This window comes from Parabacteroides sp. 20_3, from assembly GCF_964238835.1.
Lineage (GTDB): Bacteria > Bacteroidota > Bacteroidia > Bacteroidales > Tannerellaceae > Parabacteroides > Parabacteroides distasonis.
The window spans coordinates 1-56,485 of record NZ_CAXSNO010000014.1; the positions used below are offsets into that span (position 1 = coordinate 1).

61 protein-coding genes and 1 pseudogene (1 of these 62 cut by a window edge) are annotated in these 56,485 nt (G+C 45.1%); 25 read left to right on the top strand and 37 right to left on the bottom strand.

The genetic code is table 11. The features are described from left to right. Window positions 1-197 precede the first annotated feature (197 nt). Entirely contained in the window at window positions 198-1,280 is a 1,083-nt protein-coding gene (locus ACESPU_RS20765; RefSeq protein WP_009276869.1) for a site-specific integrase, read from the bottom strand. 564 nt (window positions 1,281-1,844) lie between these two features. On the opposite strand from ACESPU_RS20765, the gene ACESPU_RS20770 reads away from it, so the two are divergent. Then, a complete protein-coding gene (locus tag ACESPU_RS20770; RefSeq protein ID WP_009276868.1) occupies window positions 1,845-2,156 on the top strand; it encodes a DUF2958 domain-containing protein in 312 nt (103 codons plus the stop codon). A 40-nt stretch (window positions 2,157-2,196) separates the two neighbouring features. Continuing rightward, entirely contained in the window at window positions 2,197-3,189 is a 993-nt protein-coding gene (locus ACESPU_RS20775; protein WP_157261311.1) for an RNA-guided endonuclease TnpB family protein, read from the top strand. Between the two features lie 7 nt (window positions 3,190-3,196). On the opposite strand, the gene ACESPU_RS20780 is transcribed toward ACESPU_RS20775, so the two are convergent. From ACESPU_RS20780 to ACESPU_RS20795, 4 genes are all read right to left on the bottom strand, one after another. Next, entirely contained in the window at window positions 3,197-4,723 is a 1,527-nt protein-coding gene (locus ACESPU_RS20780) for a type II toxin-antitoxin system HipA family toxin (RefSeq protein ID WP_009276866.1), read from the bottom strand. After that, the gene (locus ACESPU_RS20785) at window positions 4,713-5,033 is read right to left on the bottom strand and encodes a helix-turn-helix transcriptional regulator (protein WP_007844677.1); all 321 of its coding nucleotides are present in this window, start codon (window positions 5,031-5,033) and stop codon (window positions 4,713-4,715) included. Before ACESPU_RS20785 ends, ACESPU_RS20780 begins: the two co-directional genes overlap by 11 nt. Before the next feature lie 99 nt (window positions 5,034-5,132). Then, complete coding sequence (locus ACESPU_RS20790) at window positions 5,133-6,722, bottom strand: type II toxin-antitoxin system HipA family toxin (RefSeq protein ID WP_009276865.1); 1,590 nt, start codon at window positions 6,720-6,722, stop codon at window positions 5,133-5,135. Continuing rightward, entirely contained in the window at window positions 6,715-7,065 is a 351-nt protein-coding gene (locus ACESPU_RS20795) for a helix-turn-helix transcriptional regulator (protein ID WP_009276864.1), read from the bottom strand. Before ACESPU_RS20795 ends, ACESPU_RS20790 begins: the two co-directional genes overlap by 8 nt. Window positions 7,066-7,240: 175 nt before the next feature. Here ACESPU_RS20795 and ACESPU_RS20800 point away from each other — a divergent pair, with 175 nt between their 5' ends. Genes ACESPU_RS20800 through ACESPU_RS20810 form a run of 3 tightly spaced genes read left to right on the top strand, consistent with a single transcriptional unit; the run spans window position 7,241 to window position 8,716 of the window. After that, window positions 7,241-7,438, top strand: a complete 198-nt coding sequence (locus tag ACESPU_RS20800) for a helix-turn-helix domain-containing protein (protein ID WP_010185730.1) — start codon at window positions 7,241-7,243, stop codon at window positions 7,436-7,438. 28 nt (window positions 7,439-7,466) lie between these two features. Then, complete coding sequence (locus tag ACESPU_RS20805) at window positions 7,467-7,760, top strand: HipA N-terminal domain-containing protein (RefSeq protein ID WP_009276862.1); 294 nt, start codon at window positions 7,467-7,469, stop codon at window positions 7,758-7,760. Further along, a complete protein-coding gene (locus ACESPU_RS20810; RefSeq protein WP_010185733.1) occupies window positions 7,757-8,716 on the top strand; it encodes a HipA domain-containing protein in 960 nt (319 codons plus the stop codon). The genes ACESPU_RS20805 and ACESPU_RS20810 overlap by 4 nt, the downstream gene beginning before the upstream one ends. Before the next feature lie 380 nt (window positions 8,717-9,096). On the opposite strand, the gene ACESPU_RS20815 is transcribed toward ACESPU_RS20810, so the two are convergent. Next, a complete protein-coding gene (locus ACESPU_RS20815) occupies window positions 9,097-10,158 on the bottom strand; it encodes a LuxR C-terminal-related transcriptional regulator (protein WP_009276881.1) in 1,062 nt (353 codons plus the stop codon). 311 nt (window positions 10,159-10,469) lie between these two features. Here ACESPU_RS20815 and ACESPU_RS20820 point away from each other — a divergent pair, with 311 nt between their 5' ends. From ACESPU_RS20820 to ACESPU_RS20830, 3 genes are all read left to right on the top strand, one after another. Further along, on the top strand, window positions 10,470-11,690 hold the full coding sequence (locus ACESPU_RS20820) for a DUF3575 domain-containing protein (protein WP_009276883.1): 1,221 nt from the start codon (window positions 10,470-10,472) through the stop codon (window positions 11,688-11,690). Further along, a complete protein-coding gene (locus tag ACESPU_RS20825) occupies window positions 11,687-12,607 on the top strand; it encodes a DUF5119 domain-containing protein (RefSeq protein WP_009276884.1) in 921 nt (306 codons plus the stop codon). The genes ACESPU_RS20820 and ACESPU_RS20825 overlap by 4 nt, the downstream gene beginning before the upstream one ends. A 108-nt stretch (window positions 12,608-12,715) precedes the next feature. After that, window positions 12,716-13,834, top strand: a complete 1,119-nt coding sequence (locus ACESPU_RS20830; RefSeq protein WP_029257268.1) for a fimbrillin family protein — start codon at window positions 12,716-12,718, stop codon at window positions 13,832-13,834. A gap of 180 nt (window positions 13,835-14,014) precedes the next feature. On the opposite strand, the gene ACESPU_RS20835 is transcribed toward ACESPU_RS20830, so the two are convergent. Then, window positions 14,015-14,272, bottom strand: a complete 258-nt coding sequence (locus ACESPU_RS20835) for a hypothetical protein (RefSeq protein WP_005648607.1) — start codon at window positions 14,270-14,272, stop codon at window positions 14,015-14,017. Window positions 14,273-14,276: 4 nt separating this feature from the next. Beyond that, complete coding sequence (locus ACESPU_RS20840) at window positions 14,277-15,035, bottom strand: ParA family protein (protein WP_005842209.1); 759 nt, start codon at window positions 15,033-15,035, stop codon at window positions 14,277-14,279. 287 nt (window positions 15,036-15,322) lie between these two features. Between ACESPU_RS20840 and ACESPU_RS20845 the strand changes: the two genes are divergently transcribed. The 9 genes and pseudogenes from ACESPU_RS20845 to ACESPU_RS20885 all read left to right on the top strand — a co-directional run bounded on the left by ACESPU_RS20845 (window position 15,323) and on the right by ACESPU_RS20885 (window position 22,878). Then, the gene (locus tag ACESPU_RS20845; RefSeq protein WP_005868799.1) at window positions 15,323-15,652 is read left to right on the top strand and encodes a hypothetical protein; all 330 of its coding nucleotides are present in this window, start codon (window positions 15,323-15,325) and stop codon (window positions 15,650-15,652) included. Window positions 15,653-15,655: 3 nt separating this feature from the next. Next, a pseudogene (locus ACESPU_RS20850) lies at window positions 15,656-16,491 on the top strand (virulence RhuM family protein). A 13-nt stretch (window positions 16,492-16,504) separates the two neighbouring features. Beyond that, on the top strand, window positions 16,505-17,137 hold the full coding sequence (locus ACESPU_RS20855) for a recombinase family protein (protein ID WP_009276888.1): 633 nt from the start codon (window positions 16,505-16,507) through the stop codon (window positions 17,135-17,137). A 134-nt stretch (window positions 17,138-17,271) separates the two neighbouring features. Further along, a complete protein-coding gene (locus ACESPU_RS20860) occupies window positions 17,272-18,780 on the top strand; it encodes a Fic family protein (protein WP_009276889.1) in 1,509 nt (502 codons plus the stop codon). A 256-nt stretch (window positions 18,781-19,036) separates the two neighbouring features. Then, window positions 19,037-19,243: a hypothetical protein gene (locus tag ACESPU_RS20865; RefSeq protein WP_226766937.1), complete on the top strand. Its 207-nt coding sequence runs from the start codon at window positions 19,037-19,039 to the stop codon at window positions 19,241-19,243. Window positions 19,244-19,330: 87 nt separating this feature from the next. After that, a complete protein-coding gene (locus ACESPU_RS20870; protein WP_009276891.1) occupies window positions 19,331-20,191 on the top strand; it encodes a hypothetical protein in 861 nt (286 codons plus the stop codon). Between the two features lie 726 nt (window positions 20,192-20,917). After that, window positions 20,918-21,544, top strand: a complete 627-nt coding sequence (locus tag ACESPU_RS20875) for a RadC family protein (RefSeq protein WP_029257270.1) — start codon at window positions 20,918-20,920, stop codon at window positions 21,542-21,544. Between the two features lie 176 nt (window positions 21,545-21,720). After that, window positions 21,721-22,131, top strand: a complete 411-nt coding sequence (locus tag ACESPU_RS20880; protein ID WP_009276897.1) for a hypothetical protein — start codon at window positions 21,721-21,723, stop codon at window positions 22,129-22,131. 348 nt (window positions 22,132-22,479) lie between these two features. Next, window positions 22,480-22,878, top strand: coding sequence for a hypothetical protein (locus ACESPU_RS20885; protein ID WP_007844657.1), 399 nt, complete (start codon window positions 22,480-22,482; stop codon window positions 22,876-22,878). A gap of 112 nt (window positions 22,879-22,990) precedes the next feature. On the opposite strand, the gene ACESPU_RS20890 is transcribed toward ACESPU_RS20885, so the two are convergent. The 3 genes from ACESPU_RS20890 to ACESPU_RS20900 are packed head-to-tail and all read right to left on the bottom strand — an operon-like array spanning window position 22,991 to window position 24,828. Continuing rightward, window positions 22,991-23,587 (bottom strand): recombinase family protein, encoded by a 597-nt coding sequence (locus ACESPU_RS20890; protein ID WP_007844655.1) that lies wholly within the window; start codon window positions 23,585-23,587, stop codon window positions 22,991-22,993. Window positions 23,588-23,627: 40 nt separating this feature from the next. Then, complete coding sequence (locus ACESPU_RS20895; protein ID WP_008781191.1) at window positions 23,628-23,957, bottom strand: hypothetical protein; 330 nt, start codon at window positions 23,955-23,957, stop codon at window positions 23,628-23,630. A gap of 16 nt (window positions 23,958-23,973) precedes the next feature. Further along, the gene (locus tag ACESPU_RS20900; protein ID WP_008781192.1) at window positions 23,974-24,828 is read right to left on the bottom strand and encodes a virulence RhuM family protein; all 855 of its coding nucleotides are present in this window, start codon (window positions 24,826-24,828) and stop codon (window positions 23,974-23,976) included. A 468-nt stretch (window positions 24,829-25,296) separates the two neighbouring features. Here ACESPU_RS20900 and ACESPU_RS20905 point away from each other — a divergent pair, with 468 nt between their 5' ends. After that, on the top strand, window positions 25,297-25,512 hold the full coding sequence (locus ACESPU_RS20905; RefSeq protein WP_007844652.1) for a hypothetical protein: 216 nt from the start codon (window positions 25,297-25,299) through the stop codon (window positions 25,510-25,512). A gap of 309 nt (window positions 25,513-25,821) precedes the next feature. Here ACESPU_RS20905 and ACESPU_RS20910 read toward each other — a convergent pair whose 3' ends face one another. Next, window positions 25,822-26,076 (bottom strand): hypothetical protein, encoded by a 255-nt coding sequence (locus tag ACESPU_RS20910; protein WP_009276895.1) that lies wholly within the window; start codon window positions 26,074-26,076, stop codon window positions 25,822-25,824. A 996-nt stretch (window positions 26,077-27,072) separates the two neighbouring features. Between ACESPU_RS20910 and ACESPU_RS20915 the strand changes: the two genes are divergently transcribed. The 5 genes from ACESPU_RS20915 to ACESPU_RS20935 all read left to right on the top strand — a co-directional run bounded on the left by ACESPU_RS20915 (window position 27,073) and on the right by ACESPU_RS20935 (window position 33,374). Continuing rightward, window positions 27,073-27,483 carry a PcfK-like family protein gene (locus tag ACESPU_RS20915; protein WP_009276894.1) on the top strand — a complete coding sequence of 137 codons (411 nt, stop codon included), beginning with the start codon at window positions 27,073-27,075 and terminating at the stop codon, window positions 27,481-27,483. A gap of 578 nt (window positions 27,484-28,061) precedes the next feature. Beyond that, window positions 28,062-29,165, top strand: a complete 1,104-nt coding sequence (locus ACESPU_RS20920; RefSeq protein ID WP_195283971.1) for a transposase — start codon at window positions 28,062-28,064, stop codon at window positions 29,163-29,165. Window positions 29,166-29,401: 236 nt separating this feature from the next. Continuing rightward, window positions 29,402-30,499: an AraC family transcriptional regulator gene (locus ACESPU_RS20925; protein ID WP_195283972.1), complete on the top strand. Its 1,098-nt coding sequence runs from the start codon at window positions 29,402-29,404 to the stop codon at window positions 30,497-30,499. A gap of 219 nt (window positions 30,500-30,718) precedes the next feature. Continuing rightward, entirely contained in the window at window positions 30,719-32,374 is a 1,656-nt protein-coding gene (locus ACESPU_RS20930) for a hypothetical protein (RefSeq protein ID WP_010186304.1), read from the top strand. A gap of 64 nt (window positions 32,375-32,438) precedes the next feature. After that, a complete protein-coding gene (locus ACESPU_RS20935; RefSeq protein ID WP_008781142.1) occupies window positions 32,439-33,374 on the top strand; it encodes a PcfJ domain-containing protein in 936 nt (311 codons plus the stop codon). 101 nt (window positions 33,375-33,475) lie between these two features. Here ACESPU_RS20935 and ACESPU_RS20940 read toward each other — a convergent pair whose 3' ends face one another. The 25 genes from ACESPU_RS20940 to ACESPU_RS21060 form a co-directional block, all read right to left on the bottom strand. Further along, window positions 33,476-33,961, bottom strand: a complete 486-nt coding sequence (locus ACESPU_RS20940; RefSeq protein ID WP_009276834.1) for a hypothetical protein — start codon at window positions 33,959-33,961, stop codon at window positions 33,476-33,478. 54 nt (window positions 33,962-34,015) lie between these two features. Then, complete coding sequence (locus ACESPU_RS20945) at window positions 34,016-35,041, bottom strand: toprim domain-containing protein (RefSeq protein WP_007844620.1); 1,026 nt, start codon at window positions 35,039-35,041, stop codon at window positions 34,016-34,018. A 125-nt stretch (window positions 35,042-35,166) separates the two neighbouring features. Further along, entirely contained in the window at window positions 35,167-35,586 is a 420-nt protein-coding gene (locus ACESPU_RS20950; RefSeq protein WP_009276835.1) for a hypothetical protein, read from the bottom strand. 22 nt (window positions 35,587-35,608) lie between these two features. Further along, on the bottom strand, window positions 35,609-37,555 hold the full coding sequence (locus ACESPU_RS20955; protein ID WP_009276836.1) for a type IV secretory system conjugative DNA transfer family protein: 1,947 nt from the start codon (window positions 37,553-37,555) through the stop codon (window positions 35,609-35,611). Window positions 37,556-37,566: 11 nt separating this feature from the next. Continuing rightward, window positions 37,567-37,950 carry a single-stranded DNA-binding protein gene (locus tag ACESPU_RS20960; protein ID WP_008771429.1) on the bottom strand — a complete coding sequence of 128 codons (384 nt, stop codon included), beginning with the start codon at window positions 37,948-37,950 and terminating at the stop codon, window positions 37,567-37,569. Then, entirely contained in the window at window positions 37,928-39,121 is a 1,194-nt protein-coding gene (locus ACESPU_RS20965) for an ArdC family protein (RefSeq protein WP_009276837.1), read from the bottom strand. Before ACESPU_RS20965 ends, ACESPU_RS20960 begins: the two co-directional genes overlap by 23 nt. Before the next feature lie 3 nt (window positions 39,122-39,124). Further along, window positions 39,125-39,310 (bottom strand): hypothetical protein, encoded by a 186-nt coding sequence (locus ACESPU_RS20970; RefSeq protein WP_009276838.1) that lies wholly within the window; start codon window positions 39,308-39,310, stop codon window positions 39,125-39,127. A gap of 18 nt (window positions 39,311-39,328) precedes the next feature. Then, window positions 39,329-40,801: a DUF3945 domain-containing protein gene (locus ACESPU_RS20975; protein ID WP_009276839.1), complete on the bottom strand. Its 1,473-nt coding sequence runs from the start codon at window positions 40,799-40,801 to the stop codon at window positions 39,329-39,331. Continuing rightward, window positions 40,798-41,910 (bottom strand): DUF4138 domain-containing protein, encoded by a 1,113-nt coding sequence (locus ACESPU_RS20980; protein ID WP_009276840.1) that lies wholly within the window; start codon window positions 41,908-41,910, stop codon window positions 40,798-40,800. Before ACESPU_RS20980 ends, ACESPU_RS20975 begins: the two co-directional genes overlap by 4 nt. Before the next feature lie 12 nt (window positions 41,911-41,922). Beyond that, window positions 41,923-42,108: a hypothetical protein gene (locus tag ACESPU_RS20985; protein WP_009276841.1), complete on the bottom strand. Its 186-nt coding sequence runs from the start codon at window positions 42,106-42,108 to the stop codon at window positions 41,923-41,925. Next, window positions 42,105-43,388, bottom strand: a complete 1,284-nt coding sequence (gene traM, locus ACESPU_RS20990) for a conjugative transposon protein TraM (protein WP_009276842.1) — start codon at window positions 43,386-43,388, stop codon at window positions 42,105-42,107. Before traM ends, ACESPU_RS20985 begins: the two co-directional genes overlap by 4 nt. Beyond that, on the bottom strand, window positions 43,375-44,073 hold the full coding sequence (locus tag ACESPU_RS20995; RefSeq protein WP_009276843.1) for a hypothetical protein: 699 nt from the start codon (window positions 44,071-44,073) through the stop codon (window positions 43,375-43,377). Before ACESPU_RS20995 ends, traM begins: the two co-directional genes overlap by 14 nt. 4 nt (window positions 44,074-44,077) lie before the next feature. Beyond that, window positions 44,078-45,133, bottom strand: coding sequence for a hypothetical protein (locus ACESPU_RS21000; RefSeq protein ID WP_009276844.1), 1,056 nt, complete (start codon window positions 45,131-45,133; stop codon window positions 44,078-44,080). A gap of 6 nt (window positions 45,134-45,139) precedes the next feature. Next, on the bottom strand, window positions 45,140-45,736 hold the full coding sequence (locus ACESPU_RS21005; protein WP_009276845.1) for a hypothetical protein: 597 nt from the start codon (window positions 45,734-45,736) through the stop codon (window positions 45,140-45,142). 5 nt (window positions 45,737-45,741) lie between these two features. Next, entirely contained in the window at window positions 45,742-45,963 is a 222-nt protein-coding gene (locus ACESPU_RS21010; protein WP_009276846.1) for a hypothetical protein, read from the bottom strand. After that, window positions 45,956-48,562, bottom strand: coding sequence for a TraG family conjugative transposon ATPase (locus ACESPU_RS21015; protein ID WP_009276847.1), 2,607 nt, complete (start codon window positions 48,560-48,562; stop codon window positions 45,956-45,958). The genes ACESPU_RS21010 and ACESPU_RS21015 overlap by 8 nt, the downstream gene beginning before the upstream one ends. After that, window positions 48,559-48,870 carry a hypothetical protein gene (locus ACESPU_RS21020; RefSeq protein ID WP_009276848.1) on the bottom strand — a complete coding sequence of 104 codons (312 nt, stop codon included), beginning with the start codon at window positions 48,868-48,870 and terminating at the stop codon, window positions 48,559-48,561. Before ACESPU_RS21020 ends, ACESPU_RS21015 begins: the two co-directional genes overlap by 4 nt. Before the next feature lie 12 nt (window positions 48,871-48,882). Then, entirely contained in the window at window positions 48,883-49,227 is a 345-nt protein-coding gene (locus tag ACESPU_RS21025) for a hypothetical protein (protein WP_009276849.1), read from the bottom strand. An 18-nt stretch (window positions 49,228-49,245) separates the two neighbouring features. Further along, complete coding sequence (locus tag ACESPU_RS21030) at window positions 49,246-49,590, bottom strand: hypothetical protein (RefSeq protein ID WP_009276850.1); 345 nt, start codon at window positions 49,588-49,590, stop codon at window positions 49,246-49,248. After that, window positions 49,587-49,799 (bottom strand): hypothetical protein, encoded by a 213-nt coding sequence (locus ACESPU_RS21035; RefSeq protein ID WP_005868879.1) that lies wholly within the window; start codon window positions 49,797-49,799, stop codon window positions 49,587-49,589. Before ACESPU_RS21035 ends, ACESPU_RS21030 begins: the two co-directional genes overlap by 4 nt. Window positions 49,800-49,817: 18 nt before the next feature. Continuing rightward, window positions 49,818-50,396 carry a conjugal transfer protein TraO gene (locus ACESPU_RS21040; protein WP_009276851.1) on the bottom strand — a complete coding sequence of 193 codons (579 nt, stop codon included), beginning with the start codon at window positions 50,394-50,396 and terminating at the stop codon, window positions 49,818-49,820. Between the two features lie 309 nt (window positions 50,397-50,705). After that, entirely contained in the window at window positions 50,706-51,299 is a 594-nt protein-coding gene (locus ACESPU_RS21045; RefSeq protein WP_009276852.1) for a Crp/Fnr family transcriptional regulator, read from the bottom strand. Window positions 51,300-51,543: 244 nt separating this feature from the next. Beyond that, window positions 51,544-52,674 carry a hypothetical protein gene (locus ACESPU_RS21050; protein WP_009276853.1) on the bottom strand — a complete coding sequence of 377 codons (1,131 nt, stop codon included), beginning with the start codon at window positions 52,672-52,674 and terminating at the stop codon, window positions 51,544-51,546. A 696-nt stretch (window positions 52,675-53,370) separates the two neighbouring features. Next, window positions 53,371-53,853: a DUF3408 domain-containing protein gene (locus ACESPU_RS21055; RefSeq protein WP_009276859.1), complete on the bottom strand. Its 483-nt coding sequence runs from the start codon at window positions 53,851-53,853 to the stop codon at window positions 53,371-53,373. A gap of 4 nt (window positions 53,854-53,857) precedes the next feature. Further along, window positions 53,858-54,556 (bottom strand): ParA family protein, encoded by a 699-nt coding sequence (locus tag ACESPU_RS21060; RefSeq protein WP_009276860.1) that lies wholly within the window; start codon window positions 54,554-54,556, stop codon window positions 53,858-53,860. Between the two features lie 407 nt (window positions 54,557-54,963). Between ACESPU_RS21060 and mobC the strand changes: the two genes are divergently transcribed. Both mobC and ACESPU_RS21070 read left to right on the top strand, forming a co-directional pair. Further along, window positions 54,964-55,302 (top strand): plasmid mobilization relaxosome protein MobC, encoded by a 339-nt coding sequence (mobC, locus tag ACESPU_RS21065; protein ID WP_008770294.1) that lies wholly within the window; start codon window positions 54,964-54,966, stop codon window positions 55,300-55,302. Continuing rightward, window positions 55,299-56,485 carry the 5' portion of a relaxase/mobilization nuclease domain-containing protein gene (locus ACESPU_RS21070; protein ID WP_009276906.1) on the top strand. 214 nt of this gene lie beyond the right edge of the window, so only the first 1,187 of its 1,401 coding nucleotides appear in the window; it begins with the start codon at window positions 55,299-55,301; its stop codon lies beyond the right edge, outside the window. The genes mobC and ACESPU_RS21070 overlap by 4 nt, the downstream gene beginning before the upstream one ends.

The following is a 56,485-nucleotide window of genomic DNA, read 5'->3' on the forward strand; positions in this document are numbered from 1 at the left end:
TTTTCCAGCCCCCCATTACTGGTAGTTTTTAGGAGATAAAGCCTAAGGATATTTTGTTTTTCTCACTTGAAAACCTTTTTTTGCATAACAAAAACGTCCTTTGAATGTATGCAAGATGAAACAAGCCGCTGAATTTCGCTCGTTTCTAAATAGTTACCTATTAAATAAAAATAACAAGAGAACTATTTAATTTTCAGTTAGATAGCAAAAGCATTGTGTTTCGCCACGTAACTCGTCAGCGGAATAGGAAGACCGATTTGTTCTCCCAATTTCTTTAGTTTTGAATTCACCAGCTGGGCTGCACTCTTGTATTGCTTCCGTTCGTCCGCTTCTGCGTCGAGAATGATCGGCAACAGATAGGAAGAACCCATGGTGTCGTATTTATCTATGATTTCTTGCATGGGCTTTTCCCATTTGATTAGTAGCTGTTGGTTGGTCTTTTTTCTGCGATATGATAAAAAACCGTTTTGCAGATTACTTTTCTTTAGATAAGCCATATCTATAAATGACATTCCCCGAGTATAAAAACTGAACATAAATAGGTCTCTTGCATATTCCAAAGAGGAATCGTGGCTTAAATCCATATCGCGTATCTGCCGGATAATTTTGGCCGGAACCGCCCGTTTTATAGTTTTATCTATGCCTGTATATACATGTTTAAACGGATATCGCTGTATGACCAATTCTTTCTCTACGGCACGGTTATACATGGCCCTGAGATTTCTCATGTAATAAGAAGTACTGTTCGGACAAATGTCCTGAGATTTTAGATATTGTTCATATTCTATCATCAGATTGGAGTCTACGTTGTCGAAAGGGATGTCCCTGTCTCTCTTTCGGGAGTGCATGAATCGCTTGAAGCTATTGAGTGTAGTGGTATAAGTTTCGGTGGTGCGCATTTTCCCTATTTGTCTCAGTTGTTCAATGAGATTCTCACAAAAAGACACAAAGTATTCGTTTACAGGAGGAGCGGAATAATATTCAATGATTTCGTCTGCTGTATATTTGTATCCAAGATTCTCAAATCTTATCATGATATCTTTTAGACGTGAGGTATCTTCTTTTATACATTTTTTTAAAGAAACCAAATACCGGTGTCGGTTTTCTCCGGTCTTTGCCGGTATGATTATTTGGGAGTTGAAAATATCCCACTCATCAGGATAAATCTTGTATCCTGAATTTATCTGTCTTGCTACACGATTATGAATTACTTGATAGAACAAGGTTCCCGCTTTTCCTTCTATAGAGGAATGTCGATACTTTATTTTCAATGATGCCATTTTTTGTTTAATTAATATTATATATTCTCCAAAATAAATATTTTGGTGTATTATATGGTTAATAACCAATAAATTAGACATCTGTTTAATTTTGATTATAGTTGGGTTTGTATCAATACGGCGAAATACTTAGCTATTATATATCAGTGTAAATAAGGTTGGATTTTACTCTTTTTTTATTTCCGTTCTTCCCTTTTCCTTGTTTTCTGCCTCCTCTTGTGTGCTTTTTCATAGCTCCATCTGAGACCCTTTGTTTTTGAACGGCAAATTTATGTCGGTGGATGGATATGAAAGAGTTCCGGTCTTCGCCCTTTGTCCTGAAAAAAATAACGCCGGACGGCTTCGCTGTCCCCAACATTTTTTGTCGTCCAAAACTTTTCTAAATCCCTCCTTCCTTATTGATGCGTGCCGTAAAAAAAAGGCTCATTAACTCAGATGGGGCATGAAAGCTCAAAAAAAAGTCGGCAGAAAGAAAAGGCTATCCCGGAAAGGGGGTTTAAAAAAAGGTCTTTAAATCTAGCTGAAGCATAAAATTAGAAGTTTAACCCATTAAAAATGTGACGTATGATTACAGTGACAGAACAACTAAAGAATGTGTTTGAAGCCAACCCTTTGTATTCAAAAGAGGGGCAGGGGCTTAATGCGGAAGTTATAGCGAGATTTTTTCTTCCTTTCTCTTCGGCGGTATGGTTGGTAACGGAAGCTGAACAGCAGGAAGACGGTGACTGGCTCTTTTTCGGCTATTGCCATATTCAAGAATGGGAATGGGGGTATGTGCTTCTTTCTCAAATTCAAGAGGTGAATGTTCGTGGGTTGACCGTGCAGCTGGATAAAGGGCTGAAAACCGGTACGACGGTAAAGGATTGCCTGAATTGATTAAGGGGTAAACGGAATGTTGAACTTAAAAACGGAAGTTATGGTTTACGAAACGAATTGCACGGAAATAACACAGGATAAACCACGTTTCAAGAGCCGCAGGGACAGGCAGAGTTTTCTTTGCCCCCAGCATTGCCGTGTGGATTTTGAAAAAGGGACACTCACCATACCGAAAGCCAAAGATATTTCTGCCGTACCGCACCGCAAGTTCAAGGGTATGGTGAAGACCGTTACCATCAGCATGACACCTTCGGGAAAATACTTTGCTTCCGTATTGGTTGATACGACCATTCAAGAACTTCCGGCATCAGCGATACAGGGCAATACGACTTTGGGCATTGACTTAGGAATCAAATCACTCGCTGTATGTTCTGACGGACGCACGTTTGACAACCCGAAGAACTTGCAGAGAAGCCTTGACCGCTTGAAGCTGTTACAAAAGCGGTTGAGCCGCAAACAGAAAGGTTCTGCCAACCGCAACGAGGCTCGCATCCGTGTAGCTCGGTTGCAGGAGCGTATTGCTAACTGCCGTGAGGATAACCTTCATAAAATCACCCACGCACTCACGCACGACAGCCAAGTGCGTACCCTCTGCATGGAGGATTTGAACGTGAAGGGTATGCAGCATAACCACCATTTGGCGCAAGCCGTAGGTGACGCATCTTTCGGGATATTCCTGATGCTGCTTGAATACAAGTGCCGCTGGTATGGTGTGAATCTCATCAAGATAGACCGCTTTGTCCCAAGCTCGAAGACCTGCGGCAAATGCGGCTATGTGTATAAAGGATTGAAATTGAACGAGCGAAACTGGACTTGTCCGGAATGTGGCACGCATCACGACCGGGACTTCAATGCCGCTTGCAACATCAAAGAATTTGGCTTGAAAGCCCTACCCACGGAGCGTGGGAAAGTCAAGCCTGTGGACTGTCCTCTTGTGGATGACCGACCTCGTGTCCTAAAAAGCAATGGCAGGAAGAAGCAGGAAAAGAGAGGAGGTATTGGTATCTCCGAAGCCGCTAAATCTTTAGTTTAGCGGTAGTTCACCTTCTAGTCAAAGGGAGCAACAACCGTTCCAGAAGTTCTTTCTTGTTCTCAACGGTCATTTTGTTTCTTCCTTTGGCTATGATTTCAGCAGCCAAATCGCTTTTACGCCCGGCGATGTATTTTTGTCGCTTTCCGTTGATGACTGCCTCGATACGGAAATCATGCCGGGTGTTTTCGATGATGTTGATTTCTGATACTAGAAAGCCATCCTCTGTTTCGTAGGGTTCAACGATGGTGGGCAGGTAGTGCTTCATGGTTTCCCCTATGAGCGGAGATACCAAGCCGGAAAGATGCTCTTCGATGCGGTCTTTCCAATACTCATCGATTTGATAATTGGTGGCATAATCGTAGAAATGGCTGATGGCAAGGCTGACTTCCTCGATTATTCTTTTCGCATTCTTTATTCCGTTTTGTCGGGCAAATTGCAAGAGGTCATCTTCCGTGATGCCGTTGTCTTTTCCCGAAATATTCATAGAGTGTACGTTTTCATAGGCCGCACCGTCTAAATTGGTGGTGAATGTCATGTCGTATGCAGGGGTGATGTGCCATGTGCCGTTTCTTTCCATCAGGAAAGAGAAATTCTTGATGTGGTCATCCACGTTGCCACCCATGACATTGAATACCATCCGGCGGTACAGTTCAGATTGCTCACTTGCCGGGATGCTCAGCTTTCGGCAGACTTCAAACAAATCCTCATAGCTTGTTGCGTCCGGATTCATGGCAGCGAGCGTCTGTGTATGTATCTTCTCTCCGTTTATCCTATCGTAACGCTCCGTCAGGAAGTGATGTTTCCCCTCAATTTGAATGAGTCGGGAAGGCATCATCGTAATCCCGGCTTCTTTTGCCAACTCATAATATACCATTTCCATTTGCGTGAACGGAAAATCGTCCCCTTCTGCAAACTTCAATATGTAGTAGGTATAGCCCTCCGGCAAAGGAACTTGGCCGGAACGTATATCATGTGTCGTTTCATTGATGGCGATGATGGCTTTCGGGTGCTGTCCTCCGGCTGATGTCCCTATCTCATAGATACTTTGCAGTTGCAGTGCTTCATCATCTTGCACGGATATTTCCTCCCGTTCCTCAAAGATACGGCGTGCCAGTTGGTATAAACTCTCTATCTGGAGAGTAGAAGAGGATTCCAATCCCGGTGTGGCCGGAATGAACTCAAAGGCTCCCATTCCCCGTTTTCCGATGAAAGACAGTTTATCTACCGGCGTGAGTTTGCGCTTGGGGATATGGTTTTGTGCCGCCCATTGGTCGAAGACCATGTTACCCCACCGGTCAGGCAATGAATCTGCCAAGAACGGTGGAAGACCTTGATAAATCTTTTCTCTGTTTCCGAGTATGGGCATACCCTTTGCCGTCGATCCTTTGACAGAAGCGGTCAGTGGGGCGATTTCCACTCCTTTCTTGATGAAGTCCGGATGATAGTTGAAGACGGCTCTTTTGCTCCTTTCGTCCCAATAGAGCTTTCCGACTTCTTCCCCCCATAACATAACACTCACAACATTATTTTCCATGTCTTATCCTTTTCGGCTTTTTATTCATTATTTGTTCCATAGTATAGGCTGAAACAGGTATTTCCGGCAGCAGGTCGTCCATCTGTTCCAGACAGTCCACTACTCGCAGCAGGGCAAGAAAGTTGCCCATATTGATGTTATAGGCCTTCCCGTTCTCAAACTGGCGCAAGGTGATAAGGCTGACACCGGCTTTCTCGGCAGCCTCTTTTTGGGTGAACCTATAGGTTAGTCTGTATTCCTTAAATCGCCTGCCCAGTTCCGCTATGATTTCCGGATTGGCCATGGCTTGGGTGATGTGATTCGTTGTCATATCACAAAGGTAAATATATTAACTGTTAAATCAAAATATAATAGATAATAATTAATATATTTACTATTATATTGAATGTTGCGAGATGTCGTTTGTGTGCTAATCCCCCAATTCCATGCTTCGCTTATTGCCGCCTATAATCGGGCTTTGTGCGGGCTTTATGTCCTGAATGCTTTTTAGCACTTCCTCCATTTGGAAGATTTTGGCGGCAGCGATGAAGGTGGTGGCGGATATATCCGGCTGGAGGATTTTCAGTACCTTCTCCGATGGCTGATATCCTTTCATCTTCAGTTCCAGGATGGCGTTGAAGTCATCATTCCACATAGCCTTCATGAAAGCCTGCTCTTGTTCGTTGGCAATGTCCGGCATTTGGATGGTATGCAGTTGCCTGCCGAACAAGAGCAGGTTTTTTCCGATAAAGTCGGCGTGTTCCGGTTTGACCCCGCAATCCTTGGCAGTCTCATGCCAATGCGATACGGTTTCCTGTACCTTTTCGATAATCTGTTTGTGTTCCCGGATACCCATGTTCTCACCCACCTTTTGCAGATCTTCCATCGTGAAATTGTCTTGTTTGCCGTTGAGTGACAGTTGGTGGCGGTTCGTCCATTTGCCGCCCGGTGTGTATGAGTAGCAGAGGTCGTATGCCGGTGACAGTTTCCACTTCCCTTGTCTATCCATCAGGAAAGAGAAGTTCTTGCTATGGTCGTCATGGTTCCGGCCCATGACGTTGAACACCATTCTTCGGTAAAGCTCCTCTTGGCTGGGATAAGGCAGGTTCATTTGCCTCATGATGCGGAATATCTCTTCGTATGAATGGCGCTGGTCACGGTCATAGTGGGCAAGCCCGGCCAATGTCTGTACATGAATCTTCTCTCCGTTTTCCATACGGTCAAAACGGCGTGTCATAAAATGGCATGACTCTTTTTCCTGAAGTAACCGACATTCCATCATATCGATACCACAGGCTTTTGCCATTCGGTGATAGGCATATTCGATGTTTCCTATTCCTTGTGGATTGTCCGTTATCTGCGTGTGTTCGCTGTATTTGCCGCCATCAAATTTCAGCAGCCAATACCCGAATCCTTCAGGGGCTTTTACCTGCCCGGAGCGTACCTCTCCGGTAATATCGTTATAGGCGATGATGGCCTTGGGCTTGGCACCTCCGGCTGATGTTCCCACCTTCAGTATATCCAGTATGTTTCTTCCTTCCTGGCGCAGTTGGGTCTGAAAAGCCATCCTATCTGTGAATACGAATTGGGCAAGCTCCGTCAGTTCCTCGATATGGAGGACCGATGATTCGTTCATGCCGTTGATTGGCGAGGACGGCTCAAACTCCAGTGCGCCCATGCCACGTTTGCCTACATAGCAAAGCCTGTCTAAAGGGGTTATCTCTTCTCTGGACAATCCCTTGCTGGCAAACCATTCATTGATGATCTGGTTTCCAAAAGTATCCGGCAGTGAATCGGCAAACAGTCCGGGCAACCCCTTGAAACAGTCGGTGCGGTTTTCAAGGAACCGGTAGGGTGTGTTCCTGTATTGGTCGATGGGCATGATGATGGGAGAAATGTCAAGACCGGAGCGGATGAACTTCCGTTCATAGTCGAACAAGGCGGCATTGCTTTCCTTTTCCCAATAGAGAGAGCCTACGCTTTCTCCCCACAGCTTTACATCTACTATCAAATCATTCATGGTTATCTTGTTTTAAATGGCGTACACGGTAGCGTTTCTTCCCTTGCAGTTTTTTGAGCTCTATCGGGCTGACCCGGATTTCCGGTACCAGTTGCTCCAGGTTCTCCAGCAGGCCGAGCGAGCGGAGTACGCTGATGAACAACAGCAGCGATACCGATTTGCCCTTCTCGATGTTCGCAACGGTCAAGGGGCTTACACCGGAAGCCGTTGCCAGTTCTTCCTGCGTGATACGCTGCCTGATACGTGTCTCTTTGATGCGTTGGCCGATTCTCATCAGCACAGCCGGATTGCTCATTTCATGCCACATGGTTGTTCCTTTTTTGCAAATATACAAATAATCCATGTAAATGTATAGATTAACTTGAATATATGATGTTAATCTATATAAATATAATGATTATAGTTGCCTTGTCTTTTCTTGAATTAAAAGCAAATAAAATCACAATACATTGTGATTTTATTTGCTTTTAATGTTTTAAATTGGTATTTTTGTCGAAAAATCACAATGTATTGTGAATATGAAAGAGATAGGAAAGATTATTAAAGAGCGTAGAAAGAGTTTGAAGGTCAATCAGCTGGAACTCTCCGAGCTGGCAGGTGTGGGCATCAATACGTTGGTGGCCATCGAGCGTGGAGAAGGAAATCCTAAATTGGAGACACTGCTTTCCATTCTTGACACGCTTGGGCTTCAAATGACTATCGGATTGAAAAGTTGAATTTAACTGTTAATTGAAATGAGACGATGTGAAGTTTATTTGCACGGAAGAGGATAATGGAGAATATACATTCACCTATGATTCTTCTTATTTGGAAAAAGAGGATTATCCATCGGTCAGCTTGACTCTTCCATTACGTGAAGAGCCGTATCGGTCAACGGTCTTATTCCCGTTCTTCTTTAATATGTTGTCGGAAGGTGAAAACCGGAAACTGCAATCCCAATTGTTGCACATCGATGCCGAAGATGACTTTGGCATACTGCTGGCCACAGCCCGCTATGATACCATAGGTGCCGTAACCACTAACCCTGTATTGCCATGATGACTTTGACGGTTTGTCCTTCGACATTGGCCGAGGGATTCGATACTTATTCTCTTGCCGCACGAAAAAAAATGTTTGACGATAAAGCGGTGTCTCATTATCTGAGAGTGCCAAGCCCTTCGACAAACAGTGAAGAAGCCAATGAAGCCATACGGAATGCAAAGCGCATCTCATTGTCGGGCGTACAGCCCAAGTATTCGGTCATTGTTGATGAACAGGAATCGTATCTTCGTTATACACAGGAAGGCGAGCAGGGAGCATATATATTAAAGCCGTGTCCCAGCAGTTACCATATACTAAACCGGGATTATTGTGCGGCCAATGAGCATTTTACCATGCAAATTGCGGCACAAGTATATGGAATAGAGACGGCGGCCAACAGGCTTTGCTTTTTCAGTAATGATGAAGCCGCTTATTTGACACGGCGATTTGATGTTCATGACGGGAGAAAATATCAGCAGGAAGATTTTGCGGCATTGATGGGATATACGAAAGCGAATGGAGGGAGTGACTATAAATATTGCAATGGCAGCTATGAAGAGTGTGCGGAGGTAATACAGAAATATGTAAAAGCTGCCCGGATTGATTTGCTTCGTTTCTTCAGGCTGATTGTATTTAACTTCATCTCTTTGAATGACGATGCGCATCTGAAGAATTTCTCTCTGATTAATAGAGGAAACGAATATCGGCTTTCTCCCGCGTATGACTTGATAAACACCTCATTGCATTTGACTGAACCCCGAATATTCGCTCTTGATAAAGGATTGTTTAAAGAAGGAATGAATTTGGGTGATACCCATCAGGTAGGGCGGAAGGATTTCGAGGAATTTGGACGACGCATAGGGCTGGGCGGTAAATTGATAAAGCGTGAGCTTGATGAGTTTGTCAAAGAGAAACCATTGGTGCAAGTATTGATAGACCGTTCCTTTTTATCGGAAGAACTGAAAAAGCAATAATAGGATGTCTATGGGGTACAGGTGTAAGACGCTTTCTTTCTGATGAAGGGCGGATAAAGCATTCTTCAAGAAAGTACTTCTCCTTTTCCCATGCCGGTCATACCGTTAAAACTGATTGATAAGTATGATGCGTATGTTGGCCGGTATGTCTATCATTGTGGCAATGAAAACAGAGAGAGGATTGATTTACGCCTTGTTTTCCGGGACGGGAAGGAGATCGGTATGGATGATCTTAATCTGTATTATAATTGACGTGACGGCCTGAATGTCCCCCGGATGAATGTTCGGGGGATTTTTTTTCTTTTGGGCGTTCCCGTGGGACGGTCGGGCTTTACGTTTCAAGTCCTCGCCTAAAGGCTGTGGGCTTTACTCTGCAATCCCTAACGCATGGCTGAAAACTCCTCTTGCCGGTGGTGTTCTTCTTCATACAGCCTCATGCGTTCTTGTAATGCTTCTTTTAAATTGTCGCTTTTTTTCAGTCCGAGTTTGGCACGTATGTTCGCTCGTTGGCTGGTTATGTTTCCGCTACTCCGATGTAATAATTCGCATATTTGGCTGACGGTCTTGTCTTGCAGTATTAAACGGCAGATGTTTAATTCGGACGGGGATAAATTGGGATATATTCTCCTGATTGTATCAAGTTTACTTTTTTCCTTTTTCTGGTATGCGGCAAGGGCTGTAAAAAGATTTTCTTTGGATTGTTCCCCTATTATGTTTAACAGGGAGCTTGTCTTTTCTTCCGGGTTATTCTCGCTTAACAACTCGGCGAACGCGAATAGTTCTTCCTTTTTCATTTGGAGACGTTTCAAAAGCATTTCCTCTTCCTCTTTTAGCAAGTTGCTACTTTTTAGCAAGCTGCTGATATTACTGTGTAAGGATCTTCCTAATAAGGGGATCATGGTGTATATGATGATGATCAAAGGCAGATAACTGTATAGGAACGGTTCGTCGGTGATAAGTGTGCAGATTGTATAGGAAGCTATGGTAAGGGAGGACAATAGGATGGAGATATTACTCATATAGGCACAGATGGAAAGCATGGTAAATAAGAGAGAGATAGTAATGTTACTCATTATCAATGCTCTTTGATAACTATATTTATATCCGCTACATATTGAGCAATAAATTATCTCGATAAAAATCTCGATATGTATGGCTATCAGTATAATGGAAAAGGTCGTGGTCAGATTTACTCTCTTTTTAAAATAAGCGAGAGTGCACATAATGATAAACAGGAATAATACGCTGTTAATATAATAAAACTGTTCATTGGGAAATGGAACTGAATATATGTATATGGGTGCGCATAAGGCCAGCATGAGCAGGGATAGATGAAAGACACGTTTTTGTTGATACGTTATTATCATTTCGCTTTCTTTTTTGTCGTAAGTTTGAGTTTTTATTGAACTTAGAAAAGTAGCGGCTTTTGTGCTGAATTTCATGTGTTTTATTGTTTTAAGTGTTATTAAGTATAATGTTTCCTGCAAAAATAACTGTTTTTTTTTTTTTGTATGTTTAAGTACTTTTCTTTATGATGTTAAGTGTTTTTAATTGTTGTGTAAGCGTGATTGGCTGCTGTGGTAAGTGTTGTAGCTGTTGTGTGGTTGTCTTTTTAAGTATTTATAAGTTTAAAATACTTGTTTTTTGCTTTGGAGGTTGGTTTATAGGTGCATATCTTTAGCGGTTGAAATTCAGGGGGTGTAAAAGCCTGGGTTTGGATTGTCATATTAACAAACGATTAAATGACGAAAAGATGTTTTTTTATATTAAATGTGTATTGTTCGTGCTCGTGTTGAGTATAAGCGGAGAAATATCCGCTCAGGAGAAGCGTGATTCGGTAAGGATCTATTTTCATCAAGGAAAGGTAAATATAGATACATGTTTACTTGACAATGGGAACGAGATGGAGCGGTTTGCTAAAATCTGTTCCGCATTGAACGACTCCGTCCGTCTTATCAGGAAAATTCAAATAATAGGAGGAGCTTCCCCGGAAGGAGGGGGGCTGTTGAATGGAAGGCTGTCTGAAAAACGAGCAGAGGTTTTGTGGCGGTATATATCACCTTATATAAAGATTCCGGTATTGGAGAGGGATTTTCATTTTTCGGGAAGCGACTGGAACGGACTTATAACGATGGTGAGAGCGGATGTGAATGTTCCGGAGAGGGAGGATGTCCTTCGTTTGTTGGAGAAGATCGTACGTTTGGAAAACCAGGATAGCCCTTATTGGGGGGGAGAACTGAAAAGACTGAAAGGGGGGAGGCCATACTCATATTTGTATAAATTCCATTTTCCGAAACTTCGTTCGTCGATGGTGAAAATATGCTATGATAGTGATCCGATAAATCCCGTCAGAGATACGGTATATATACATACACGTGATACGTTGTGCATCCGTGATACCGTTACCGTCATAGCTCCGGTAAAGAAACGGCCGTTTTGCATGGCGGTGAAAACAAACTTGCTTTATGACGCTGTTTTGATACCTGACATCGGGGTTGAGTTCTGTTTGGGGAAGAACTGGTCTGTGGCCGGGAATTGGATGTATGCCTGGTGGAAAAGTGATCGGAAGCATAATTATTGGCGTATCTATGGGGGAGATGTGGAGTTGCGCCGCTGGTTCGGTCGGAGAGCGGTGGAAAAACCGTTTTCCGGGCATCATGTCGGATTGTACGGGCAGATCGTCACCTATGATTTCGAATTGGGTGGGAAAGGTTACTTGGGGGATAAATGGAGTTACGGGGGAGGCGTGGCTTACGGCTACTCGTTACCTGTGGGACATCGGTTCAATGTGGATTTCACGTTGGGAATCGGCTACCTTGGAGGATCGTACAAGGAGTACATCCCTTTGGACGGTCACTATGTATGGCAGACCACTAAAAACCGCCGCTGGTTCGGCCCGACCAAGGCGGGTATCTCTTTGGTGTGGTTGATCGGGCGGGGGAATTATAGCCGGAAGAAAGGAGGCAGGCAGTGATACGGATACGCTTTAGTCTGGTGTTCATATTTTTATGGATAGGACTGACGGCTTGTGAGCATAAGGATTTATGTTACGATCATCCGCACTTTGCCACGGTGCGGGTAATATTCGACTGGACCAAGATTTCCAATCATGACAAGCCTGAAGGCATGAGGGTCGTATTTTATCCGACCGATGATGAAAGCAACACGTGGATATTTGATTTCCCCGGAGGAGAGGATGGGGAAGTGGAGCTCCCCGAGAATGATTACCGGGTAATTTGCTTCAACTACGATACCGACGGGATGGTTTGGAAAGAAAACGGCAGTTACACGCTTTTTACTGCCGATACGCGTGATGTTCGGTCGCCGGATAACCGGACAATGGCCGTCACCCCACCCTGGCTGTGTGGCGACCATATAGACAGAGTTATCCTCAAGGACATTCCGGGAGGAAGCGCGGAGATAGTACGGCTAACTCCCGTAAACATGGTATGTCACTACACGTATGAGGTGAACGGTCTTCGGGGACTGGATAGGGTGGCGGATTTGCGGGCCGCTCTTTCCGGCATGTCCGGCTCGCTTAACATGTCCGGCGACAGTTTGCCCGCCGGTCTTTCGGAGAGCCTGCTCTTTGATGGAATGGTTTCACGGAATCAGATTATAGGCGGATTCTATACGTTTGGACATTCCGCACTTGAAGGAGAGCCCAATGTTTTCCGGCTGTATCTCAAGAACCGTTCCGGCAGCATGTCTGTATTGGAACAGGACGTGAGCGACCAAGTGCATGATGTCCCGGTAGCGGGGCATATCGGTGATGTGCATCTGGTGTTGAATTTTGATTATGAGGTACCATCCGAGCCGGGAAATGGCGGTCCGGGATTTGATGTGGACGTTGATGATTGGGATGATGTGAATGTGGATATAGTGTTGTAAACGGATATTTGAGTTTTCAGTGCGGATTGGATGCCGGGTAAACGCTATGTCAACTATTAAGTAATCGAGTTTATTAATTATATGTATCAATTTGATTTGTTTTTATTTATGAAAAAAAGTACAGTAATGCTTTGGGCAATCTTTGGAGCGCTACTCATGGGTTGCTCAGACGAGGAGATTGCGAATGTGGAAACCTCCTCGCGGAATGCGATTGGTTTTAACGTGTTAAGTAATGCGGCGGAAACGAGGGCTACCCCTACTACCCCCTCCAACTTGACGAGCACCGATTTCGACGTGTTCGCTTTTACGGCGGATGGTACTGCCTTCATGGGAAAGGTCGACACGGAATATGGACATGACGGAGTGAATATCGTGTACAAAGATAATAAGTGGGATTATAAAAATGCGAACGACCTTCGTTATTGGCCTTCCGAGGCTTTGGACTTTTACGCGTTCAATCCCGGAACGGTTAGTGAAGACATGTTGGCGTTTTATAGGTGGGAAGCCTCCGGGACTTCTCAAAAGATAAGTTATACCTGCATCGATGAGTATGGAGCCGGTACTCATGCAAACTACGACGTGATGTATGCCATAGCCAAAGACCAGACAAAAGACTCAAACAACGGAAAAGTGAAATTTAAATTCAAACATATTCTGTCTCAGGTCGTATTCAAAGCAAAGACCCAATACGCTAACATGCGGGTGGACATCCGTGACATCAAGATTCATAATATCAGATTTTCCGGCGTCTTCACATTGCCTGCGGCAGCCGATGGAACGGGAAGTTGGAGTTCGCCTGATTTAACATTTCCACACGCATTTACCGTAGTGAAAGACAAATCCATCACGGTCGAAGGTAATACCACAGCTACCGATATTTCCACAAGTTCTCCTATGCTGAATATACCACAGGAGCTGACTGCTTGGACTGTTTCCGGAGCCAGCAAAACCAAGAAGGGTGCCGACGATGCGAAGCAATGTTATCTGGAGATCTCCTGCAAAATCCAGCAGTCCGGAGTTTATCTGTTGGGTTCAGCAAGTGAATACAAAATAATTTATGTTCCGTTCGGAGTTATATGGGAACCGGGCAAGCGTCATATCTACACGTTGATTTTCGGTGGTGGTTATACTGATCAGGGAAAGGCTGTGTTGAATCCGATCCAGTTTGATGCAGAGACAACAGGCTGGGTTGATGCAGATAATAAAGACGTAAACGTCAAACCTTAATCCAAACGTTTATTAATATCGTACCCGTTGGCAGGTTAAACATACGCAAGATTAACCCTGCCAACGGGTTTTTTATTGCTTTTATCATCTGTAATTTATGTGTAGGGTTGCTTTTTGCGTACCTTTTTCCTGGAGAATTTCTTTTGTGGAGTGTTTGCCCTGTATATTCCCGATACGCTGTTATAGCAGGGAACTGTTTTTATCCAAGTAGTCAGATATAGCCTCTTGCAATACCGATTTTAGCGAATCGCCTTTGCGGATCGCGATCAGCTTTAAGTTCTGGTGATAGGTTTCGTCCATGACAAAATTACAATGCACGGTTTTCGCTTTCTTCGGCTTTTGAGCCTCTTTTTGCCCGGCCGTGGATTGGATCAGGCTGTCTAATCCCCCGGTCAGCCCGGCCGACATACTGTTTTTTAAATCGTTCTTCTTTGCCATATGGTTACTTTATTTCTGTTAGCAGTTCGTTACATACCTTTTCGTAGTCCTCTGCCCCGGCAGATTTGGGGGCATAGTGAAAAATATCCTGCCCTTGTGTCGGGGCTTCGGCCAGCGTAATGGCGTTGCGTATATGGGTGCTGAACACTTTGCCCTGGAATGTTTCCTGTACCAGTTCCGAAACGCTCTTGTTCAGGTTCTTTCTTCCGTCGTACTGGGTTATCAGGACCCCGGCTATCGAAAGATCCGAGTTCAAACGTTGCTGCACCTTGTGGACGACCTGCATAAGTTTGGCCATTCCACGCATTGCCAGGAATTGAGCCTGAACCGGGATAATCAACCGATCCGAGGCCGTCAGTGCGTTAAGCGTGAGCAGCGACAGCGAGGGGGGGCAGTCGATCAGGATATAATCGAATTTTTCCTTTTGGCCCTTGATAAGGTGGGCTAAGATAAGTTCCCGCCCGGCCTCGTTGATTAACTCCGTTTCAACGGCCGAGAGATCCAGGCAGGAGGGAACGACTCTAAGACCGTCCTTATGCTCGTAGATCGGCAGGTCGTATTCGCCTTTCATCGCGCCGTAGATCGTTTGGGGAAGCTCCGCGGAGAAGCCCAGCGATTCGGTCAGGTTGGCCTGCCCGTCAAGGTCGATCAAAAGAACCTTGTACCCTTTTTGACGTAACGCGCCGCCCAGGTTGATCGTGGTTGTGGTCTTTCCTACTCCCCCCTTGTGATTCAATACGGAGATTACTTTTGCTTTGCTCATAAATTCAGTTTTTTAAATGGTTGTCATGTCCGCAAATATAGTTAAAATACTAATATACTAAAATACTAAAAGTAGTATTTTTCGTTTTTTGCGTGTTTTTTGTGCCGATCGGGGAAGCGTACCGAAATAAATCCTGTTTCCGTCTTTCGGTACGTTTTGTTTCTGTACCGGAATTAATCAAAGATTAGAATAATCATAAATGTTTTTATACGTTAATCATACGTATGTATATATGTATATATTTGTTTTTGAGTATCTTTGTGTGCTATGAATAAAAAATAAAAGACATGAGCACTTATTCGTATAAAAATCCGAAGTTTATAAATTCCCCTAAAGGGGTGGTTGAAGTTGTAGAAGTGATTTATGACGGCAAAGATGATCCGGCCTATTCACTGGCTATTATTAAATGGGAAAATACCTATAAATTAGGTATTCGTTGGAACATCGCTTATAGTGAATGGGACGATTACCGCAAACAGAACGGGCAAGATGAATGTATAGGTAATCCACAGTCGAGAGGTATTCCCACCTGGTTTGTTTTGCCCGATGATATGATGTTTAGTGAGAAGTTCAGCGGTGCGATGCAGAGGCTTGATGAATTAAGAAAAGGTAAATAAGTAATGGAACAGGGAGAAATCATATTATACCAGCCGGATGAAGCGGTCAGGTTGGAAGTGAGGCTGGAAGATGAAACCGTTTGGCTGACACAGGCGCAAATTGTGGATCTTTTTCAATCCAGCAAAGCAAATATAAGCGAGCATATAAAAAACATATATGATCAGAAAGAATTAGAGGAAAGTTCAACTGTTCGGGATTTCCGAACAGTTCGACAGGAAGGCAAACGGCAAGTGATGCGCAATCTGACTTATTACAATTTGGATGCGATCATATCCATTGGGTTTCGTGTCAATAGTAAAAGAGGTATTTTATTTAGGCAATGGGCGAATAAGGTTTTAAAGGACTATCTTTTAAAAGGGTATTCCATTATAAACGTTTGTCAGAACTTGAAAGGACTGTCGCTCAACATACCGAGAAGATAGATTTTTTTGTGCGTACTGCCTTGCCCCCGGTCGAAGGCATTTTTTATAACGGCCAGATTTTCGATGCGTACAAGTTCGCTACCGATCTGGTAAAGTCGGCCAGGCGTTCGATCGTGCTTATCGACAACTATGTGGACGAAACGGTTTTGCTCATGTTGAGTAAACGCAGCGTCGGTGTCTCGGCCACCATTTACACCCAGCGTATCACGCAGCAACTCCAACTTGATCTTGACAGGCATAACAGCCAGTACCCACCTATCGACATCAGGACGTACCGGGACAGTCACGACCGTTTCCTGATCGTTGATGAAACGGACGTGTACCATATCGGAGCCTCGTTAAAGGATCTGGGGAAAAAGATGTTCGCTTTCTCAAAGCTGGATATTCCGGCGGCTGTGATAACCGACCTGTTATAATATCCCTTGTCTTATGAATGTGGTTATCTATTCACGTGTAAGCTCGCAGTCGGCCAGGCAATCGACCGAACGGCAGGTTGTCGATCTGGAGAGGTTCGCAGCCGGACGGGGGTACGAGGTGACGGCGGTCTTTGAGGAAAAGATAAGCGGACGAAAGGCCAATATCGAACGCCCGGTTTTAAGCCGTTGCCTGGAATACTGCACGGATCCGCAGAACCGGGTGGATATGTTGTTGCTGACCGAGATCTCACGCCTGGGGCGTTCAACCCTGGAGATCCTAAAGTCACTCGATACGCTGCACACGCATAAAATATGCGTGTATATTCAAAACCTGAACCTGGAAACATTACGGCCGGACAAGACGGTAAACCCCTTGTCCTCTCTGATCACTACCCTGTTGGGGGAACTGGCCGCGATCGAACGCCAGGGGATCATCGACCGCCTTAATAGCGGACGGGAGTTGTACATCCAGAAAGGGGGCAGGCTGGGACGGAAGCCGGGAAGCCGGAAAACGGCCGAACAGAGGAAAGAGGAATACCGGGAGGCGATCGCTTTGTTAAAGAAAGGCTACTCGATCCGGAACGTGGCGAAGCTCACGGGAAAGGCCGTTTCGACGATACAACAAGTAAAAAAAAGACTTCATTAGTAGCTGATTATCAGAACAAATGTTGTATTTTTGCAACAAATACGAGTAAATGCACATAATTAAAAACGAGTATTTACACGTGTCTAAAAACGAGTATTTGCACGAAAATAATCAGAATCTAAATAAAAACGGTTATGGCAACAATGGCGGAGAAAATGGCGGCTTCACTGGAGGAATTAAGAAAGCTTCAGGAGAAAGACCGCTGTGTCGTCCTGCAAGGGACGGTCGAGATAGGGAGGACGCATTTAACCCGGCTGTTGGATAACGGCTGGTTGCAGGAAGTAATGAAAGGCTGGTATATTGCGGCCAGGCCGGGAACAGAGGGGGACACGACGGTCTGGTACACCTCATTCTGGTATTTTATCGCGAAATACGCGGCTGTCCGGCTGGGGGAACAATGGTGCTTGACGGCCGACCAGTCGCTGGATCTGTATTCGGGGAAAACGACCGTGCCCGTGCTGGTGATTATCAAGTCGCCGAAAGGCCATAACAACACGCAAAAGCTGATGTATGATACCTCGCTTTTGGTGTTTCAAAGCGAGATTCCGGATCAGGTATATAAAGAGCCGGAATACGGCCTTAATCTCTATCCGCTTGCCGAAGCCCTGGTATATGCCACGCCGAGATATTTCCAGGTGGAGAGGATCGCGGCCCGTACCTGCCTGGCCATGATACGGGACGCTGCCGATATATTAAAGGTACTGGCGAGAAACGGGGCTTCGCTTCGTGCCGGAAGAATAGCCGGGGCGTTCCGGAACATCGGGAACAGCGAAATCGCCGACTGCATCGTTTCCACGATGCGGGGGTTCGGGTATGACGTGAGAGAAGAAGATCCGTTCGAGGATCAGCCACGAACGCCCCTTGTTTATGAGGTGTCGCCTTACGTCACACGCTTGCGCCTGATGTGGGAGAACATGAGGGATAAGGTTGTAGAACTGTTTCCCGAAGCCCCTGGAAAGATTGATGACGTGGAGGGGTATTTGAGATCCGTCGATGAAAAGTATTCGGAGGACGCTTATCATTCTCTCTCGATCGAGGGATATAGGGTTTCCCCGGAACTGATCGAGAAAGTGCGTGTCGGGAACTGGAAGCCGGAGGAAGAAGATAAGGAGCATAAAAACGCGCTGGTGGCACGTGGGTATTACCAGGCGTTCCAGGCTGTCAGGGGGACGATCTCCGATATACTGAAAGGAAAGAACGCAGGGGAAGCGGTAAGGGCGGATCATCCGGTCTGGTATATGCAGATGTGGATGCCGTTCGTTACGGTGGGGATCTTGCAAAGGGAGGATCTTGTGGGTTATCGTACCGGGCAGGTCTATATACGGGGACCGCAACATATCCCGTTGAACCCGAAAGCGGTCAGGGACGCTATGCCCGTCCTTTTCGATCTCTTGAAGAATGAGCCGCACCCGGCGGTAAGGGCTGTCCTGGGACACTTCTTTTTCGTGTATATTCACCCCTATATGGACGGGAACGGGAGAATGGGACGGTTCGTCTTGAACGCCATGCTTGCGTCTGGAGGCTATAACTGGACGGTCGTTCCGGTGGAGCGTAGAAAAGAATATATGAAAGCGTTGGAAAAGGCCAGCGTGGAAGGGGATATTTCGGAGTTTACGAAAGTAATCGCATCATTGGTCAAGTAATGAATAGGGGAGTATATAAAAACAAAACCCTGGAGTTTGTCTTACGACAGGGACAACAGAGGATTACTACGCAAGTATAGGGAGTATATCTCGTTTATACAAGGATTTTATGGCTTTTCTGGATTGATTTTAAAAAGAATAGAGGTTTGTTCCCTGGAATGTAGTATTTACTACTTTTAGTATTTTAGTGTATTAGTACAATTTTGTAAGTTTTATCATGGCAAAAGAACTGATCCGTGTCCCCAGGTATAATTCCGTGCTGATTGAACGGTTGTATGAGGCAGGTGGAAACGTCATGCTCGATCTGATCATATACCTGGGCAGCTATCACCTCAAAGACTTGTTCGGGACTTCCTGGTTCTCCGTAGAAGACTTTTGCCGTAAGATGGGGTATGACCGTACCAACTTGCAGCGCAAGCTGGATAGCCGGCAGCTTGCGGCCATGTTCGGAAAGAATATGTAGCCGGAATATGTATGTACTGGCACGGCAGGACAGAGAATCAGCCATCCTATCGAGACGGTTTTTGAGGCGGCTCTCTATAAACTGGGATTGGAGAACCTCTGCTATCCGACCATTGGCGAGGATGGCCGTACATCCTATAATTTCGTGCAGATCCTGAAACGTTTCGACATAATGACCGATTTCAAGACGAAGAAGTCAACGAAAAGGCTGTACTCGGCAGTGGTAAGCCCGGAGATAAAAAATTTCATGTTCTCGCTCTATAACCTCTTGGAGCTTCAGGATTACCGCAGCATGCCCAGCCGTTACCGCTATTTCTATCTGGAGCTTTCCAAGATGGTTTACCTGATCAAGTATAAGACCGCCAAGAATGAGGCTCCTTTTTATGTGCTGACAGTCGATCAACTGGCTAAAAAGCTCGGCATAGAGATTGCCGAACCCAAAGACCGGAAAAAGAAGGTCGCCTCGATACTGAAAAAGATGAATACTTACCTGAAATATACCAATTTCAATTTCTCTTTTGTGAAAGGCGATCATGAGAGATGGGTATATACCGTGTTGTTCTCGTTTCCTAGGCATACGCTGCACTATTTTGATGAAGGACAATATGCTGTCGTAGTGAAGAAATTCTATAAGAACCTGCTTGGGCTGTATGTCGAGATTGCCTACCCGGACACGGATATGGCTGTCAGGAGGAAGAAGATCAAAGAGGTGGAGGAAGATGCCGGACTGTATAAAGAGTTCCTTTTATGGGCAAACTCCCCGGAAAGCGTAGAAAAGAAAAAACAAATATATATCAGTGATTTCGTGGCTGTATTCGGCAGGTTTCCGGAAGGATGGGCACAGGAAGAGTTGGAGAGTGCCAATGGAACGGAAGTTGCTCCTGCTCCTGAAGAGTTTATATCCCCGGAAACGGACGGGGCGGTGAATATGGACAATCCAGCTGTGTAGAACCGTCCACTCCTTTTGCTTTAGTTGTGTAAAAATGTCCGGTTTCACTGGTCAGCCGTGTAAAACCGTCCACCCGTTGATGAAAGGAATAGGTAATAGCTGTTTTTTATATGTCAGTATATCAGTGAAATAAAATAGAGAAGTTTTTGAATAAAAGGTATTGGCTGTGTAAAACCATCCACCAAAATACATAATAAAGACCTAAACTCCTAACCCCTTTAAATATCCCCAAAGAAATGACCGGGAAAATTTATTTTCCCTTCACATGCCCTATACATACTTTCGGAAAAAGATTTTTCGGAAGTATGTGTTGATTTTCACGTTTTTTTATATGATTGGAAGGCGGTTCTGTTCTTTTGTATCCCAATTGGTTTTTCAGGGCGTTCCCTTCTGGCCGGACTATTCGTTGCAAGTCCTCGTTACCCTCCGGGCTTTTCCCTGCTATCCCTAACGCTCTACGCTCCGGCTATGCCGGAAGAGAGGTATGATGATTTTTTCTTGAACTGATAGGAACGTTGCGAAGGTAGGCGTGGACGGAACGCCCGATATTGAAAAGCCAAATCTCCATCCTCCCATTCCGGGAGGTAGTATTTACCAGTTCAATCCCGTTCTGATCCGTCTTTCCCGCTTTCTCTTCAATGCACTGTTCCCAATCAGTTGAGGAAAAATTTATGGTTGGGGCGACAAGCGATGTTTGCGAGTATTAATCTTTTAATTTTTGGCAGTATGAAAACGAAGAGAACCGTATTTGAAGTGAATGACGTTTATCGGGTGATGGAAAACAGCGAGTTGATTTATACCTTGACGAACAGTGAGAAACTGAAACGTGAAGAATATAAGTATGAACAGATGGAAATGGACGGGTTGTGCTTATCTGATGTACTGGAAACACTGACACCCAGCCGTAAAAAAGTCGCTTATGCGGCGATTGAGCTATATAAACGGCTGAAAGAAGGGCAAGTTGAAAGTCCTGCGCTTTTATCCAGCAATAATGTTTATAAAATGATGCATCCTGTTTTGTCCGATATAACTACTGAAGAGATGTGGGTGCTGTTGCTGAACAGTTCGTCCAAACTCATCCGTAAAGTCCGTATCTCATGCGGTGGGATAAATACCGCCCCTGTGGATATACGGGTTATCATGAAGCAGGCATTGTATTATAACGCCGTATCTTTTATCATGGTGCATAACCATCCGTCAGGGGCACGCAAGCCCAGCGGTGCGGATGACCGTTTGACGGAAGCGGTTAAAAAAGCCGCTGAAACATTAGACATCCGTCTATTAGACCATGTGATTGTGGCAGGCAATAACTATTATAGCTATGCGGACGAGGGAAGATTGCAAAAGAGGTAAAGGTGGACGGGAGAAATCCCGTCTGCCCGGAATTTCGGCTTCGGGGTTCTTTTTTGGCAGTTACCCCAAAAAAGAACCAAAAAAATGCTTCCCAGACTATCGATGCGACATCGTAAAATACGCAAGGACGTGGCTTTTCAGAATAAATACATATCTTCGCGCCAAAGGTGATCGGAATGAATGTATTTTCTGCTTTTGATACAGGCGTTATGGTGGCTCTCTTACTGGGCATTGAGTTTCTTAGAAGTGATATCCGAACGATTCTCTATTGTAAAAGGAATGATCCCAGGATTCTTAAGAGTTGCTTATATACGCTGCTTATATTATTGACCAGCCTTTATTCTATTGTGACCGGAGCCATGCTTCATCCGGAACCCGTACCTGTTTATGAATTGATACCCGGTTTTCAAATAGGAGTTTATGGCTTTTCTTTTTCGTTTATATTGCTCGCTGTTGCATGTATTTATCGTAGAACATTACCTTTTGTCCTTTTGGGGTACGCTATGATATATGTAATCGGTGTATTGATACCATTGCTTAGGTATGTAGTGTCTATGATGGATTATTTCATTCGTACAAGGGTATAGCAGGTTAATTTCTTGATTGTATCGGATTGCCCTTTTTATGGGCTGCCTCCCCCGGCTTCTTTCCTCCGATCCGAGTCCGGCTTTTTGCTCGGCAGAGGTTTCGGGATTCCGCAAAGGGCAAGTTACGGCCATGTGCCTTTACTGTATGGAAAATAACGATGAAGAGGTATCTTCCCAACATTTTCCATTTGTAAAACTTGGCTTATTGCTTGCAATCCAGACCTTGATATGCCGAAAAAAGGCTCAGAACTCAGATGGGGAATGACATCAAAAAAAAGGTCGGCTGACCAAAGACCATCCCGATACAAAAAATGAAAAGGTCTTGAATCTAGCTGAAGAATAAATCAGATGTTCAACTTAAATAATGCGGATATGGAAAATTTGATTACACAAATCAACAAAGAGAGATTGGTTAATAGCGACACAGCTCTTATGATGAAGGAATTATACTATTACGTGCCTTGTGAGTATTGGTATGACAAACTGGATAGGCTACGTACCGATGTTGAGGGAAGGAATACTCCGATGTATATGTGCGAGTGCCCGACACTGGCAGCATGTATCCAATGGATGATACAGACTCGTGAATATACGTTTCAAACAGAACAAAACGGTAAGGTCTGGCATGTGGTTGTAAGGGCTGGAGATTATGTGCTGTATGACTCCGAAAGTAATGCGGATGCTTTTTGTTGTTTGGAAGAAGCACTGGAAAAAGCGGTACAGGAGTGCATGGAGTTCTTGTATTAAATTGAATTAAAAAACGGTCCCCTTCACGGGAACTTTCCTATAACCTTGTTAAGAGGTGGGGGCAGATGATCTTTGAGAATCATCTTTGAAGGTGAAGGATGGGAGAAGAGATTTATTTCGTATTTCTGTTCTCAGATTTTAGTGTAATACCATTCCTTCGCAGCAGACGATACACTGTTCCGCTACTGCCTATATTTAATATTTTCTGTATCTCCCTTACCGGTGTTCCGGACTCATAGAGCTGGATGCAGCTTTTCTGCTTGGCGATATTGTTTTTGTTGATAAGTGTCTTTCTGCCGAATTTGACACCTTTTTCCTTGGCGATTCTTCTGCCTTCTTGGGTTCTCTCATAAATAAGGTCACGCTCAAATTGGGCGAAAGCACCGAGAATGTTGTTCATCAGTTGGCCGATTGCGCCTTCCGTACTGATGTTGTCTTGCAGTGAGGTGAATTGGATGCCCCTATTCTTGAAATCTTCCAATAGCGTAAGGATATTCTTCAGCGAACGGCCAAGCCGGTCCAGCTTATATACGACAAGCGTGTCGCCTTCCCGGAGAAAGTTCAGGCAGGCATCCAGTTCCGGGCGGTTTTGTTGACGTCCGGTCATTTTCTCAGAGAAGATCTTCTCACATCCGGCAGCCTTCAACGCTTCCAGTTGCATATCCAGATGTTGTTCCTTGGTGGAAACACGGGCATATCCTATTTTCATCCTGTTTTGTATTTAGTTGTTTAATGAAGGTTTTAATTCTTCACTTTTTCAAACATGAAGACATTAATTCTTCATATTCCTCACGGCTGTATTGGTTGAACCCCTTTTGCTTCATAGCCAAAAGAAGTCTTTCCAATTCTCCGATAGTTACTACCTGTTTGCCGATAACGGTAAATTGTTCCCATTCTCCCTTTTCGTTGAGCAGGTATTCCCGGTGTGCAAAGCAGTAAAGAGAACCGTCAATGTCATTCCGTTTCTGCCATTGACGCAGGTGCTTCAAACTGGTGAAATCACGGGTGACAGTACGTGGAATGGGAACCAATACGTCAATTTCCATCTTGAATTTTATATTCTCTTCCGTTTCTCGCATGGGTGATTAGCTTATTTCATAATACATCAATTATTGTATGGACAGGAAGTTCCAGTTTGGAGAAGGCAAACATTTTCTTGCCCAAATCCTTTAGCGATGCCCCAATATGATATACTTCCGTATTATCAATGATTAAGAAGCGGTCGTGACTGTCTCGGTACGTCCTGATGTCGATAGGCGGGTACTGGCTGTTATGCCTGTCAAGATCGAGTTGGAGTTGCTGCGTGATGCGCTGGGTGTAAATGGTGGCTGAAACACCGATGTTTCGTTTGCTCAACATGAGTAACACGGATTCATCTACATAGTTGTCGATAAGTATAAGTGAGCATTTGGCAGACTTTATTAAATCTGTAGCAAACTTATACGCATCGAATATCTGACCGTCAAAGAAGATACCTTCCACCGGAGGCAATGAGGTGCGCACAAAGAAGTCTATCTTTGCATCATGTTCAGCAATGGTTTTCTCTATTTGGAAGAATTTATTGTTCATTCTATATTCCATGTCATTGAGCCGTTGGTTTATAGAATAGCCTTTCAATAAATATTCTTTTAAAATTTTATTTGCCCATTGCCTGAATTGCGTACCTCTTACGCTTTTAACTCTGTATCCAACTGAAATTATTACGTCTAGACTAAAGAACTTGACAGGCTTATCGGAATTAGCAATGTGCAAAAAATGCACATTGCTTTTCTCTTCCAATTCCTTTTCCTTAAAAACGTTATTTATATGTTTGGTTATAACGGTTCTGTCACGTTGAAAAAGTTCTGCTATCTGCGCTTGTGTGAGCCAAACGGTTTCATCTTCTAAACGTACTTCCAACCTTACAGCTTCATCCGGTTGGTATAGTATGATTTCTCCTTGCTTCTCCATTATATGTTTCGCTTTTATTATGTTGTTGCAAATGTACAAAAAAGAAACATTATAAAATCTATTTTTTCCGTAAGTATTACTTCAAAAGTTTGTTTCCTTTTTATTTTAATAAAACAGAAACATTCTGCTGTTTCAAAAAAAACAGTTGTCTGTTTGTTGTTCATAGTTGGGGTATCAAATAACTAAAATTCAAATGGAAACACTACTCTATATTTTAACATTTGTTTGTTAACTTAGGTAATAGTCGCTATATTTGTTCAGCTATGCACATGGATATAGGGAATATTACAATCAAAGGAGAATTGACTTGAATATAACTCAGGGAAATCTTCGGATATGTCCGGTGTAAAGCTGAGAGCCGTTAACAAGACTGATAACCGAAAAAGGAAATCATAGCAAAGGTAAAAGTCGTGAGAATGGAAAATAAATAATACTTCAAATTAAAAATAAGACCATTGAAGCAAGATTATGAAAGATATACATTATTATTTTATTCTGAATGTCGGTGCAGCCGATGGTGGGGAAGTTACCCATGCGATGTTTCAGGGAAAGATAGAATATAAACCGGGAGCTTTTGACGCTTTTTGGGATAGGGATGAAGCGGTTTCTCGATTAGAAAGTGAAGAGATCCGCAAACAGATGGTAGAGTTAGGTGTGCAGATGGAAATTGTACAGATACCTTAACCGGAATAATGGTTTTATAAAGCTTGTATTGGATGCTGGATTTTAAATAATCCATTCTCCGGAATGACGTACATAACTTACCGGATGAAAATAAATATCTTCTTTTTCGGCCTATAAGTACATAGTCTTATAAGGCTGTTCAGCTCTTTGCAAATTTGCTCACATTTTTCTTTTGGGTAATGTGGCAAATCACCGAATGCTTCGTATGGGACAAAGGCAAATCTCTTATCGTCCCACATGACAGGTGTATAACTCTGTTCCATTTGTTATTTGAAGTAAGGATAGCTGGCAGATTCCAATATTTCTGTATCAGTTGGGTAATCCGTCACTATTCAAGTGCGCCTGTGCGAACTTCCGTAGGTTCGTTTCGGCAATGCACTTTTCATAGATCTCATCCAATACTTCTTGCATATTTTCTACTTTTTCGAATTTTAAGGGGCTGCCGTTTGTTGCGGCCTGCCTTTCCAGTTGCTCGATGATACTGGGAAATATCCCACGCAATAAACCGACGGTAGCTACGGCTGTAGCTGGTTCTACCTCTATTGTAATCTTTTTCTTTTCCATATCGTTGTATTATGTTATCAAAAGTAATAATTATTAGGATATTGGTAAGCATTTCTTCTGAAAAACTTTTTAAAGATATTGTTTTAAGATGGCATATTGTGTTTTTGCGTTCACGCAGTATTCTTTCCCACCCTCCCCTTTATCGGAATGACTGTTCTCATTTCCGGTTTACCCGTAGTCATCCGCTATGCGGCTGATTATGGGTAAACCAGAAAAGAGAAGTTCCAAACGTGGGCGGGATTGCAATGGTCATCATCCGGAGCTTCGGCATTGCCGAAACAACCTCCTTCTTTCGTATTGTAGCCCCTTCCTTTTACCGTTTGTCCCGGCAGTCCTTTGCTAACCCGTTCCCCCCCTGCCACTTGTGGCAGGGAGATAGGAATACGGTTTTGCCTGCAAAACCGTATGGTTTGTTTTACTTTCCGTACTGCCCTTTTCCTTGTTTTCTGCCTCCCCTAATGTGCGTTTTTCATAGCCCCATCTGAGACCCTTTGTTTTTGAACGGCAAATTTATTTCGGTGGATGGATACGAAAGAGTTCCGGTCTTCGCCCTTTGTTCCGAAAAAAATAACGCCGGACGGCTTCGCTGTCCCCAACATTTTTTGTCGTCCAAAACTTTTCTCAATCCCTCCTTCCTTATTGATGCGTGCCGTAAAAAAAAGGCTCATAAACTCAGATGGGGCATGAAAGCTCAAAAAAAAAGTCGGCAGAAAGAAAAGGCCATCCCGGAAAGGGGTTTTAAAAAAAGGTCTTTAAATCTAGCTGAAGCATAAAATTAGAAGTTTAACAAACTAAGTAGCAGAAGTATAGGCAAATCATTCAATTTGTTTTTTCGGTCATCATCGCTCTTTGTGCAGTGGCTATGTTTGTCGGAGCGGTAATAACGCCAAGTCCGATAAAGGTTGTGTCGGTTACGTTGTTGTCTCTTATTTGCCTATTCTCCTTGTTTCTCGTGAATTTGGCTTATTGTGAAATGAAATCTAAAAATGATATACTATGAAAGTGTCAGAACAATTTAAAAGTACCATCAAGGCATACCTTGATAATATGGCAGCGGTGGATAGTCTGTTTGCTCCAGTCTATCAAAAAACTACAAAGAATATAGATAATTGCATTACCTATATTTTAAACCAAGTGAAGAAAAGCGGTTGCTGTGGTTTTAGTGATGATGAAATTTTTGGTATGGCATTGCACTATTATCAGGAAGATAATATTGAGGTGGGTAGCCCATTGAAATGTAATGTAGTTATAAATCATCATGTTGAATTGTCAGAGGAAGAAAAGAAAGCGGCTCGTGAGACTGCTATCAAAAAATTGCAGGAGGAAGAATTGGCAAAGTTGAAGAAGCGTCAACAAGCCAAACGTGAGAACAACACCGAAGTACAAACCCAGTTAACTCTTTTTTGATATGAGACCCAAGACAAAATTACAAATGGAAATCGTGAATGGGAGCAGGAAGTTAGCTCCCGTTTCAGAGGCTCAAAAGCGTTATGCCTATAAACATTGCTTTGTGCATTATTTCAAGCGTGATGCAAAAGGGAATTGCTTTTGTTTGGATTGTGGGCATACATGGCGGGATAAGGAAGATAAGAAAAACTGTAAATGTCCTCATTGTGGTATGAATCTGAAATTGGAGAATAGTAGGAAAAGAACAGCTGTATATAAAGAATATTTTTGTGTGATTACTACATACAAGCAATATCAAGTTGTTCGTTTTTTTATGGTCAATACTCCGTTAATAATCTCGTAATCGTTTGAATATAAGTAAGTTGATTAACAAAACATAACCAAATAAAATTGGCTAAGTGTCTGTTTTTTTAGTACCTTTATAGTTTATTCAAGACTTAAAAAGTATGACATTTTCAGAACCACTTAGCCAATATGAGTAGATCCTCAAGAATGCAATTCGTGCATCAATGAAAGAATCTGGTGCAAAGTTAGCAAAAACTTTCCAGACTCTACTCATCGAGATACTGACTTTATATATGATTCTACCCAGAAAGATAAACTTCACACAGATGGCTCGCTACGGCAAGCATGGCGAGCAGACCTATCGTCAGAATTTCAACCGTAAGAAGAAAGACTGCATCGATTGGCTTCTGTTGAACCTGTCTCTTGCAAGGCGTGTGCTGGATATGGATGGCTTACTTGCCATTGCCATAGACCCGTGCTATATCAGCAAGGCCGGGAAAAAAACTCCTCATATCGGACGGTTCTGGTCGGGATGTGCAGGGGCGGTGAAGCACGGACTTGAAATCATGGGCATCGGTTTACTGGATGTTGTCAACAACAAGTGCATGATGCTGCGTGCCCATCAGACAATAGGAAACTCCGCGCTGAAGATGAGGAACAAGACACTCGTCGAATATTACATCAGTGTTATGAAGCGGTATTCAAAGAAACTGCTGAGTATCACTGATATAGTAGTGGCTGACGCTTTTTTCTCCACATCCACGTTCGAGAAGGGCATGTCGGAGCTTGGCTTCTATATAGTCAGCCGCTTCCGTGACAACGCTTGTCTGCATTACATTCCCAAGAAGGAAAAGAAGCGTGGACGACCAAGGGTTAAGGGAGACAAGATTGACTTGGCAAACCTCAACCTCTCATGCATGGAAGAACTGCACATTGACGGACTGGACGGAAAGGCGTACACCCTCGAGGCTTATGCCAAGGCTCTGAAAAGGAGGGTGCGACTTGTCATCTGGCGAATGCCCGGCGGAAAGTGCAAGTTGTTCTTTTCGACAAAACTCTCAATGACGGGTGAGGAAGTATTGAAGACTTACCGCACTCGTTTCCAGATAGAGTTCTGCTATCGCGACAGTAAGCAGTTTACGGGACTTATGGATTGTCAGGCAAGACACAAGAGACAGTTGGACTTTGCGTTCAACGCATCGTTCGCCTCACTGAATGCCGCCAAGGTCTTCATGAAAGACAATGGTATGGACAATTCCATGGCAAAAATTAAGTCGTTGATGTTCAATGCGAACTATACGAAATTAATTTTCGACATGTCTCGATGCCAACCGAACCGAACTTTAATTAGTAAGATTGTCAAAGAACTCATTGGATGGCAGCCTAAGGCTGCGTAGCCATATACTCAAATTTTAACGAACTATTGACCGAGAAACAACATCAAAAACTTTGCAGAAGTCATCCGTAATACAGAAAATCTCAGTAACTTTGTCCTCGGTAATCATAGCAATTATTGTCTGTAAACTTTTGATATTTAACACTCTAAGATTACAACAATTTTTCGCTAATCACCATTTTTCAGGCACTTATATTTCGTCGAACTCACGTTAAATTATTTAATATACATACAATCTTGGATACTTGCTTAGACCTTATTGCTCTTCAATATACTTGCATGATTGTGATGGCCATGCTTGCATTTTTTGTGTTTGTGTCGCGCTACTATGTAACTTGCCGTAACAGACAGTTTGAGCAGTCGCGTTGGATGATTGTTGTGGCATTACTATTGTTTGTTGTACACTACATGTATCAGATGCGGTTGGGTTGGCGACAACAGGGGAACGATGTGGGTGTTCTGTTTAATCTGCTGTTTTATTCGCCTTCGGCTATTTTGTTGTCATGGTCGCAGCTTAATATTCTGCGCGCTGGGCATAGACGTTGGAGTTTTATGCGCTATGGCGTTGTTGGATATGCTCTTATGGTATTGTGCATAGTCGCAGGTGTTATTTCAAATGGCAGTCTGCATATTGGTCCTATGCTATATGTTGCTGATGCTATTCATTTCTTTACTCTATTGTATTATACATGGGCACCGCTGAGGGAACTTGGTAATGTTCAACGTCGGCTCGACAGTGAACATGGTAATCCTGCAGATGCCTACCTGCGCACTATGCGCTTTGGGCTTTTTGTGGTGTGTGCTTTTGCTGTAATTTCGCCTCTTTATATATTGTCGCGGCCGCTGCTCTTTGTCTTTGGACCTTTGGGATTGATTTCGCTTTCGCTGTTTATTGTTAGTTTTACGGCGCTTGGATTTAGTATGTCCGAGGGAGTAACTGAGATTGTTACCGAGACTAACGACGAGATAGCCGCTGCTAAAGTCTTTAGGGAGATTGGGCCTGAGCGTATTGCCGAAATAGATATGGCGGTAAGCAAATGGCGAAGCGAGGGCGGTTTTAGAGATAGCGACTTGACATTATCCTCGTTTGCTCGTCGCATAATGGTTAATCGTACCGACGTTGCTTCGTATCTGACTTCCATATATGGTAAGAATTTCCGTACATGGCTTTCGGGTATTCGCGTGGAGGAGGCAAAGGCACTCATGGCTGCACACCCCGAATATAGTAACGAGGTTGTTTCTATGGAGTGCGGTTTCTCGTCGCGTGTGTATTTTCAGCGTCTGTTCAAGGAAAGGACGGGCTTGACTCCCGCCGAGTGGCGCCGTCAACGGTAATATACTGGTTATGTGTGCGTTTGCTACTGAATGTAAGGTGTAACTTTTGTACGAAGGTTACATAATAAGGCAAAGTGTAACCTTTCTTACTGTGACGTATCCTTTCTATAAGAGTGACACATGAGTGATGTCTTTGAGGTTTTTGATGGTTGATGCTCCTGTATCTTTGCATGAGGAAATTCAAACAATTCAAACATAAATTCTCAAAAACAATTCACTATGCAAAAAAACTATCTTTATTTAATGGTGTGTGTCATAGGGGCTATGTCTTTAGCTTCGTGTTCCGAAGATTCTATTTCTCCTGATGCTGGTGGCGATGGCGATGGCGACAGCACTACCGAAGTGCCTTTGGCACAAGTTGCAAAACCCAAACCTAACCCTTGGCTTGCACAGGAAGAGTATAGTATTACGCACTTCAATTCGGCTCAGACTGATGCTTTCTCGTTTGCTGTCAAGGATGGAACTTTCAATATCGATCTTTCCAAGTGTCAGATGACATGGAGCGGTCCTGTTAATTTGATGACTCTTGCTTCGACTTCGCCCAATTATATGTGGGGTATGAGTAGCGACCGCGTGTCGTATCTTGACATAAGCGACGGCAAACTTGAAAGGGTTGCCGAGGCTGGCTTGCCAGGGATTACAATGAAGACCCAGGAGCAACTGACACGTATAATTGCCGATCATGCTACTTACGACGAACTTTCCAAGACGGTTACCGATATATTGGGTCCGGCGCCACAAATGTCTATGGCCAACGGTAATTATGTCTTGTGCGACAAGGATAACTATGCTTACACCAATGCAGGTCAGGTAATGGCACGCTATCGCCTTGCCAATCCTAATAATCCCAAGGATGGTATCATGTTGGATCATCAGATAAGACTTACGAATTTTACCTTCGGCTCTTTTACACTCGTAGGCGCTACTATGACCTATGACGGACACCTTGTTGTGGCTGCTCAGAACGGACTTCTTGTGCTGAATCGTGCTCTTACTACAATCGAAGATTCATACCCTCTTCCATCAGACCAGATTCTCACCAACTCTATCTGCATCGACGAGAATGGCGGTGTTTACGTAGCAAGTAACAGCCGCACACCAGGCGGAAAAGGCCTTATGCAGAAACTCATCTGCAAGGACGGCAAAATCTCCACCTCCCAGGCTGATGGTGCATGGCAAGCCTATTACGACGGTGGTCCGCAAGCACCATGTATCAAACTCGGACATGGCACTGGTTCAACGCCTACACTTATGGGATTTGGCCAAGACAAGGACAAGCTGGTAGTTATTACCGATGGCTCTAAGCGTATGAAACTGGTAGCTTTCTGGCGTGACGAAATCCCCTCAGACGCACAGCAAGTGGCAGGATACGACAAGCGTATAGCCGGAGTGCACGAGGTTACATGTGGTCTTGGAACATCAACAGAGTGGATACAGTCTGAGCAGTCTGTTGTAGTAGGCGGCTATGACGCCTTTGTTGTAAACAATATTAATGTTACCAATCAGGAAATAAACGACAAGATTATTGGTGTAATTGCTATTGGTCCTATTGTCAAAGGCCCTCAAGGTGCCGAGTGTGTACGTTGGAATACAAAGGAGAAAAAGTGGGAGAGTAAGTGGACGCGCAGCGATGTAAGTTCTGTAAGTATGATTCCTGCCGTAAGTATCAAGTCAGAGATGGTATTTGTATGTGGCTGGAACGATGCTTCGGGCTGGGAAGTTACAGGACTTGACTGGAAGAGTGGTGCCACACGTCACCGCAGCATATTGGGCAAGAACAACCGAGCCAATGGTGCCTACGCCATCATTCAGTATCTTGCTAACGGCGACCTTTTATTCAACTCTGTTGCCGGACCAATCCGCGTAAAATATTGAGATAATTTAATCATCATATAACAGTTATGTCAATACTTCACTAAAAAATTACCGAAGTATTGTTATGGTGGACTGTCGGCTGAAAAAAGGCTCTCCGGCTAATTACTTTATAATTGAGGCGGTACAGTGTTGGATGAATAAAGAGGGCAAGACAGAAACGCTGTCTTTGCTGCGAGGCATGTCTATATTTTATTATGATGCATGGATATATGGAAGTTCTTTGGAATTGCGTAAGCGGAATGTGCATCATGACCGTATTTATGATATTTGCCCGGCGGTTATCTATCCGAGAATGAAAGTGATACCCGAACTTACGAGGAATGGATTTAAGGGTGCCTTTTATGATATTTGTCCGAGTTCCTTCTTTATGACATTATTAACTGATAATCGGATGGAGATATTATATAAGGCAGGGCAAATGAATTTGTTCTTGAGATTTTTAGAGAGAAAATACGGTATGGATAAGTATTGGACATATATAAAAATCTGTTTAAGGCATAACTATGTGATACATGATGCGGACTTGTGGCTGGACTATGTGGATATGCTGATAGAAAATAAATTAGATGCGAGAAATCCTCATTATTTGTGTCCGTTAAATGTAGAAGAAGCGCATGATTGGGTGATGGGGAAATGTAAGAAAAAATATTCTGAAAAGGATGAAAAAGACTATATTGCTGCCAAATCACGTTTCTTTAATCTTTCGTTTGCGGATGGAAATATTATGGTTCGGGTATTGGAAAGCCTTTCGGACTTTTATAAAGAGGGAAAGTTGCTGCATCATTGTGTATTCAGCAACGCCTATTATAAGAGAGAAGATTCGTTGATAATGTCGGCAATGGTGGATGGAAGGCGCATGGAAACGGTGGAGTTTTCACTTAGCAGGATGGAGGTGTGCCAGTGCCGTGGAAAGTCTAACCAATTATCAGCCTATCATGATCGGATTCTGAATTTGGTACGGGATAATATACCGTTGATAAGAGAAAGGATGGTAGTGTAATGAATAGCCCACACATTTAAATGTGTGGGAGTTCTTTTTGGGAATACGCCCCAAAAAGAACCCAAAAAACGTTGTCGCTACAACACATCGTTACGCTCGGATTATTTGCTTGCCGACTTTAGTTTTCCGATACATTTTTCCTTGTCGGGGGACAATAGGAAAGAAGCCGTCTTTTTCTGCTGCACCCCTGAGTGTGGCTGGATGATGGCATACCTGCATTTTAATATCTTGCCGATAACTTCCGTACTGTCACGGTGCAGGTAGTTGGCTTTCATGGCATCCGTTGCTTTCAGGCTTTTTTCGGCTTCCATATAGGCGGAAAAGGACGGTTTGAATAGGGCACGGGGACTTTCCGCTTTCTGTATGACAGCGGATAATTGTGCGCTTTTGTTGTTCAGATAGCGCAGGCTGTCCGATACGGTGACATCTTCTGTTTCCAGCACTTCCAGTAGTTCGAACTTTAAATCCGTCCAGGTACCGTGAGAATCTGTCTGAATCCATTCTGCAATGGCTTTCTCATAGCCGGGTTTGCTGCATGAGGAAAAGGCAATGAGCAGCATATAAAAAAATAAGTGCTTGATATTCATATTGACCTGATTTTATTGGTTGTTGTATTTATGTGATTGAGCAAATCTATGAGGTTACTGGCCGCCATCCGTGGAGGTATAGATACCACACGAGACTTTCAAATCATCGTTCCAATCCTTGTTTTCCGAAAGTTCGACGTTCTTCAGTTCCTGTACCTTGTTGCGGAGTTCATCGTTGCTCAGGCTTTCGACATCAGTCGTATCGCCATGAAAGTAACGATGCAGCCATAGGGTGTATTTGTGTCCTTGCTTGTCGTTGTCAAAGATGCTCCGAAGCTCCTTTACCTGGTTTTTGTCAAGAATCAGGCGTAATAGCCTCATTTGTCCTTCCGTGAATGTCCCTTCCGTAGATACATATACGAGATTGAGGTCGCTTCCGGAATGGCATAGCTGATAGTGGGAGATACAGTCGATAAATGACTCCCCGATGTATAGAATGTCTATCGGGCGGCTTTTGTCATGGTTGCTGGTCGCCAGACAGTCGAACTTGCCACCGAGAATACCCTTGAACGCCTCATTCCGCTGTGAAATGGCTTGTACACCGTTTTCATTGTACATCTTGATACACACGTTTCGGTAAACACTCCCTTTGTTCTTTACTTCACGGATAAAGAAAGTGTCTTTGAAGAACCGGCTTTCGATGCTTTCTTTCAAGATACCTCTTTTTGAGAGATAGTTTCCTTTGTAAGTTTGCAGTTGGCGTAGGTAGAAATGCAGTTCGTCCGTTCCCATGCTTGTGTTACCGACTTCATACCGGCTTTTTTCGGGTGTCGTGATGCGGTTGGTGTTGATGTAGTTCTGAAGGATCTCTCCCACCTCGCGCAAGGTCGGCATTTTTCCGGTTGTTTCAAATAGATGTTCCTGCATCAGATCCATGATGCTTCGGCCACGCACGCTGTCGCTATGCACGTCCCAATAGGTATATTGGTTCTGTGAGTTCCGCTTGATGACGATGGTATGCGTTCCGTTGCTCATTTTGGGACAAGAGTTGGAAGAGCCTTCCACGATTTTCCATCCCAGCTCCAGCAGGAAATCGGGCAGAGAAATGGTTGTTTTTATCTGATTGAAATCGACTTTCATACGATTGACTGGATTAGTTGAATCTCATTTTATCTGAGTTTAGATTATAAATGAGAAAGATTATCTTTCATAAAGATAATAAATATCATCTAAATACGAAAGAGAAAATATATGTTTTTTTGATTTTATTTCACGGTACTGTAAACCAAATCTACCGTGTTGTCTATACTGGGAACGGCCTCTAGCTGTTTACTCTGGTTGAACACGCTTTCACCGTCTTTCTTTACTTGCAGGGTGATGGTTGCGTTCTCTTTGGAATAGAGGATGCCTTGGACGGTAATTTGGCTGACTGGCTTTTCCGTACTGTATTCCACTTTATCGGTGAAGGTCTGATCTACGGAAAATGCGGAGGTGCCGGTGCGTTTGTTCCTGAATTTCACGCCGTCAAGATTGTATATATGTACACTGCCTTTGGGTGAGGTGCCGGTTACGGCTACGGTGATGTGATACATACCGGCTTTGTCTGTTTCCGGTTGGATTTCCTCTCTGTTGCATGAAGCCGCCAATAAGCAGGCTGCCACTAATAATGAATGGATTTTTCTCATGGTAGGATTCTTTTGTTGAATGTTATCGGATGATTTTTTGTTCTGTCTTATGTGTCCCGGCTGCCGGAACTGCTGACTTTTCTTTTAATTTGTCCTCTATCTTTTTAAGGATAGCGTTGACATCTTCAATGATTTTAATGTAGTTCTGCTGGATAATCTCTTCCAGGATTTCCAGTTCCATCTCTTCTTTGCCGTTGCCTAGTTTGACCGGCAAGGAGAAACGGGGTATCTCCTTCTCTTCAAAACGGCACATATCCATCTGCACGTTGAAGAATGGCGGCTTGCCTCCGGCAATCTTGCCGATGAAGTGCCCGGCTGCTTGCCCGGCAATGTCCCTTGCCTTTAAGACCTTTTCTTTTTGCAGGCTTTCCGTTACGCTGCCGCTTCCACTTGTCTGGTGGGAATAGGATTCCTGTGCCTCTTTTTTCTCGCCAAGCAGGTTCTCAATGTCCTTGGCCGTCTTCTCGTTTCCGGTCATGCCGTAGGCTTGTGTTCCGCAAGAGGCTTTCAGGATGTTGGCACTCTTCTCTCCATAGTCCCTGACCGCTTGGTTGAAGTCCTGGACGGCAAGGATGGTGGCGACATTGTGTTTTCGGGCGGTACCGATGAAGGTGTCGATGCCTTGTAACAGGATGGTCGGAAATTCATCTACCATGAATACGCTGGTTGCTTTGCCGGGATTGTTCATCTGCGACATCAGTACGCTGCCGATGCAGGAAATGGCGGGAGATACGGCCTCCTTGATGGTGGGCGCATTGCCTACGCATAACAGCGTTGGGTGTTCCTTGTTGGTTATATCCAAAGAGAACTCTTCTTCGGGAAGTGGTGACAACACCCAGAAGATGTATTTGTTGTTCAGGAGTACCAGCGGAGTCTGTGCGGATGATACGGCTCCGGCTGTCTGCTGTTGTGCGCCCAACTTCCAGGCGGTCAGCATCGAGGACATGTTCAATGCGATTTCAGGATCTTCCGACAGCCAATGGAATACCAGGTTGCTGTCCGAAAGGGCAAGGGCTATCACATGGGGCAACGTACAGATGCCAAGCTCCCTCTCCTTGAAACATTTGTAGGCGATTGAATAGACGTAGTTAATGGCATTGTTGGCCCAAAAGTCTGTTTTTTCTTTCCAACTGGCTTCCAGATTTTTCATCAGCGTGATGATGATGTTACGGATGAATAGCGATTCGTTGCCCTTTGACATATATTTCGGAGAGAGTACGTTTACCCTGACCGTGCGTGACATATCCACGAAATTGATATAGGCGAAACGGGGTGTATCCACTCCTTTAGCCCGGAAGTATTCAATGCTTCCGTAGGCGATACGTGAGAGGATGGGTGACTTGTCCTTGGTGGGATCACCCTCCCAGTCGTACACGAATCCGGCATAGTTGCGCTCGGCGCACTGGTAGATGATTCCCTTGATCCAGCTTTCCGATTTACCGCTTCCCGGACCGCCGTCAATATAGACATTCTGCTGCGGCTTATGGATGACCAACGGCCCGGAGGCGGTCTCAAAGCGGAAGTAGAAAGCTGATTCTTCCCGGCTTAACCCGAAAATGCTGTCATCGGATTGGGCATGGCGCCGGATGAAATAAGGCAGAGTCTTGATGACAAGCAGCGTGTACGCCACAAACACAGTAGGAAACACAAATAGGTTATACCACGCTGATAACCGGCTGAATCCGATAACCAGCATGGATGCCGAAACCAATGTCATACTGGTGTAACCCCATTTCTTGTTTTCGTCTTTCACCTTGCCTACCGGGAAGAGAAAAGCAAGACCGCCGATCAGGATGACGTAGAGAAACCGGAATAGGGCATCCTTTTCCATCAGCCTTTCCCACATGGCCGGATTACGTAGTGGAGCGTATAATCCCGTAACGATAGCCCACTGAAACAGTACGGCTGTCCCGATGAGCGTGGATAGCAGGATCAGGATGAATGACAGGTCTTTCTTTTCTCTTTCCATGGCCGTTGCAGTTATTGGGGTTGTCCGGTTGCCGTTCCGTCACCGTTCTCTTTTTTCTCAGCCTTTCCCAGTAGCTCAATGCGTGAGACGGTCAGGCTGACGGATGGGATGTGGCTACCGTCATCCTTCTGGAATACATCGGCATACACATCGCCGCAGACATATACCTGTGTCCCTTTTTTCAGATACTCAAAGACCTTACTCTCGTAATTTACGAAGCAGCATACCCATAGGGTCTGTTCCTCGTTGTTCACGTTCTTGTACTTGGTGGATACATGGAAGTTGAATCCTTTTCCGTTCTTGTTCTGCCGGGCATCCGCACCGACATAACCGATAATTTGTCCTGTAAACATAATGATGGTTTTTAAAAGTTTATAATCCGAGCTGTGGCTCATTCGTATTTTTCATGGCCGGTTCCGCTTCCATGACAGGCAGCGAAATGCCGAAAGTGCCGTATAGTGTTTCAAGGTTGCTTGCCGTGGGATGGTTGGCGGCGAGGCTTTCCAATTGTCGGGATGAAGGAATAAAACCTTCATTCTTCATCTGCTCCAATACCGGACGGTTGTCTTGCAGGACGGCCAGCGTAAACCGTTCCTCCGGTGTGAGGTACTGTTCCATCCGTGAGGCGTGTTCCTGAATCATATTACTGGCTTTGCCTACATCGGCAAGGATGTTATAGATGAATTTGGGATCTTCTTTCAAGGCTCCCAGCCAGTGCTTCAGATACATGGCATTCTCTTCCCGGATATAGGTGGATATGCCCAGGCTTTGCCCGACGGTAGCGGAGGTGAGTTCGGCAACCAGTTCCTCTTTGGCATATTGCGTGTCTCCGAAAATCACGCCTTTTTCCCGGTTCAGATGCTCAGGCTCTCCAGTCGAGTGCGCCATCTCATGAAGTAGTGTGGAGTAAAAATTCTCTCCGTCCTTAAACTGCCCCTTCAGGGGTACGACAATATGGTTTTCTTCTCCCCTTGCATGGTAAGCACTATTTCCTTCCTTGGAATAAATGGGGCAGATCCATTGCTGTTCCCGTACCATCGCATCGATCAGAGGCACGGTGAGCATCCCTTGCTCATCCTTGATGGCCGGTATCTTGAATTGCTCCTTCAATGCTTCCCATTTCTCCGGTTTCGTTTCCTGAAGATTGGTCTGCTGTACGTTGAACACATTGTATGTCTTCAGAAACGGCGTGACCTTATATTCCTGCTGCTCGTTTTTATCCAGGTTCTTATATACGTCGAAAGGTATTTTCTTTCCGTTCTTGTCTCTTACTGAGAAATTCCAGTAAATGACCGGGAATGACTTTTCTCCTTTCAGTATGTTAAGGCCGCTGTCCTTGGCTTGCATGAAGGTCATATAGACCGGCAGGCTGTACTGCTCTTTTTCCGAAAGTAGAAACAACATGAAGGAATTTACTCCGTTGTAGGTTCTTCCCTCGATATTTTGCGGAAGTCCCCCACCCTTTATCCCGAACCAAGGCTTCTGCCAGTTATCTTCCACCTGCTTTATCTTCTCGATCATCAGTTCGGCGAAACGCTGTAATGCTTTGTCATTTGCTGTATCCATGATTTATTGGTATAGATTTCTGTTCTCGTAATCAAGCAGCCATTCTCTGGCCGTTTGGTTGTTTGTCTCTTGATGCTTGGCGGCCATCTCTTCTTGATAGGCCTGTGCAAGCTCTTCCTGTGTAAGTAGAAACTCTAAGTCACTGATTTCTCCTGCAATGTTTTTCTGTACTAATTCATCGTAATCCATAATTCCTGATTTTTTAGGTTATAAGTCATTGAAAGCCCGGTTGATGGTGCTGGCTATCGGACGGGCCATTTCCTTGCTGTTGTCGGGTTTGGGTGTGCTGGCCAGTTTGACATCTCCCAGTGTCTTTGTGCTGCCTTCCATCCCGAAAATCTTTTGTACGGCTATCAGCGTGTTGGCTTGCACACCCGTTTCACGCATCCGGGTAAGGTCTTGTTGGGTGAGCCGGTACTCTTCTTTCTGTATCTCTTGGATGACATGAAAGTTGTCGGTCTGTGCGGCATCCAACAGACGTGCGGCCTGCCTTTCATGTTCGCCCTGTTCTTCCGGCTTGGTGCCGAACAGCTGGATGACTTCATGGGTTTGCCTTTCATCCAGACCGTGTTCCTTACCGATTCCTTTGATAAACTCTTCACTGGGTTTATATCCTTCCTCTTTGAGCTTCCCGATTTTTTCAAAGTCATGTTTGCCCACCGCTTCCTTAAACTCGGCTTCCATATTGCGCCCCTCTTCGTGTTTTTGCTCTTTTGCAGCCTCTATGTTGGCCGCATGGGCTTCCAGTTTGGGGGGCATGGCCTTGATCAGCTCTTGTGCCTTGCCGGGAGTGATACTCTGTATGTTCTGTATCATGACTCCTTTCCTGTCATCCGTCAGTTGGATGTCGGCAATGAAGTAGCCTTCCGGACTGTGCAGCAGCTTGTTCTCCAGTGCATGGCCGTTGGCGAGCAGGTATTTGTCGGCTTTGGTTAACTTGTAGCCGCCATATTCGCTGGTCTGCCCGATGATGTCGGGAATCTTGATTTCCTGGTTGGTGCGCAGGATGACGGAGTTCAGATCCCGGTCAACTTGCAGCAGGATGTCCTTCTTATTTACGGTGATGGGTACGATGTCACCGGCAAGCAGCTGTTCTTTCTCTTTCTTGCCCAACTTCTTTCCCAGCACCTTGTCCGGGATAATCAACGCCTCTTTGCGGTAGAATACGGAGATTCCGTCATCGTTGAAACGGAGCTTCCCCGGTTTGCCGTGTATCTCCATCAAATCAGACATGACACCCTTTTCCTGCTTGGTGCCTTTCCCGTCGAAGATGTTCCCTTGCTTGTAGGCGTATTCATAGAGCGACTGTCCGGTGTAGCATACCTTCAGGCGATGGTCGATGACGGTAAAGCCGTCCTTGTCATGTCCCTTCAGGTTCTCCCACCGCTTGATGCTGATGCCCTCCTTCTCCAGCTCGGCGACATATTTAGGATCATTGGCACGTTCCTTGTCAAAAAGGGCGGATACACGTTCTTTTGATTGGTCACGAAGGCTTTCATCGTACTTTGCTCCGGCTTTTTCCCTGATTTCGCTTACGCTCATGCTCAGCTCTTCCCCGTCTTTGCGGAACCGGAAATATCCGTCCCGGTATTCGGTCTGATAGCCCAGTGATTCGGCGATGCCGCCGAACTGTCCCACGTTGTCGAACATATAGGTGTCTAATGCTTCTCTCAGTTTCATGGCTGTGGCTTGTATAAGGGTTCTGCGGAAAGGATGTATTCGTTCAACACGGCCAGCTTGATGTGCCGCCCCCCGTTTCGCTCGTAAATCTCGATCTCGAATACCTTATCATCGGGTATCGTGAATTTGTCGAAACCAAGTATCAGCCGGTTCTGGCTCTTGCCCTTGATTTTCGTGTCAAAATCTTTCTGATAGATAGGTTCGATGGTCGTTTCTTGCTGGATGACGTTCTTGCTCTTCTTCTGGTCACGCTGGAAACATTTGACAAACTCGATGTCGTAGTCGATGTATGATTTGTTTTTCAGGTCAAAGATGAAAAACATGAAGCCCTCATGCACATACAGATTGGCCATTGACAACTCAAACTTGTTCTCGATGACCCCCAGGCTGTAGATGTTGCGCTTCTTGGTGCGCAGCTCTTGGATGCATCTTTCCATTTCCTCACTGTTCACATCCACATGGGCGGTATATTTGCGCTGGTCATCGAAATTGTAGGTGAATACGGAGGTGTTGCCCCGTTTGATGGTGATGTGGTAAGTGTTCATGGCCTTATCCACCACAAACAGGTTGGAATATGCCACGGCATCTTTGGCGGTTGATACTTTCAACTGGTTGTTGTAGGTGGCCAGAGTGAAGGACACCTCGTTGCCGGGCGTTCCGTAAGCGATGTCCTCCGGAAAGAAGAACTCGGCCAGATGGAGGTCGCTGACTTCTGCTTGATAGTCATGGTGCTGCCATTTCCTGTTGTCCTCGTAAATGTTCGGGTGTGAATCCGTGCCGCTTTCGGGAAGGTAGCGGATGTGATAGGTGTAAACGCTTCCGTCGATGCAGACTACGGTCAGGTTGGTCTCTTCGGTGAATCCTTCCGCTTGCGCCGAGAGCCTGACGATATGGGGTGCCTCTTCTACCCGGCTGGCCATGACAAGCTCCTGCTCGCCAATGGCGATGTCCGAGACCTGTGCGGGAAAGACCAGGTGCTTCACGCAATCGAAAGTGATGTGTATCTCTTTCTGGCTGATGGCTTGTTGCCGGGGTTTGACGCTTTCCTGAGCGGAGAGCGACAGGCTGCACGCAAGGCAGCAGAACAATAGGCGAATGTATTTCTTCATGTTGTCGATATGTTAAACGGTTCTTGAAAAAAAGGCTGTGAATACGGTGATGCACCATAACAGAAGCAGGGTGATACCGAAAGAAACGGTCAACGGACGTATCTCCTTGAAGGATTTCCCGCTACAGCGCGATACATAGATGCGATAGCCGAAAAAGACCGCAGACAAGGCAAGCAGGTAATTGAGAATGTCTATCATAATTTGTCTATCAATGTTTGAAGGGGATGATTTTTCTTGTTCGTTTTCTCTTGTTCCATTTGCTCATAGAGCTTCTGTAACTCCGCTTGCACGGCTTGCCTGCGCAACTTCGATTCCTGACTCTCTTCCTGGATATACATTTCGTAGTTGGACTTGAGATGTACCTTCACTTGTGAGAGGCTCATGTTCAGGATTTGCTTGGCTACCTGGGTGGTGGCGTTGACTACGCTGGTCACTTCGCTGGCCATCGTGCCGATGGAAGAGAGCGGCATGTCGATGTTCTGTACAAGACCTTGTTCCATACGCTTGGCTGCACTGGCCTTCAGGTTATTGGGCAGGTTCAAACCTTCCATGGCATCATTGTCGAAGACAACCACCGATACGGGATTAAGGTTGTCTCCTACCTTCAGGTTGCTGACCACCACATCTAGGCGGTTGGCTCCCAAAGTGGCGACACCGTAAAACAGCGTGTTGGCCGGTATCTTCATGCCGGATAGGGTTACGTCCTGAAGCAACCGCATCCGTACCGTACTGCCCGTGACTACGGTCTGGTCGCCGTGGATGCAAGCCCTGAAGAGGTTGCTGTTTCCCGGTGCGGAGGTCGGTTGGCGGCGTACACGCTTGCCGTTTTCGGCACGGTAGATCGGGCCTTTTTGCATCAGGCTGTCGGTGGATGGATGGCCGGAAGGGTTGGAGGCGGCTTTCTCCGTTTTTCCCTCTTGGTCATAATTGACAATCCGTTCATACATGCGCTTGCGGTATTTGTCGGATTCTTCCAGCTCTTTACGGATGCGTGAGTTCTTCTTGGCTTCCCGGATAATCTCGTTGAGCGCCTGCTCGTCCTCCAGTCCGTCTAGTTGGCTTTCCAGCTGATGAGAGAAGCGTCCGTTCCGGCCACCTCCGTATTCTGCCATGACTTCGCTGTACGGATCGTTCTGCATACGGCGGATGCGCTCCAGTGTGGCACGGTCATACCGTTCCTGCTGGTTTTGTAGCTCGAAGTAAAAATCAGATCCTTTGACCTGAGACTCTTTCAAGATGCGTGCCTTCTCCTGCTCTTCCAGTTTGTCCTGCTTATAGGCTTCCATCTTGTCGTTCACCTTGTCGGCCATTTCCGACTGTGGCTCCAGAAAGGCTTGCGAGGCGGCCTGTTTGTCACTCCCTGACATCCCGTTCCCGTTCTCACGGATGAAGAATACATAAAGGAAGAGGATGCCCAGGATTACCGGGATGGCCATCAACAGCTTGTTCTTGTCTTTGATAAGTTTATTCGGTTCCATGGTCGGTTGGTTTAGAGGTTTCTGACTGGTTTTCATTCTTGCCCGGAGAAGTTGCCTGCGATGTGTTGGCGCCGTTGTTTTCCACGGGTTCGGAATAGCGGACAATCCAATCTTCTATCTTGGCTCCGTGCACATTTTCCTCGCTGCGGGACAGCATATCATAGATGGTGAACTCCGCTTCGATATTACGTGAGATGCTTCCCCGTGCCCGGTACCCGGTTTGCGTGAAGATTATCTTTCCGGAAACGGGTATCGTTTGGGTGTTAATCTTTACATCCTTGATGCGTACCCCGTAACGGATATTCTTTTGTATGAGTGAGTTCAGCATATTCACATCGTTGTACTCATTCAACAGCTCCTTCCCCTTGTTGCCTATGAGGTTGAGCGCAAGCGAAATGTTCTTCTCGTAGCTGCTCTCGTCAAAGGCATACCAGTGGGTTACGAAGGTCTTTACATGGTTCATGTATTCGTATTGCCGCATATCGCTGGCAGACAGGCTGCTTGCCTCATAGACTTCTCCCTGCCTGTCGATGACGAGAGCCTGGCCGTATGCTTTTTCTATTTTGTTGATAAGGAAGATGATACTGCAGGCAAAAGCGATAGTCAGGATGATGCAGTACCCGGCTGAAAGCCGGATAGTCAGCTTGACCGCATCATCTGCTCCTTTGAATTTCATCAGATTCATAGTTCTATTTTTTATTGTTGTCGTTTATGAAACTTGCCCCGATAGAGGCGGCACCGCCTACGTTGGTCAGCTTGTCGCCTGCCGCTGTGCCTCCCATCAGGGCGATGGTGGCCGCCGTGGTGACAATTGACACGGTTTTCGAAATGATTTTCCCGGCATCGTTGTGTCCTACGATTTTGGAGGATAGCCAGAAACAGCTGCAATAAGCACCGATCAGGGCGAGATCCATTCCTAAATATTGTATCTGCTGCGTAGCTGCGTCCACCATGTCGGCACTTTCCGTATAGATGGCCTTGAAGGTCTGCCACATGATTTGGTTCAGGATATTGATGACGGTGAATACCATACAGGCGGAGCAGAGCGTACCGAACCAGATACTCAACTGTTTCTGAAAGACCGGCAGCATGCTCACGGCAAATACGAACGGGCCGAGAATGACCAGTAGCTTGACAATGACCACGCCGATACCTAAGATGACTACTTGTATGATTCCTACCAGTAGGGCGGAAATGCCATGAAGTACAAGGGTGGCGAGGTTGGCGGGATTGAGCAGCTGCACAATCTTCTCCACGCTGGAGCGTACACCGGTCATTTCGTCCTCTTCCATCTTTTTATCCAGTTCGTACTGCATGGCGCCGGTGTTGTCTTCTCCGGCTGCTACCTCCGACTGGAGGCTGTGTTTGTCGTATTCGGCAATCATCTCTCCTTGTTCGGTGGCTGATTGTGCCATGAACTGGGCAAATTCCTGCGCACGCTCGGAGGTCAGCGAGGTGGCTTCGTTAATTACTTCCATCGTGCCTACGATGGTTTGGGCGATGGGGGTGTACATACTCAGGCAGAAGAACAGTACCAGGCAACGGGTGATTTCCATCATGTCGGGAAATTTGTCCTCATTCGGGCTTAACAGCTGGCTGGCTCCGTGATAGAGATAGTTGTATGCCAGGTTACAGATAAAACATATGACACCAACACCGAAGGCGATGACCGTCATTTGCGAAACGAGTTCCATTGTCAGGCCGTCCGTGATCTGGAGTCCCCAGAGAAAATTGTCTTGATTCATAACGCTTTAATTGGTGTGTCGTGTGAAAGCGGCCAGCCGTCCCTGATAGTAGGTCTTCCGGTTATGCCCTTTCATGGATTTGTAAATGACCGTGGAACGCACGGATTCGTTAAACTCTCGCATTTCTTCAGCTGCCTTCTCTACCGATTCCTTCACTTGCTCGATGAATGACATGCGTCCTTCCGAGTTCATCGAGAAGTAACTGGTCACGGTGGCTACCTTGAACAGCAAATCGGTACTCAGGCTCAGGTTGACGGTTACACGCTGAAAATTAAGAAATTTCAAACAGTGGTAATTTGAACCTACATTCAGGTAAAAACTGTAGTCACTGCTTAGGCAGGCTACATCGTCAAGTAAATCGGCCAGTTCTTTCAGTGACTTGAGTTCCTTCAGCTGGTCGATTTTTTGCAGGCCAAGCCTCAGTTCCTGGGCGTCTATCATTTCATTGATTTGTGCGACCCATTTATTGACATTGGTGATCCATTCCGTTGAATTCAGCAGGGTGTGTCCGGGATCATGCACGACAAACTGGGCATGAACGCTGCCGGTTCCCATCAACCCCATCGAGACGGAAAGTCCGAGTATGAGAATGATTCTTTTCATGACGGTTATTTGTTGATGATGAATAATAGGGTGAATATGACACATACCAGCCAGGCTATCAGATAGCTTTTGGCGTTCTCTTTTTTCATGGCCAGTGCCCATACCACGAAAATGAGCGCAACGCCTAAAAGTGCGGCGGCAATGCTTCCGGCAAGATTGTATGCGCTGCCGTTGAAGTCGGTTGACCAGCTTAGAAGGGCGGTCAGCCCTTGGGTGGCGTCATCCATACTTTTTCCTCCTTTCCTCCAGATAGCGGTTGATGGCCGTATAGGTCGAGCCGCTTTCGTTGAACAACTGCTTCAGCCGTACTACCGTCGCTTGGCGCGAATCGAAGGCTACGGCGGCGAAGTCGGACACCTCGTTGCGGAAGATGAAGGCATCGTTCGACATCTTGATGAAAAACTCTCTCCAGCGTTCCGTGCGTTGCAACGACTCGATCATATAGGCCTCTTCGTCCGTGATGGAAAGCACGGCTTTCACTTCCGGCAGGTTCTGCCGGTGTTCCGAATGGTCGAGGATAATCTTGGTTGCGCAGTTGATGATGATGGAGTCCTTGATACTGGACGGCATGTTTTTCAAAAACAGGATGTTCTGTGCGGCCAGCGTGATGCTTCCCTCCTTTTTACGGAAGGTACGGTACAGGTAGGCGATGAAGTCTCCGAATTTCTCGTCTTGCAGGAAGTCGAGCGCTTCGTCGATGATCAGTTCTTTGGCAAATCCCTGGCGTTTCTTGATTTTATCCACGATCATTTGCAGGGTGATGATGGCAACGAGTGGAAAGTACTCTTTCTTAGAGGCATCTTCCATATCGAAGGCTATCAGCCGGTCATGCACGATATCCACGTTCTCGGTGGCGTTCAGCAGGAATGACAGCTCTCCGTCCGTATAGGGTTCCAGCAAAAGCAACAGCTCCTCTATCTCGAATTTCTGTTTCTCAAACTCGGTCATCCGTTTGCTGAACACTTCCTTCAGATAAGCCCGGTAAGTTATCAGCGTTGGGAAGATACGCTCATGCTTCTCTCCTATTGAAGAGTTGTTCACATAGTCGTAAAATCCGATGACGGATTTCCTGAGAATGGCGTTCTCGGCAGGCAGCATGGGTTCACGTACCTTCCAAATGTAGCTGATAATGGCGACGATGGTCTTTATCTGGTCATCGGCGGACTCGGCATCCGTGGTGTCGATGTATAGGTATTTGCCGTTCTTGTCACGGTCACACAAGAAGGGGTTGAACGCAAATTTCTTCTGCTCGGTAGAGTCGAAGTATTTGCCCCGGTTCAAGGCTATCATCGAGCGGTAAGAGCCGCCGATGTCGATGATCATCACATCCCGGCCCAGTTCATAGCTTTGCAGGATGTAATTGTTCAGCCAGAAAGATTTACCGGAACCGGACGGGCCGATAACGATGCGGTTCTTGTTGTTCAGCGCCGGATAATCCCAGAGGTTTATCTTGGCGGGAGTACCGAAACGGTCATGGTAGATATGTCCTTTCTCGTCCGAAAGGTACATCCCCTCTTTTTGCAGATAACAGATGGCCTGCTTGGTCGTGTTGACGAGGCCCCGGTAATTGGCCCTGGCATTGCCGGGTATGTTGCAGAAGAACAGGTTGCACAGCTCGGCGTTCTCCACATAGCACGAACTTTGGTTCATAAAACTGAAGCCTTGCTGTACCAGTGCGGTTTTCCGCATGAGCGAGGTACGGTCTGTATCGTTCAGCACGACATTGAAGGCGGTATAGGCGGTCTGGTAGTCGAACTGGGTAATCTCATCGCAGAAAGCTGCCTGCTCGCGTTGCTTCTCCGCTGCGGGCGGATAAAAGTTGGTGATGTAGTTCAGCGCGTCTTTCTCCGCACCGATGGCCGTTACGGTGGCATCGGGATCGGTTATCTCTATCACGATGTTTACGATGTGGTTGAACGGCAGACCAAGTCCTACGGGGTACAGCATCGAGCATTTGCTCCGTATGCTGTCCGGTATCTCTATGTTTCCCCCGTATGCCTTCGACTTGCCGGTGTGCGGCACGGCCAGTTCTTGAAGATGCTCGCCTTCATTGGTCAGCGAAAGGATGGAAACGTGCTGTTGCCCTACTTTCATGCTTCCGCTTTCACTGACGGCCATAGGGTTGACGCTCTTCTGCGTGGCATCGTTTTCCGGTGTCTCGTAAGAGAGGTTGACGTAGTCGTAGATGGCGTTGTTCAGTTCCGTATCATCCATCTTGCGTATCTCAAACTGCTGGATGGATGACAAGCCGTTCTCAAAGTTCATCAGAAAGGCTTCCATTTCTGTCAGCCGTTGCTGATATTCCTTATAAGGTTGCTTGAACGGGTAGTGCAGCTTTCGCATCAGCGAGGTGCCCGATGCGCTTTTGCGTATCTTACCGTTTCGGTTGCCGTTCGTGAACGTCACATACAGGTTGGTGTAGCTGTTCAGTATCTCCTTGCCGTTGAAATGACGGTTGTTCTCCGCTATCAGGGCATTGGAAGAGTATTCTGCATGATGGTATCGCCCCGTATAGTAGAAATTCTGCTGATGGATGACCGTGCCTGCCGGAAGCATCTTCAAAAGAGCCTCCAACCGCTCATGGATGTATTGCGCCTCGCTTTCCGACAAGGTGAACACTTCGGGCAGAAGCAGCCGGTAGCCGACGGTGATGTCACCGTTCCCGTTGATGACGGCGTTCTCCGTGATGGTCTGGATAGGCAAGACACTTTCCAGATCCACGGATTTGTCCTTCACCTCTATCTCTGTCTGCCGGATATACAGCAGAGCAATCAGCAGGCACAGCGCACAGATTAGCAGTGATATGAGTATGATGATTCCTATCATGGTTGCTGTTTTAGGATGAATTTGAAAATCTGCCGTTTGTCCGTTATCTGCCGGGGGGTGGCGTTCTTGATCTGGAGGCCGGTCAGGTAGTCCGGGTTACCGGCCTTGTGTTCCTTTTTCAAGGTTTGGAACAGCAGACCGGATAGAAACAGAATGGCGGAAATGATTCCGATGATGAGTATCGGGTGCAGCTGCTTGAATATGCTCACGATGATGATGATGGCCGTCAGCAGCATGAAGATGGCGAACTGTCCCGATGACAGACCGAAGAACTTGATCGGCTTGTTGATTTTACGCATGGTTCTCATGGCTCTTCGTTTTTAGATAATCAGGAAGGCCACCATGATGACTACCACGGCGATGATCCAGCCGAGCAGGTATTCCTTGGCATGGGGATTGTTCGTGGCAAGCGAATAGATGACAAAGACCAGGGCGATGCCGAGTACCGCCGCCAAAATGTATTTGGCTACGTCCAGAATGGTGTCCGTACCCTCTTTGGCTTTGTCTGTCACTTCGGATAGGCTGTTGATCTTCAGGCCGCTTTGTGCCTCCGCCACTTGTGCCGTTCCCAACAGCGTGAAGAATATGAGAAAGGTGAAGATAACCTTTCCGTAGCGGTTAATGACTTGGTTCGCTTTTTCTTTTACATTTTCGATTGCTTTCATTTTGTTCCTATTTTTTAATTAAACATGAATCGTTTTCAGTCTCTCCCATTGCACATCCTTATACTTGATGGATATGGGCTCTTCTTTCGGCTGTTCCGGCAGGGGTTTGCCTGAGTAGTAGTAGGCTCTTCCATGCAGATACATATCGGCTATCTCGGCGGCCAGTTCCTCTTCTTCCAGCTCAGGCTGAAATACCACGCAGATGACCGGATAGGCTCTCTCCTGCCCTTCCTTGCGCACCGCCCCCCTTATCGGCTTCTCTTTCTCCTTTCCGGAAGAAAGGGCTTTCTTCTTTTTCCGGAAGTAAAAGTGAAGCGTGACACAGGCGAGTATGGCAACCAGTATCAAATCCACTACGTTCATAAGAGTTGCCAGATAATGAGCCAAGTGACCAATGCCGTGATATAGGTGATGATGGCCTCTTTGGTGCGCTCGTGGTTGCTTATCAGCTTTTTAAGTACCGCTAGTCCGGCACATAGAAAGCCTACCCCTATCAGCATGGCGCCTATTTCACGGTATAAGGAGATCAGGCCGGATACATTTGTATCGGCTAACAATATGATAATAAGCATGGTGATATGATTTGTCGGTTAGTAGAGCAGTATCTTTATTCCTACGTTCCAGACAGTGTTCCACTTGTCAATGGATAGGGGATTCCAATGTTGTTGTATGCGGGCAAGCAATGCCGTTCGGGGCAGGATGAATATTTCCAGTTCCGTTTCCAGTTTCGGGCCGATGATGAAGTTGTATTCCTTATCGGGGTGGCGGACGTATTCTGTACCGATGAATCCTCCCAGGGCGATGCCCCAGTAAACGGATTTCAGGTTGCTGGCCAGGGTTCTGTAATAACCGCCGTCCACATAAAAGTCCTTACCCTTATCATGTATCGTTTCGGGAATCGTTTCTTCCGGGTTCAAGGTAGAGACTTGCGGTAGGTTGGGTGTGTATTCGTAAGGCTTCTCAAAATAGCTAAGCCCGGCTTTCCAATAGCTTGTCCGGTTGATGTATCTGGAAAAGGACAGGTTGTAATAGTTGCCTGCATTGCCGAACAGGTTAGTGCCGTAGTTCAATTCAAGTGCCGGGATGTTCTCATAATGGCGTTGCGCAAAAGCGCTTACGGTGCATAACAGCAGGCTAAGGCTGATAGCAGTCAGTCTGATGTGTTCCATGGGAATTACTCTTTAGGTTATTAATGTTATATATTTTTCTATTTGTCTCATACGGTGTTTCCAATTTACGCGGATTCCTGTCGCCAGAACCGAATCAAGGTGCTTATCGCGTTGTTTTCGCTCCAAACATATAGATTATATACGGGAGAGCAAATTTTATGAAGGGCTTTTAAAGGGCCTTTCGTGTTTATTTAATGTGCATTAAAAAATACATGTGCCGTAAACCGGCAGGTGTGGAATAATTCTACAGAAAAAAGCCGGATAGGATTAGTTGTGTAAAACTGTCCTGCCCGGCTTATAGGGTTTGGTTTATATGCGCTTTCGGATGTTGCTCAATGCTTGTGGCGTGATGCCGATATAACTTGCTATGTCTTTTAAGGGTATTGAACGTAACAGCCATTTTTCATTGGCCAAAAGCGCTTTGTAACGCGCTTCGGCATCCAGTGTGTAAAACTCCTCTTCCCTTATTATTTTGCGGTTGATGGATCTTACCAAATGTATTCTGGCCAGCTTGTTGAAGTTGATGGATAACTCATATAGCTGATGAAGGTCTTTTTTGGGCAATCTCCAGATCTTGCATGGCTCCAATGCCTTGATATTGTAGTGGGCATGGTGTTCTTCATGTGAAAGGAAAAAATTGATGAACTCTTTGGCTTGGATAAACCGTGCTGAAATCTCTCTATTCTCTTTGTCCGGAAACCATAACCGGACGATGCCGGATTCCAGATAATAGAGGTAGCATACTTCCTCGCCCCTAGTGACGAGGTGTTCTCCCTTCTTGATATGGATAAGTTCGAAATGAGCATCAAGATACGCCTTTTCTTCGTCTGTCATCCGCACGTGAAGATGGGCGTCCATTACCATGAGCGTCTCATCTATCAGGGTGGCAATTGTTTGAACCATTGAATTTGTTTTATGTTTATATAAGGGTACGGAAACGTACCCTCTAACATGGACGTGGCGTTCCAACAACAAAGGCACGCCCCGTACCAGTTTCATACTGGTACAGGCATGCGCCTGTTGTTGTTAATTCCTTAACGATAGATGCCACTCTTTTGTTAGACAGACGGACGTATGTAAAAAGCAGACTGCCAATTTCCTGACAATCCGCTGCAAAGATACTATTTTATGATTTTTGTTCCAACTTTTAGGGATTTAAGTTGACGGCAAGGTCTTCTGGACGAATGCCTACTACCTTTATATAGATATCCCGGTAGATGTTCTCCTTAATCTCCTTGTCCTCTTCAGAATAAAGCCATGCGGTAAATTCATGATAATATTCGCCGGTTCCCAATTTAAAGAAATCCTTATATTGATAATGTCTGCTCACGGGAATGCCTTTCTTGTTTAACAAGAAGGATGATTTGAGCGCATCGTAATATTGCGAGGTCAATATCGCCTTTATCTTTTCATCGAAATATTCCAATGTTTCCTTGTCAAAGAAAAACTGTACGGTGTAGGGCCACTTCTCCCCTTTTCCTTTGATGTACTGGTATTGGAATTTGGTTCTTTCCAGCTTTTTGTTGATACCGTTTAAGATGCTGGTCACCTTCTTCTTCCGGTCATGGTTGTCCTTTACCATTACATCAAATTCCTTGGCAAGTTGGTCAACCGTAACGGTGAAATAAGGTGCTTGTCCTTGGTCAATCTTATACTTGATCAGGTAAATCATTTTCGCCAGGTTCAGATAAAACTTGCGGTAGCCTTTGCGGTTGGGCAGGTTACGGTAGTCTTTCAGTTCCAGCAGATTGTATTCGGTAAGCAAAGTATTCATCAGATCTTTGCTCAGATGCACGTTGTAATTCCGCTTGGTGCGCTTTTTCGTGCTGAAGTCATCCTTTATCTCAAAGCGATCCAGTATTTGAATGAACTTATATTGCGTCTTGCCGTTCATGGCGTATGCTACACTGAGGTTGGATGTCCCTAAACGGTATAACGCCGCTTCAAAGGTGTTCTCTATCGGATGCTCTATCTTTTGCCCGTTCTGTTCGGTGATATATACCGGACGTTGGTTGCTGAACAGGAAATCAAGCTGCTTCTCGGTCAGTTTCCGTTGCAGCTTGGTTCGCTCATACCCCATGACCTCACAAAAATCGTTGATGGAGAACCAGCAGTCACCGAACAGGTCTTTCATTTGTGAAGATGCCACGTAAATGATAATGTCAGACATGACAGTGCCGCCTGCATCAAATAGAGCTTCCAATACTTTCGTGTTGGAAGACTCGCTGAGAGTCCTGGGGACTCTGCTCAACTCTTTTTGCGTATTGCTTTCCTTCATAGGCGGACACTTGTTGTTTACTGATGCAAAGATACGTTTTTTCCACGGAAGATAGTGAATATAACTCCCTACAAATGAAGATGCCAAAGCGTTTTTTTCGTGTTGTTTCTCGATTTAGTTGTGTAAAAATGTCCCGACTACGGCTGTTTCCGATCCCCCAGTTGTGTAAAAGTGTCCCGAATGACCGGTTTAGTTGTGCAGAAGTGTCCCGGATTCCTGATTTAGTTGTGTAAAAGTGTCCTGAATGCAGATTCTAGTTGTGTAAAAGTGTCCCGACTTTCCTGTTCAGTTGTGCAGAAGTGTCCCGAATAGTCGGTTAGTTGTGCAGAAGTGTCCTGGTTGCGAAAAGATGCCATCAAGCGCTAACTTGCAATAATATAGTTGATTATACGGAAAACCTCCCTTATTAGTTGTGTAAAAGTGTCCCACAAATACTTAAGTTCCTAAAAACCTAAATAAAACAAAGAAATGATTTTGCTACTGTATTCTTACTTTCGGAAAAAATTTAGAGGTGGAAACAAGTAGAAGTTTGAATTCTTTAACATATTGTCCGGGATAATAGGCAAAGGGATTTTTCCACAGTTGTGTAAAAGTGTCCCGGTTCAATGCCGACCTTCACTAAAACAGCGTGCAAAAATAACGCCTGCCCGACAAATGCTGTCGAACAGGCGTATATATATTTTTCCGAAAGTAGAATCAGATGCTCATATACTTCTTCAGTATCGCTTGAATCTCCTTGTTATGGCTGGTCAATACGTCTTCAAGAATGTTGTTGGCGATATTGTGCATTCCTAATCCCGTGGCCATAGCAATCTGCTTCAGCTTTCTGTGGGTTTCGCTGGATATCCGGATTACTTCGGTATTCTTTAATTTTCGCTCTTCCAGATATTCCGAGAATTTTTTTCCGCTGACTTTGCTTTCTTCTGTTTTTGGGGAAGACTGCACGGAAGGTTTGGATTCCGGCTTTTCCATTTGTTCCGGCTGAGGTTCTTGGACGGTTTCTGTGACCGGAGCCGATTCTTTCACCTCTTCATGAATGGGCTGTTCAATCGTTGGTTGGGGAATGGTGCTTGCCGCAACACTTCCGATCTGCTGGATTTCCTGCTCTTTCTTACTGGCACTTTGCAGCAAGAGTTTTCTCATGGCGGCTGATGATGTCCTTTCTTTGTTGGTAGCCATAGCTTTATTCTCCTATATGGTTACAGATTAATTCCAATACCTCTTCACAGAACGCATCACAAGGATGATGGTACGCTTTACTCAGCGTGCTTAAATTGCGTTGATAGTCAACCCTTGAATCCTTGATGTAGTTTTGCATCAACTCGAAAGGCAAGGTTTTTTTATTTTTCAAAATTTCTTTGAACTCCAGCACATTCGGAAGAACACGGTTCATAACACCACGCACGGTAGTCTTTTTGCCAATCTTTCGACGACTTTCAATGATTCCCTCATAGATGTTATTGTAAAAGACCAATGTAGGTCTTAGATCGGTCTGGTTCGGTTCGAAGGGAATGATGATCACGTCAACGAAGTGCAGCGTTTCAACTACACCGTTTTGTTTCAGGTTACCCGGAAAATCGACAAGTATAATGTCGTAATTGTCCTGAAGGAAATCCAGTTGGTTGATGAACTCTGAGGAAGAGATATTGATAACCTCATATTCTTCTTCCTTTTTCATGATTCCGTCCTCGGCTTCGTCCTCACGTAATTTTCCGATAGTGTTCTGCATGTCATCGATATCCACAACGGCAATGGATAAGCCACCCTCTTCGTTTGACTGCGAATGAATATAACCTGCAAACAAAGCTGTCAATGTGGACTTTCCTACTCCGCCCTTGGGATTCTCAAAAGCTACGACTACTCCTGGTAATATTTGTCCCATAATGTACGTTTTTAAGTATGTGCGCAAATATATAAATAATAAATTAAATAATCGCATACTTTTATAATTAATTTATTATGTACTTATTTTCTTTGTTATATAAGTAAGTTGTTATATATATACTTTTATTCATAATTACATTCGTATTTAATTATAAAATTAAGTATGTATGTTCATGCTTTGTAATAATATAATTAGTAATTATGTATTTTGTAACTACTGGTTTGTTGTTTGTGTGTTACAATGTGCGTGGTTATTTTGTAACAAAGTACGCAGTTAATCTGGATTAAGAAATCAAGACTTTTACCCGGTTTTGTTTCACAGTTGAGTATTATTGCATATCTTTGCTAATGCAAGGTATGTTTTTGTGGGTACAAAAAACCTTGCGACAGCCGAGCTGCCGACCAATGTTCGTTACACTCACATACTCTGTATATATGAAAGAAAATCGAGATATAAGTATAAAGATCCGCTTGACGGAAGCCGAGAAAGAACAGCTTCTTCAACGTTCAAAGGAAGAGGGAAAATCCCTTTCTTCCTTTATCAGAGAGTCTGCCTTGAAAGGCAGAAGCATATCGAAAACCGATGTGCAAATGATATATGAACTTCGTAAAATAGGAGCCAATATCAACCAGCTTGCCAAACATATCAATACGCTTCCGTCCGATGAAAATATATTGTATTCATTGGATCGGATTAACCAATACCTTTCGGATGTAGAAACCATTAACCGGAAATTGTTATGATAGCCGAGATACAGCCTTCTTTCTCATCCCACCTGTCCATGAGCCGGAAAATCGAATACCAGCTTTCCAAGGTCAAGGAAGGAAACGGAAAAGTGCTTTGCACCTCCACCGGTGACGAACTGGCCGCCATGCCAGCCTACATGAAACTTATCTCCCAGTTGAATGACCGGGTGAAACTACCTTATGCGGAATTTATTCTGAGCCTCTATCCGGGAGAAAGCCTTTCCGATGAACAGTGGCTTTCTCTTGCCGGGGAATATATCGAGAGGATGGGGTACGGAAAGTCCTGTTATGCCGTTGTCCTGAATACTGACAAGGCACACAGCCATGTGCATGTGCTGCTGACCACGATTGATGAAGAAGGCAAAAGCATTCCTTCCGGGAATAATTACAGCCGTTCCGAAAAGATCTCAAGGGAACTGGAGCAGAAGTATGGGTTATTGCCTTTAGAAAAGGAAGGTGTCAAGAGAACCACATTGGGAGAGTCGCAATACCGTAACTATTATTTTGATGCGGCCTTGAAAAAAGCCATGCGTAGTTATAATTATAAGGATAAGGTATCGGCTGTCCTGGAACAATCCGATACATACTGGTCTTTGGATAAACCCTTGCAAGAAATAAAACTGGCCAATGAAGAATGGCGTGTCCTGTTGGGTGATGAAAGCTATGACAACCTTTTCGCATTGCTGGAAAAAGGAGGCTTTTTCAAACCCTTGTTCAAGGACGAACTGTTACAGCTGCTTGACCGTATTTATTCTTTTTCTGAAAGTACATCCGATTTCCGAAGAAACCTGGAACAAGAAGGGGGATATATGCGCCTTGTCACCAAGAATGACAAATCCTATTATGTCTATGGCATTAAGGATTCTGGATTTTATCTGAAGGACGTTTCGCTTCCTCAGAAATATCGCTTCGGTAATATCCGTTTTGATGGCCATGGCATGAGTGCCGATGAACAGAAGCATTATCTCTATGACCACGTGTTTAAGGCTTTGAACTCTTCTTCCGGATATGAGGATTTCAAGAAGAACTTGGCGGAAGAATCGATTCGGGTGACGGAGCATGTAAACGGCAAAGGCGCATATGGGATTTCTTTCTATATGGAAAACGTGGAAGATCCTCATATCTTCAAGGGTGCGGAACTTTCTCGCCAGCTTACTTATCGGAATATCCAGAGGCATTT

Coding starts and splice junctions, on each gene's coding strand:
- ACESPU_RS20765 (WP_009276869.1), bottom strand. CDS start 1,280: ATGGCATCATTGAAAATAAAGTATCGACATTCCTCTATAGAAGGAAAA.
- ACESPU_RS20770 (WP_009276868.1), top strand. CDS start 1,845: ATGATTACAGTGACAGAACAACTAAAGAATGTGTTTGAAGCCAACCCT.
- ACESPU_RS20775 (WP_157261311.1), top strand. CDS start 2,197: ATGGTTTACGAAACGAATTGCACGGAAATAACACAGGATAAACCACGT.
- ACESPU_RS20780 (WP_009276866.1), bottom strand. CDS start 4,723: ATGGAAAATAATGTTGTGAGTGTTATGTTATGGGGGGAAGAAGTCGGA.
- ACESPU_RS20785 (WP_007844677.1), bottom strand. CDS start 5,033: ATGACAACGAATCACATCACCCAAGCCATGGCCAATCCGGAAATCATA.
- ACESPU_RS20790 (WP_009276865.1), bottom strand. CDS start 6,722: ATGAATGATTTGATAGTAGATGTAAAGCTGTGGGGAGAAAGCGTAGGC.
- ACESPU_RS20795 (WP_009276864.1), bottom strand. CDS start 7,065: ATGGATTATTTGTATATTTGCAAAAAAGGAACAACCATGTGGCATGAA.
- ACESPU_RS20800 (WP_010185730.1), top strand. CDS start 7,241: ATGAAAGAGATAGGAAAGATTATTAAAGAGCGTAGAAAGAGTTTGAAG.
- ACESPU_RS20810 (WP_010185733.1), top strand. CDS start 7,757: ATGATGACTTTGACGGTTTGTCCTTCGACATTGGCCGAGGGATTCGAT.
- ACESPU_RS20815 (WP_009276881.1), bottom strand. CDS start 10,158: ATGAAATTCAGCACAAAAGCCGCTACTTTTCTAAGTTCAATAAAAACT.
- ACESPU_RS20820 (WP_009276883.1), top strand. CDS start 10,470: ATGTTTTTTTATATTAAATGTGTATTGTTCGTGCTCGTGTTGAGTATA.
- ACESPU_RS20830 (WP_029257268.1), top strand. CDS start 12,716: ATGAAAAAAAGTACAGTAATGCTTTGGGCAATCTTTGGAGCGCTACTC.
- ACESPU_RS20835 (WP_005648607.1), bottom strand. CDS start 14,272: ATGGCAAAGAAGAACGATTTAAAAAACAGTATGTCGGCCGGGCTGACC.
- ACESPU_RS20840 (WP_005842209.1), bottom strand. CDS start 15,035: ATGAGCAAAGCAAAAGTAATCTCCGTATTGAATCACAAGGGGGGAGTA.
- ACESPU_RS20845 (WP_005868799.1), top strand. CDS start 15,323: ATGAGCACTTATTCGTATAAAAATCCGAAGTTTATAAATTCCCCTAAA.
- ACESPU_RS20855 (WP_009276888.1), top strand. CDS start 16,505: ATGAATGTGGTTATCTATTCACGTGTAAGCTCGCAGTCGGCCAGGCAA.
- ACESPU_RS20860 (WP_009276889.1), top strand. CDS start 17,272: ATGGCAACAATGGCGGAGAAAATGGCGGCTTCACTGGAGGAATTAAGA.
- ACESPU_RS20875 (WP_029257270.1), top strand. CDS start 20,918: ATGAAAACGAAGAGAACCGTATTTGAAGTGAATGACGTTTATCGGGTG.
- ACESPU_RS20880 (WP_009276897.1), top strand. CDS start 21,721: ATGAATGTATTTTCTGCTTTTGATACAGGCGTTATGGTGGCTCTCTTA.
- ACESPU_RS20885 (WP_007844657.1), top strand. CDS start 22,480: ATGTTCAACTTAAATAATGCGGATATGGAAAATTTGATTACACAAATC.
- ACESPU_RS20890 (WP_007844655.1), bottom strand. CDS start 23,587: ATGAAAATAGGATATGCCCGTGTTTCCACCAAGGAACAACATCTGGAT.
- ACESPU_RS20895 (WP_008781191.1), bottom strand. CDS start 23,957: ATGCGAGAAACGGAAGAGAATATAAAATTCAAGATGGAAATTGACGTA.
- ACESPU_RS20900 (WP_008781192.1), bottom strand. CDS start 24,828: ATGGAGAAGCAAGGAGAAATCATACTATACCAACCGGATGAAGCTGTA.
- ACESPU_RS20905 (WP_007844652.1), top strand. CDS start 25,297: ATGAAAGATATACATTATTATTTTATTCTGAATGTCGGTGCAGCCGAT.
- ACESPU_RS20910 (WP_009276895.1), bottom strand. CDS start 26,076: ATGGAAAAGAAAAAGATTACAATAGAGGTAGAACCAGCTACAGCCGTA.
- ACESPU_RS20915 (WP_009276894.1), top strand. CDS start 27,073: ATGAAAGTGTCAGAACAATTTAAAAGTACCATCAAGGCATACCTTGAT.
- ACESPU_RS20920 (WP_195283971.1), top strand. CDS start 28,062: ATGATTCTACCCAGAAAGATAAACTTCACACAGATGGCTCGCTACGGC.
- ACESPU_RS20930 (WP_010186304.1), top strand. CDS start 30,719: ATGCAAAAAAACTATCTTTATTTAATGGTGTGTGTCATAGGGGCTATG.
- ACESPU_RS20935 (WP_008781142.1), top strand. CDS start 32,439: ATGGTGGACTGTCGGCTGAAAAAAGGCTCTCCGGCTAATTACTTTATA.
- ACESPU_RS20940 (WP_009276834.1), bottom strand. CDS start 33,961: ATGAATATCAAGCACTTATTTTTTTATATGCTGCTCATTGCCTTTTCC.
- ACESPU_RS20945 (WP_007844620.1), bottom strand. CDS start 35,041: ATGAAAGTCGATTTCAATCAGATAAAAACAACCATTTCTCTGCCCGAT.
- ACESPU_RS20950 (WP_009276835.1), bottom strand. CDS start 35,586: ATGAGAAAAATCCATTCATTATTAGTGGCAGCCTGCTTATTGGCGGCT.
- ACESPU_RS20955 (WP_009276836.1), bottom strand. CDS start 37,555: ATGGAAAGAGAAAAGAAAGACCTGTCATTCATCCTGATCCTGCTATCC.
- ACESPU_RS20960 (WP_008771429.1), bottom strand. CDS start 37,950: ATGAGCCACAGCTCGGATTATAAACTTTTAAAAACCATCATTATGTTT.
- ACESPU_RS20965 (WP_009276837.1), bottom strand. CDS start 39,121: ATGGATACAGCAAATGACAAAGCATTACAGCGTTTCGCCGAACTGATG.
- ACESPU_RS20970 (WP_009276838.1), bottom strand. CDS start 39,310: ATGGATTACGATGAATTAGTACAGAAAAACATTGCAGGAGAAATCAGT.
- ACESPU_RS20975 (WP_009276839.1), bottom strand. CDS start 40,801: ATGAAACTGAGAGAAGCATTAGACACCTATATGTTCGACAACGTGGGA.
- ACESPU_RS20980 (WP_009276840.1), bottom strand. CDS start 41,910: ATGAAGAAATACATTCGCCTATTGTTCTGCTGCCTTGCGTGCAGCCTG.
- ACESPU_RS20985 (WP_009276841.1), bottom strand. CDS start 42,108: ATGATAGACATTCTCAATTACCTGCTTGCCTTGTCTGCGGTCTTTTTC.
- traM (WP_009276842.1), bottom strand. CDS start 43,388: ATGGAACCGAATAAACTTATCAAAGACAAGAACAAGCTGTTGATGGCC.
- ACESPU_RS20995 (WP_009276843.1), bottom strand. CDS start 44,073: ATGAATCTGATGAAATTCAAAGGAGCAGATGATGCGGTCAAGCTGACT.
- ACESPU_RS21000 (WP_009276844.1), bottom strand. CDS start 45,133: ATGAATCAAGACAATTTTCTCTGGGGACTCCAGATCACGGACGGCCTG.
- ACESPU_RS21005 (WP_009276845.1), bottom strand. CDS start 45,736: ATGAAAAGAATCATTCTCATACTCGGACTTTCCGTCTCGATGGGGTTG.
- ACESPU_RS21010 (WP_009276846.1), bottom strand. CDS start 45,963: ATGGATGACGCCACCCAAGGGCTGACCGCCCTTCTAAGCTGGTCAACC.
- ACESPU_RS21015 (WP_009276847.1), bottom strand. CDS start 48,562: ATGATAGGAATCATCATACTCATATCACTGCTAATCTGTGCGCTGTGC.
- ACESPU_RS21020 (WP_009276848.1), bottom strand. CDS start 48,870: ATGAGAACCATGCGTAAAATCAACAAGCCGATCAAGTTCTTCGGTCTG.
- ACESPU_RS21025 (WP_009276849.1), bottom strand. CDS start 49,227: ATGAAAGCAATCGAAAATGTAAAAGAAAAAGCGAACCAAGTCATTAAC.
- ACESPU_RS21030 (WP_009276850.1), bottom strand. CDS start 49,590: ATGAACGTAGTGGATTTGATACTGGTTGCCATACTCGCCTGTGTCACG.
- ACESPU_RS21035 (WP_005868879.1), bottom strand. CDS start 49,799: ATGCTTATTATCATATTGTTAGCCGATACAAATGTATCCGGCCTGATC.
- ACESPU_RS21040 (WP_009276851.1), bottom strand. CDS start 50,396: ATGGAACACATCAGACTGACTGCTATCAGCCTTAGCCTGCTGTTATGC.
- ACESPU_RS21045 (WP_009276852.1), bottom strand. CDS start 51,299: ATGGTTCAAACAATTGCCACCCTGATAGATGAGACGCTCATGGTAATG.
- ACESPU_RS21050 (WP_009276853.1), bottom strand. CDS start 52,674: ATGAAGGAAAGCAATACGCAAAAAGAGTTGAGCAGAGTCCCCAGGACT.
- ACESPU_RS21055 (WP_009276859.1), bottom strand. CDS start 53,853: ATGGCTACCAACAAAGAAAGGACATCATCAGCCGCCATGAGAAAACTC.
- ACESPU_RS21060 (WP_009276860.1), bottom strand. CDS start 54,556: ATGGGACAAATATTACCAGGAGTAGTCGTAGCTTTTGAGAATCCCAAG.
- mobC (WP_008770294.1), top strand. CDS start 54,964: ATGTTCGTTACACTCACATACTCTGTATATATGAAAGAAAATCGAGAT.